Annotated in this window: 28 protein-coding genes, 1 pseudogene and 1 riboswitch; of the genes and pseudogenes, 9 read left to right on the plus strand and 20 right to left on the minus strand. The window is 46.0% G+C overall.

The window, feature by feature from the left end; genetic code table 11:
• Positions 1-4,056, minus strand: a pseudogene (locus L1028_RS26795) (hypothetical protein); the annotation flags it as partial.
• A gap of 239 nt (positions 4,057-4,295) precedes the next feature.
• On the opposite strand from L1028_RS26795, the gene L1028_RS26800 reads away from it, so the two are divergent.
• A complete protein-coding gene (locus tag L1028_RS26800) occupies positions 4,296-5,390 on the plus strand; it encodes a YheC/YheD family endospore coat-associated protein (RefSeq protein WP_234541006.1) in 1,095 nt (364 codons plus the stop codon).
• A gap of 86 nt (positions 5,391-5,476) precedes the next feature.
• Complete coding sequence (asd, locus tag L1028_RS26805) at positions 5,477-6,268, plus strand: archaetidylserine decarboxylase (protein WP_234541028.1); 792 nt, start codon at positions 5,477-5,479, stop codon at positions 6,266-6,268.
• Positions 6,269-6,341: 73 nt separating this feature from the next.
• On the opposite strand, the gene L1028_RS26810 is transcribed toward asd, so the two are convergent.
• From L1028_RS26810 to pdxR, 5 genes are all read right to left on the minus strand, one after another.
• Positions 6,342-13,187, minus strand: a complete 6,846-nt coding sequence (locus tag L1028_RS26810; protein ID WP_234541007.1) for a glycoside hydrolase family 3 C-terminal domain-containing protein — start codon at positions 13,185-13,187, stop codon at positions 6,342-6,344.
• A 670-nt stretch (positions 13,188-13,857) separates the two neighbouring features.
• Positions 13,858-14,853, minus strand: a complete 996-nt coding sequence (locus L1028_RS26815) for an ABC transporter substrate-binding protein (RefSeq protein ID WP_234541008.1) — start codon at positions 14,851-14,853, stop codon at positions 13,858-13,860.
• A 348-nt stretch (positions 14,854-15,201) separates the two neighbouring features.
• Positions 15,202-15,945, minus strand: coding sequence for a 2,3-diphosphoglycerate-dependent phosphoglycerate mutase (gene gpmA, locus L1028_RS26820; protein WP_234541009.1), 744 nt, complete (start codon positions 15,943-15,945; stop codon positions 15,202-15,204).
• A 474-nt stretch (positions 15,946-16,419) separates the two neighbouring features.
• Positions 16,420-17,205: a helix-turn-helix domain-containing protein gene (locus tag L1028_RS26825; RefSeq protein WP_234541010.1), complete on the minus strand. Its 786-nt coding sequence runs from the start codon at positions 17,203-17,205 to the stop codon at positions 16,420-16,422.
• 294 nt (positions 17,206-17,499) lie between these two features.
• Complete coding sequence (pdxR, locus tag L1028_RS26830; protein WP_234541011.1) at positions 17,500-19,005, minus strand: MocR-like pyridoxine biosynthesis transcription factor PdxR; 1,506 nt, start codon at positions 19,003-19,005, stop codon at positions 17,500-17,502.
• Positions 19,006-19,148: 143 nt separating this feature from the next.
• Here pdxR and L1028_RS26835 point away from each other — a divergent pair, with 143 nt between their 5' ends.
• The 3 genes from L1028_RS26835 to L1028_RS26845 all read left to right on the plus strand — a co-directional run bounded on the left by L1028_RS26835 (position 19,149) and on the right by L1028_RS26845 (position 21,508).
• Positions 19,149-19,766 carry a pyridoxamine 5'-phosphate oxidase family protein gene (locus L1028_RS26835; RefSeq protein ID WP_234541012.1) on the plus strand — a complete coding sequence of 206 codons (618 nt, stop codon included), beginning with the start codon at positions 19,149-19,151 and terminating at the stop codon, positions 19,764-19,766.
• Between the two features lie 179 nt (positions 19,767-19,945).
• Positions 19,946-21,247 carry an aminotransferase class I/II-fold pyridoxal phosphate-dependent enzyme gene (locus L1028_RS26840; RefSeq protein WP_234541013.1) on the plus strand — a complete coding sequence of 434 codons (1,302 nt, stop codon included), beginning with the start codon at positions 19,946-19,948 and terminating at the stop codon, positions 21,245-21,247.
• 147 nt (positions 21,248-21,394) lie between these two features.
• Positions 21,395-21,508, plus strand: coding sequence for a YjcZ family sporulation protein (locus tag L1028_RS26845; protein WP_234541014.1), 114 nt, complete (start codon positions 21,395-21,397; stop codon positions 21,506-21,508).
• Positions 21,509-21,717: 209 nt separating this feature from the next.
• On the opposite strand, the gene L1028_RS26850 is transcribed toward L1028_RS26845, so the two are convergent.
• The 5 genes from L1028_RS26850 to L1028_RS26870 all read right to left on the minus strand — a co-directional run bounded on the left by L1028_RS26850 (position 21,718) and on the right by L1028_RS26870 (position 26,543).
• Positions 21,718-22,938, minus strand: coding sequence for an ABC transporter permease (locus tag L1028_RS26850; protein ID WP_234541015.1), 1,221 nt, complete (start codon positions 22,936-22,938; stop codon positions 21,718-21,720).
• Position 22,939: 1 nt separating this feature from the next.
• Positions 22,940-23,686 carry an ABC transporter ATP-binding protein gene (locus tag L1028_RS26855; protein ID WP_234541016.1) on the minus strand — a complete coding sequence of 249 codons (747 nt, stop codon included), beginning with the start codon at positions 23,684-23,686 and terminating at the stop codon, positions 22,940-22,942.
• Entirely contained in the window at positions 23,683-25,185 is a 1,503-nt protein-coding gene (locus L1028_RS26860) for a DEAD/DEAH box helicase (protein WP_234541017.1), read from the minus strand. Before L1028_RS26860 ends, L1028_RS26855 begins: the two co-directional genes overlap by 4 nt.
• A gap of 97 nt (positions 25,186-25,282) precedes the next feature.
• Entirely contained in the window at positions 25,283-26,059 is a 777-nt protein-coding gene (locus L1028_RS26865; RefSeq protein WP_234541018.1) for an SDR family NAD(P)-dependent oxidoreductase, read from the minus strand.
• A gap of 28 nt (positions 26,060-26,087) precedes the next feature.
• Positions 26,088-26,543, minus strand: coding sequence for a chemotaxis protein CheX (locus L1028_RS26870; RefSeq protein WP_042130872.1), 456 nt, complete (start codon positions 26,541-26,543; stop codon positions 26,088-26,090).
• 253 nt (positions 26,544-26,796) lie between these two features.
• Here L1028_RS26870 and L1028_RS26875 point away from each other — a divergent pair, with 253 nt between their 5' ends.
• The gene (locus L1028_RS26875; protein WP_042191539.1) at positions 26,797-27,699 is read left to right on the plus strand and encodes a LysR family transcriptional regulator; all 903 of its coding nucleotides are present in this window, start codon (positions 26,797-26,799) and stop codon (positions 27,697-27,699) included.
• A 69-nt stretch (positions 27,700-27,768) separates the two neighbouring features.
• Entirely contained in the window at positions 27,769-28,578 is an 810-nt protein-coding gene (locus L1028_RS26880; RefSeq protein ID WP_234541019.1) for a histidinol-phosphatase, read from the plus strand.
• A gap of 98 nt (positions 28,579-28,676) precedes the next feature.
• On the opposite strand, the gene L1028_RS26885 is transcribed toward L1028_RS26880, so the two are convergent.
• From L1028_RS26885 to L1028_RS26915, 7 genes are all read right to left on the minus strand, one after another.
• Positions 28,677-29,417, minus strand: coding sequence for an NADPH-dependent oxidoreductase (locus L1028_RS26885; protein WP_234541020.1), 741 nt, complete (start codon positions 29,415-29,417; stop codon positions 28,677-28,679).
• 175 nt (positions 29,418-29,592) lie between these two features.
• A complete protein-coding gene (locus tag L1028_RS26890; protein WP_234541021.1) occupies positions 29,593-30,135 on the minus strand; it encodes a GNAT family N-acetyltransferase in 543 nt (180 codons plus the stop codon).
• Positions 30,136-30,169: 34 nt separating this feature from the next.
• On the minus strand, positions 30,170-31,114 hold the full coding sequence (locus tag L1028_RS26895) for a metallophosphoesterase (protein WP_234541022.1): 945 nt from the start codon (positions 31,112-31,114) through the stop codon (positions 30,170-30,172).
• A gap of 19 nt (positions 31,115-31,133) precedes the next feature.
• Positions 31,134-31,925, minus strand: coding sequence for a DUF3891 family protein (locus tag L1028_RS26900; protein ID WP_042191546.1), 792 nt, complete (start codon positions 31,923-31,925; stop codon positions 31,134-31,136).
• 188 nt (positions 31,926-32,113) lie between these two features.
• Positions 32,114-32,878, minus strand: a complete 765-nt coding sequence (sdhB, locus tag L1028_RS26905) for a succinate dehydrogenase iron-sulfur subunit (protein ID WP_042130877.1) — start codon at positions 32,876-32,878, stop codon at positions 32,114-32,116.
• 75 nt (positions 32,879-32,953) lie between these two features.
• Complete coding sequence (gene sdhA / locus L1028_RS26910) at positions 32,954-34,696, minus strand: succinate dehydrogenase flavoprotein subunit (RefSeq protein WP_234541023.1); 1,743 nt, start codon at positions 34,694-34,696, stop codon at positions 32,954-32,956.
• A gap of 69 nt (positions 34,697-34,765) precedes the next feature.
• Positions 34,766-35,431 carry a succinate dehydrogenase cytochrome b558 subunit gene (locus L1028_RS26915; RefSeq protein WP_234541024.1) on the minus strand — a complete coding sequence of 222 codons (666 nt, stop codon included), beginning with the start codon at positions 35,429-35,431 and terminating at the stop codon, positions 34,766-34,768.
• A 401-nt stretch (positions 35,432-35,832) separates the two neighbouring features.
• Between L1028_RS26915 and L1028_RS26920 the strand changes: the two genes are divergently transcribed.
• A complete protein-coding gene (locus tag L1028_RS26920; RefSeq protein WP_234541025.1) occupies positions 35,833-36,735 on the plus strand; it encodes a LysR family transcriptional regulator in 903 nt (300 codons plus the stop codon).
• A 70-nt stretch (positions 36,736-36,805) separates the two neighbouring features.
• Here the strand turns inward: L1028_RS26920 and L1028_RS26925 are convergent, their stop codons facing one another.
• Together L1028_RS26925 and L1028_RS26930 are read right to left on the minus strand one after the other, a co-directional pair.
• Positions 36,806-37,474 carry a potassium channel family protein gene (locus L1028_RS26925; RefSeq protein ID WP_234541026.1) on the minus strand — a complete coding sequence of 223 codons (669 nt, stop codon included), beginning with the start codon at positions 37,472-37,474 and terminating at the stop codon, positions 36,806-36,808.
• A gap of 13 nt (positions 37,475-37,487) precedes the next feature.
• Positions 37,488-38,783: a TrkH family potassium uptake protein gene (locus L1028_RS26930; RefSeq protein ID WP_234541029.1), complete on the minus strand. Its 1,296-nt coding sequence runs from the start codon at positions 38,781-38,783 to the stop codon at positions 37,488-37,490.
• Positions 38,784-38,917: 134 nt separating this feature from the next.
• Positions 38,918-39,098, minus strand: a riboswitch (cyclic di-AMP (ydaO/yuaA leader).
• Positions 39,099-39,410: 312 nt separating this feature from the next.
• On the opposite strand from L1028_RS26930, the gene L1028_RS26935 reads away from it, so the two are divergent.
• Positions 39,411-41,096, plus strand: coding sequence for a CPBP family intramembrane glutamic endopeptidase (locus L1028_RS26935; RefSeq protein ID WP_234541027.1), 1,686 nt, complete (start codon positions 39,411-39,413; stop codon positions 41,094-41,096).
• Positions 41,097-41,269: the final 173 nt, after the last annotated feature.

A 41,269-nucleotide genomic window follows, 5' to 3' on the forward strand; every position in this document is an offset into this window, starting at 1 on the left:
TCCTTCCACTGTATCCGGGCTCAGATGACTGCCATCCACACTTCCTGGTACAAGATGCTTTGAATTTACGCTTTCTTCCGCTAGCTTTTCTCTGGTAATACTTCCGTCTGGAAGTAAGTCTGCGCTTCGTGCATCTTCGGCTAGATGAGCCAGTGTAATCTCACCGTACCCGATATGACGTCCTTCCACTGTATCCGGGCTCAGATGACTGCCATCCACACTTCCTGGTACAAGATGCTTTGAATTTACGCTTTTTTCCGCTAGCTTTTCTCTGGTAATACTTCCGTCTGGAAGTAAGTCAGCGCTTCGTGCATCTTCGGCTAGATGAGCCAGTGTAATCTCACCGTACGCGATATGACGTCGTTCTACTGCACCTGAGCTCAAATGACTGCCATCTACACTTCCTGGTGCCAGATGGTTTGAATCTACGGATTCTTCTGCCAGCTTCTCACCGGTAATACTACCATCTGGCAGGAAATCGGAGCTGCGTGTTTCTGGTGCTAGATGAGCCAGTGTAATCTCACCGTACCCGATATGACGTCGTTCTACTGCACCTGAGCTCAAATGACTGCCATCTACACTTCCTGGTGCCAGATGGTTTGAATCTACGGATTCTTCTGCCAGCTTCTCACCGGTAATGCTACCATCTGGCAGTAATTCTGAGCTGCGTGTCTCTGGTGCTAGATGAGCCATTGTAATCTCACCATACCCGATATGATGGCCTTCTACTACACCCGAACTCAGATGACTACTCCCTACACTTCCAGGTTCAAGATGAATAGAACTAACGGATTCTTCTGCCAGCTTCTCACCGGTAATGCTGCCGTCCGGCAGTAATTTAGAGCTACGCGTTTCTTTTGCCAAATGAGCTAACGTAATTTCACCATTTCGGATATGACGGCCTTCCACTGCGTCTGGACTCAAATGACTGCCATCTACACTTCCTGGTACTAGATGATTTGAATCTACGGATTCTACTGCCAGCTTCTCACTGGTGATACTACCGTCGGGTAACAATTCAGAGCTGCGCGTTTCTTTTGCCAAATGAGCTAATGTGATTTCACCATTTCGGATATGACGGCCTTCCACTGCGTCCGGACTCAAATGACTGCCATTCACACTTCCAGATATTAGATGATTCGAATTCACAGATTCTTCCGCCAGCTTTTCTCTGGTAATACTGCCGTCTGGAAGCAACTCTGCGCTGCGTGCATCTTTGGCTAGATGGGCCAGTGTAATTTCACTGTACCCGATATGACGTCCTTCTATTGTATCTGGACCCAGATGACTGCCATTCACACTTCCAGGTATTAGATGACTTGAATTCACAGATTCGTCCGCTAGCTTTTCTCTAGTAATACTGGCATCTGGGAGTAAGTCTGCACTACGTGCATCTTTGGCTAGATGAGCTAAGGTGATTTCACCGTGCCCAATATGACGTCCCTTCACTATATCCGCTCTCAGATGACTGCCATCTACGCTTCCAGCCATGAGATGAATAGAACCTACGGATCCTTCAGCGAACTTCTCGCCGGTAATACTACCGTTAGGCAGTAACTCTGAGCTAAAAGTTTCTTCAGCCAAATGAGCTAGTGTGATCTCACCATGCTGGATGTGACGACCTTCTACAGCACCCAGACTCAGATGACTTCCGTCAACACTTCCTGGTACAAGGTGAATAGAATCTACGGATTCTTCTGCCAGCTTCTCTCCCGTAATACTGCCCTCTGGCAACAAGTCGGAGCTGCGTGCATCTTCGGCTAGATGAGCCAGCTTGATCTCACCATGCCCGATATGGCGCCCTTCAATCGTATCAATACTTAGATGGCTTCCGTCTACACTGCCCGGTGAAAGATGCTGGGAATCCACTGCCCCTTTGGCTAGCTTAGAGCCGCTAATGCTACCCTCCTGTATTTGAATCGAAGAAATAGAATTAGGAATAATATGGCCATTTCCGATGGACAACGGCCGGATATGCGCCCCGCCAATGCTTCCCGGATTCATATGTCTGCTCTGAACCGCACTATCGCTAATGGATTTCGAATGAACCACATTCACAGATAAATGCTCTGCCTGAACTGCCGACACTGCTAATTTACTGGAATCTACGCTTCCATCAGCAAGCTTAGAAGAAGTGACCGACAAATCACTAATTTTATCCGTCGATACACTTTCCGGGGACAGCTTTAACGATGTCACCGCATGATCAGCCAGATGATGTGGCTGCACGGCTCCAGCGGCCAAATGAATCTCTCTCACCGCAGCAGAAGCCAGCTTATCTCCTGAAACTGAACCGGACTGAATCGCCGAAGCAGTCACACTATTTTCTCCAAGATGTCTCCGTTCCACGGCTCCCGTAGCTAAATGATCTTTATCCACCACAGCGTCCTGTAAAGTACGCCCGCTCACGCTGGCATCGGCCAAATGCTTCTCACCCACAGCACAAAAAGCAATATGCTCACCACTCACCACTTCGCGAGCAATCGTGCTTCCGATGACCGATCCCGCTGCCAGTTTAGCCGAATTCACCCCTCCATCCGCTAATTTGGCAGATGTTACACTCTGTGGACGAAGATGTTCCGCACCCACTGACTCTGAGGCCAGCTTTTCTCCAGTGACAGCATTTGAGGACAGATGATGAGTATGAATAGCTTCATCCATAAGCTGTTCCGAGCCTACCGCTTCCGAAGCTAAATGGGAGTGATTCACAGCCTCACGTTCCAGATGGTTGGAGGAAATGGCTTGCATAGCAATTTGCGGTCCGCGTATAGCGGATTTGGCAATATGTCTGGTGGTTACAGCTTCATCTGCTAGCTTATGTGCGAGTATGCTTTGATCTGCAATCTTCGATGAGGTGACCGCTTGCTCAACCAGTTGTGCAGTACCTACCGCACCCTCCGATAGCTTCAAGAAAGAAATGCTTCGGTCAGCCAAATGGCGGCTCGAAATTTCTCCATCGCCGATATGGGAACCGTGTACGCTTTCTGCACTTAAGTGGATGCTTCTCACCACTTCTGCACCTAGCTGCTTGGAACCAATAGCACCCTCTGCTACATGTGCACCTTCGATCACACCCGGCTGGAGCTGTCCCTTGCCAATCAGCTTGCTGGCAAGCTGCTCTGGACCAATCGCTCCCGGAGCCAAATGTCTGGCGGTGATCAGAGCATCGCTAAGATGGCGCCCCTCAATAACAGCATCAGCCAGCTTGGAGCTGCTTATTTCTCCATCGGCTATAATATCGCCAGATACCGCTGCCTCAGCCAGCTTGGAACGGTCAATACTCCCGTTTGCGAGGTGGCGGCCAGTGATACTGCTACTTCCTATTTTTTCACCAGTAACCGCGCCATCTTCCAGTAGATCCGCCGTAATAATCAGATCGCTCAAATGACGACTCTCTATAGATTTATCTGCAATTTGACCGCCTCCGATAATCCGATCAGCCAGCTTCTCTGGACTAATACTGCCGTTTTTCAGCTTCTCCCCACTGATGGAATGATCCAGCAGTTTACCACCGCTTACGCTACCTTCAGCTAAATGCTCACCCACAATGGATTCAGGCGCGATTTTCGAAGAAGTAACTGCCTTGTCCGCGATATTGATACTCTGCACAGCGTAATCTTGCAGCCATGGTGTACCAATAATGCCGAACTTCAGCTTAGAACCGTCAATGGTGCGTGGAGCAATTTTGGCTCCAGTAACCGCTGCATCTGATAGATCATCTGTATAAACAGGCTGAAACCGTTCTTTCTCGGGAGCGAACCATATGGTTTCAGGAAGATTATCCACCTGTTTCTGAAGCTGCACCTCCACCATAGGCTCCGGCTGCAGGACTGGAGCTGAAATGAGTTCCTCTTGAACTTGAACGGCTTCAGCTACTCCTCCTCCACTTACCTGAACTTCCGCAATCTCTGAATTGCTGACTCCGTCACTGATACTCCCTGAATCCTTAGAGCTGCTTTTGGTATCCAGCATACTCAGTTCCTCTGTATTGGGATTATCTACAAAATAAAGTCGTTTTTGTGGACTGCGCGGCTGCTTTTTTTTGGAACCCCTCACAAGCAGTCTCCTCCTTCCATCTATTGTTTCTCCTAGGCATCATATGCAGCGGTATGGGCTGATGACACCCTTTTGCGATAAGCCCTTCATAAGATTCTGATGAAATTTATACGTTCTTATTTTAAAAAAAAGGCTTCTGCCGCCGCGCATTCGTCCATCCTGACACGCGGGTACAAACATACAATGACTAGAGTAGTAAAGGCGGGAATCACGTGACCGAAGAAACAGGAGGAACAAACATGGGGCATAAGCTCGTTGGAATACTACTAAATGCCGATATGCACCGGGGCGTTCCCCGGCTAAAAACAGGACAGGAGTCTCTGTCCAACTATGAAGAGGCGGCCGCTGCATACGGCTTGGTCCCCTGCTTCCTGAAGCTCGCGGACATCGATACAGACCCAGGCTTCAGTGCCGCCTATATAAAGGGATCTAATGGATATAAAAGCGTAGTAGTTCCTACGCCCAATGTCATCCACAACCGGGCTATATACAGCCAGAATAGCCCAGGAATGCAACGTCTGCTGCGGCACCATCCTTTGGTGTACAATACTTGCAATCGATACGGTAAGGATGAGATCCATGAACTGCTTAAGCAGCATGAAGAGCTGCGTGAGGTTTTGCCAGCAACAACTGGCGTATCTGGACTCAAACAAATGATGAATCGTTACCCCGATCTTATTCTTAAACCTTGCCGTGGAAGCATTGGGAATGGGGTCATGCGACTGGTTCGTAAAGGGCCTCAGCGCTGGAGCTTAAATTATCTATCCCCCTCAATGCGGCGCTGGATAAGTACTCCCGTATATCAGGGGGCACTGCCAAAAATGCTCCGGGCACGCCTTGCCTCTGTCCCTTATCTCGTGCAGGAGCGTATTCCCCTTGCTGAGATTGGAGGACGTCCCTTTGATTTACGTATCACCGTTCAACGTGGCTGGGGAGGCGATTGGCAGGTCACGGGTCTCTTTGCTAAACTAGCACCCCCTGGGGGGTTTGTCTCCAATATAGCCCGTGGAGGAGAAGCGTTAAGCTCTTCCTTTGCGCTTGAAAAAGCCTTCTCTAGAGCAATAGCGGCCCATATCCGTATGGCTGTCGAAACATTTAGCCTTGTTATAGCTCGTTGTCTCGAACAAGACCTTCCAGGTCTGGCCGATATCGGACTGGATATAGGCATTACTAAGGATGGTCGCATCTTCTTCATAGAATGCAATGGCCGCGACCAACGCTATGGATTTCACAAAGCCGGCCTTACGGAGATTTGGAAGGAGAGTTACCGAAGACCTATGGGATACGCACGTTTTTTACTAGAAAAGAACAGCCTCATATATAACAGTTATTGATTTGTCTCCTATTCTATGTCAATATAATGCAGAGCAGATGGCGGCCACATACGACCGTACTGCTGTATTATGGAAGGGAGATGGGCATGGTAAAACAATTGCTGCGGCTAATGACCGAGCTATCCTCACACCGATGGCTTTCACGGTTAATGGGGTCTTTTTCTCATAGTAGACTCAGCCGTTTTCTAATCCCGGTATTTATTAAGACTTATCAAATCCCCTCCGCCCAAGCGGAGAAGAATCCTGGAGAATATCTCACTCTTAATGAGTTTTTCAGCCGCCGGCTGAAGCCTGGCATGCGGCCTATTGCAACCGATGCTGACGCTTTAGTTAGTCCCGTAGATGCAATGATTACTGCTATGGGTGACATTTCCTCGGGTACGATTATGAATGTAAAAGGGCAGGATTATAAGGTCGAGGATCTACTGAATCATTCTCCGCATCTGGAGCTGTACAAGAAAGGTTTTTTCTTCGTCCTTTATCTAAGTCCTACGGATTATCACCGGATTCACTCTCCCCTTACTGGACATAAGGTTGAGAGTGATCACATTCGTGGACGAGCCTATCCTGTCAACGATTTCGGCATGCGACATATGAAGGGCGTACTGAATCGCAATGAACGTCTTATCACGTATATCGCCGGAGACTTCGGAGAAACCGCAGTAGTAAAGGTAGGCGCGATGAACGTCAGCAGCATCGGGTATACGGATGCTAACGCTACCGAGTGGCAAATCGGCGATGATCTAGCCTATTTCGAGTTCGGCTCTACTGTAGTGCTGCTTATGGAAAGCGGTACTTTTACCCCGAGACCCAAGCTTGAGGTCAACACGAAGGTAAGGATGGGGGAATTGTTGGGGACGCTGCATCGGCCGCTTTAGTAAGGCTACGATATAACAAAATAAGGGTATCCCTAACCGATTGAAAATCGGCACCGGGATACCCTTATTTTGTTTATTTCACTTTAGAGCTTGTTACGCTAGCATAGTAATCCAGTACATTGTTGATGATCACAGCTGCTTCAGCTCTTGTGGCCGAAGCTGTCGGATCCATTTCTCCACTGCTGCCTCCATTTACAATACCAAGATCTTTGAAGGCATAGACCGCTTCTTTAGCATAACCCGCAATAGAAGCATCATCTGGGAAGTCATGGTTAGTCGCTTGCGGCAATTCAACATTCAGTTTCTTCAATGCATTGAATAGAATTACACACAGATCCTGACGGCTAATGCTGCTATTAGGAGCAAACATGCCATTACCGATACCATTGATCAGTTGATTAGAAGTCCCAATCTCAACATAGTTTTTATACCAAGTATCCTTCAGAACGTCAGTAAAATGCTTTTGATTCTCACCCATGCTGAAGTTGAAACTTTTTACTACCATGGCTACAAACTCAGCACGGTTTACCTTCCCACTTGGATCAAAGCTTCCGTCTGTGCGTCCGCCGATAATATTTCTCTCCACCAGCGCTGCAATCGCAGATTCTGCCCAGCGAGGAATTAGAGTAGCATCTTTAAACTTGTTTTTAAGCTCTTGTCTGATTTGCTCCGGTGTCTTCGTTTTTCCATCTGTTTTTGGAGGCTGAGGCTGCTGTTCTCCAGGTTTTACGACTTCTCCAGGAATCGATGGTACTGAAGGTATCGCTGGGGTAGTCGGTGTTGGCGTACTTGGTTGACCACCATTTCCACCTGATCCACCGCTGTAAGGTTTAACCATCACAGAGATCTGTACCTTCAGGCCAAGTGGATTAGCTATACCCTCAGGCAAGATCAGATCCCCCTTGATGGTGTACGTTCCTTCCGTATTACCGTTATAGCCTACCTTGTTCCACTGAACAGAAACGACCTTATTCACCCCGGTATTCAGGGTTACTGATACTGAAGCTGGTAGCTCCAGTACGTCAAAGCTGGTACCATAAGCAACACTTTTACTTGCTAGTGCTTGCACTGCCGTGATTTCCGGTATCGTAATGACCTCCGGCAGTACTTCGATCGTAATGGATGCCTTCAGGTCCTTTGGATTGCTGACACCTTCTACAAGTACTAGCGCTCCTTTCAGGATATAAGCTCCTTGCTTATCGCCATTGTAACCTTCACTATTCCAATCGATGGATATTGCCTTTGTCTCACCGTTGTTCAAAGTAGCTATGATAGAGGATGGTAGCTTCAATCCATTAAATGGAGTGCCGAATGGAACGCTCTTATTTTCCAAAGCCTGCACTGTGACAATCTCAGCGACACGAATCACTTCCGGCATTACCTGAATGGTGATGGAAGCTTTCAGATCATTCGGGTTGATCATTCCTTCTTCTAATACCATAGTACCGTTCAGTACGTATGATCCTTCCACATTGCCGTTATAACCAGCAGGGCTCCATTTAACAACAAGATCCTTCTGCTCATACGTATCAAGCGTTACTGTAACTGAAGACGGTAATTCCAATTTATCAAAAGCGGTACCAAATTCAACATTTTTGCCCTCCAGCTTCTCAATTTTAGTAATCTGGATAGGTTTAGTGCCTTCTGGCAGTACAACCACTGTAATAGAAACAGTTTGATGGGTACTATTGAGCACACCCTCAGGAAGCTCAAAGCTCCCTGCCAGCGTATAACTCCCCGCTTTTCCACCGTTGAAATCTTTACTATCCCATTTTACAGGCAAGTGAATTACCTTTTTGCTGCCCAATGTAGCTTCCACTGTAGCTGGTAGATTCAATTCTCCTACAGAAGTTCCGAACGGCACACTCAGCAGTTGCGGCTGAACAATCGATATAATTTCTTTAGCATGGGTATCTTCTGTCCATTTAGCATAATACACCGTGCTTATGTTCATTACCGTTTCTACGGTTAATGCATTACCGGTCCCTTCTTTATTATCAAACCAGCCAGCAAAAATGTGGCCTTCACGTTCCGGTACCCGAGGTAAGGTGCTTAATGCTTCACCTTTTAATGCGGTTACTATGGTAGGGGCCGGTGAGTCCAAATAATTCTGATCGAATGTGACTTCAATCGGATCAGCATAAATAAGTTCAACATATTGTAAATTTGCATTTAGTCCGTTAAAAATCATATATACATTTTGTTCACCAGTTACTTTGGTTCTGTCTAGGAAGGTTTCCGCTGTCAAATAATGATCAATGTAAGAATTTCCAGGCGTTTGTTTGGTGCTTGCCATTCCATAATTCCCCCAAGCAGCGCCTGCTTTCTGAGCAAAACTAATGCTTGCAAATTCATTGCCAAGATCAAAAGAACCTCCGCCGCTGTAGGCATCAGCGTATGCTCTTCCTTGTGTAGTAGCTCTTTTAACTGGTTTACCCGTATTGTCAGCCTCTGTATAGAATTTAAAAGATGGAGACGATCCGCCTTCACGGGCATACTGCACTCTTACTTCCACAAGATTAGTCAAGTCAACCTGACCGAAATAAACAAGGTCATTAGAATTGACATAACTCATGGCGTCCGTACCACTTTCGAATCTGAACTGGGTATTAGTTGCATAAATCCATGGTGCATGATAAGGATAGATTCTAATACCGTTCTCTACTTTCAGCGTTTCTCGCGGAGCAATATTGATTGGCATAGACGATATACTCAAATCTGTTATAGCCGCTTTCAAGGAAGCTATGGCTTCTGCAACAACCTCGTCGTTAATCGGCTCAGCAAGAACAGACTTAACCTCATCCAGCACAGCGTTGAACTTGAGCTTTTTGTAAGCTGTGTATGCACTTATATCGATCTTTTGAGCAGCCTTGATATCCGCATCTAACGCCGATGTGTCTACATTGTCCTGCTTCAACTGGAAGGTTAACCAGTTCAGGTCAATACCAGCACTCTCGAATACAATTCTAAGGGTATGCTCGCCCGCCGACAGCTGAATATCAGGGATTCTGAAGGTTTTCCATACCCCTTTAGTCGTGGTGAGGTCAAAGGTTCCCAGTAGCTTATCGCCATCATAGATGCCAAAGGACATTTGGGCGACATCCGATTGGCTAGAGCGAATTCGTGATGTGACTTTGTACATGCCTTCTTTCTCTACATTTACCTTATAGGAGATGGCTTCTCCCTTACTTGTGTTGGTGTAGCATAATCCGCCGTCTACATCATTGCTGCTTACTGGCGTGATTATCGGAGTAATCGAGGCAAATTCCGTCTCAGCTACCTTCAATTTAGTATTTTTCCCAATCTTCTTTACTGCCAAAGCTACATCACTGTTGATTCTGACATAATCAAAATCAACAAAAAATGGATCTGTGAGATTCTCACTTCCGTTGGATGCAAGTAATCCAAACTTCGGATTGGCATAATTCGCAGTTGTACTGCCAAGTGAAATATATTCCTTGCCGTCAGCGCTGACATAACCGGAATAGCTGTTGCCTATTTTTTTCAAACGTAAATATAGCTCTTTCTTTTCTCCGAAAATACTGGTGAGCTGACTGGCAGACAGTTGTCCGATGGTAACAGGCTCCGTACCTCCGGTTTCTTTGGTCATACCGATGATCTTGCCGCTACTGTATTCATACTTCACCCAGATATAGTTATTGTTATCCTGTGAAACCGTGATGCCGACACCGTTATAATTTTGATTTGGTGATTTGCTCATATTAATTTTTACGGTTGCTTCCCAGTTGCCGAAGGCTTCCTGCTGGAAATAGTTCTTCAAATCTGCATGATCACTCCAGAAGTCGCCTCTTTCAGCGATGATTCTCAAATTGCCGAGAGCAGTGCTCAAAGACCAATTTTTGTTGTTTTCTGTATTGGTAGCAGTCTCTTTATTAATCGTCCAGAAGTTGCTTAGATTTGTACTATCGAACTCATCGCTCTGTGGTGTCGTACCAAACTGTATCACATAGGAATTCGCCTGATCGGAGCTGATACATTTGATCGTCACTCTTTTATTGATGAGATCTACGTTGGCCGTCGCTTTTACACCATCATTCGTTTCAAACGTAACTTCAGGTAAAGTAGCCCCGTTACTGAGACCTACATCATAACTGAACCTAGTCTGTGCAAATCCCTCAAGCGGCTTACCATCAATAGAGATATTCTTTAAATAAGCATAGGTCGGATTCTCAAAAATCGGTTCCAAGCCTTCCTCCGAAGAGAAAATAACCTTGTAGATCCGTTTCTCTCCTCCGGCCGAAGCAGTAATTACAGCAGCCGGTCTATCTTTATCGGCTTGTCGTATAATTACGTCTACACCAGCTATCGCCGTAGCTTTGACTTCAGGATAGCTGCTAGTTTCAGTCGTTTCACCAAAGGCTTTATAGTCGAGTTTCAATGGATTAAATATTTTGATCTTTTTGCCGCCAACCGTAATATCAGAGAGCTGTGGATCTCCTGATTTGTCCGTATTCACCCGGAACCAATCTCTTCCTGGCGTATAATTGACCACGTAATCAATCTTTGCCGTCCTTGCAAAGGCAGGAGATTGCATCAAAAAGCTCGTGATATTCTTGGCAGAACGCTGCAATTCTCCCAGATTCAGACTTCCGTTAGCAAGCGATGTCATCGTATTAAAGGTACTGTTATTCCGATTCTTATGCGTTTCTGCATAATCGTTCGGAATTACCATGTAAAGGTCATTTTGGGCACGAACCATGGCTTTGCCGTTAGTTTCATCATAACGATTGGAAGTGGCATAGAAGCCCTGATCCTCACTCATCTTCGCCCACCAGTCTGTCATGACAATCCCATCAAAGCCCCATTCTCCACGGAGGATCGTAGTATTCAGATCATAGTTACTGGAAGCCCAGGTTCCGTTTACCGGACCATAGGACGTCATCACTGAACGTGCCTTTCCACTCTTTACTGCCATTTCATAACCTTTCAAATAAATCTCACGAAGCGCTCTTTCAGAGACAAGTGCATTCACAAGATGTCTATCCGTTTCCTGATTGTTCGCAGCGAAATGCTTGATAGTAGGCGCCGTACCGTTCTTCTGAAGACCTCTTGTCTGCGCAGCAGCCATGATGCCTGTCAGTAATGGATCCTCTGAAAAATACTCAAAGTTTCTTCCGTTCAGGGGACTTCTGTGGATATTGATCCCCGGGCCTAGCAGCGTATCGATGTTATTAAGCAGCATTTCTTTGCCAAGAAGATCGAATAATCTTTCATTCAGCTCAGTGTTCCACGTACAGGCAAGCATCGTCCCGTTCGGGATACTGGTTGCTTTCTCTGCATTGGTCTCCATCCGGATTCCTGAAGGACCGTCCGCAGCACTGTCGATAGGGAGCCCGAATTTCAGCAGATTTTTAGTGACACCACCAAAAGCCGCAGCGGTACCGGCAGTAACTTTAGGGCTGGACATCCCTTCCCCTAAAATAATGGCCCCCAAATCGTTATTGGACAATTGTGCAATGAACTGATCCATAGTCACTTTCTGATTGTATACATCCAATAAGGTATAACCCTTGTCCCCGGTTTGTGGAATGGACGCAGGAAGATTTTGCTTGATTCTCTCATCCAAGTTGGTAGTCCGTGTTGGTACCTTTTCAGTGACAGTGGTAAAAGTACCATTTTCATTCGGTTGACCTGGTTTGATACGATCAAATTCCTTAGTTGGCGCGAGCGCTTCCTGCAAGGTTTCTACAACCTTCAAGGCATTAAGGCTGTATACTCCTTGCTTTTCGCTGGTACTTACACTGTTGCCTACGTAAATATTATAGTCACCAGTTTCCAGGACATAAGATGAATCATGACCCGTAATTCCACTGTCATCATATGAGGCCATATCTTTGGTGTCATACGTGATGGTGATCGACTGTGACTCCCCAGGCTGTAGCAGGCGGGTCTTAGCAAAAGCAGCAAGCTCCTTGGCCGGCTTACCAAGTTTACCTTGTGGTGCACCGTAATAAATCTGTACAACTTCTTTGCCTTCCACCTTACCTGTATTCTGAACAGTTACAGACACCGCAACCTCATTCTCACCAGCATTGACATTATCAGTCGTGATCTTGAAATTGGTATAAGACAGTCCGTACCCAAATGGATAGAGCACCTTATCCGGAGCAAAGGTCTCAAAATAGCGGTAGCCTACATAAATATCCTCACTATAAGAATTTTCAGTTTTGCTGCCAAAATGTGCAGTAGAAGGATAGTCTTCAAGTGTAGCTGCAATCGTATCGCTCAATTTACCGCTTGGCGTAACGTCTCCGGTTAGTACGTCAGCTACGGCGCTACCGCCTTCCATCCCCCCTTGCCAAGTGTACAAAATAGCAGCTTTGGGATAGTTTTTAGCCCATGACATATCGATCACGTTGGCTACGTTCAATACGATGGCCACTCGGTCGAATTTGGCATAGACCCGGTTAAGCATGTCTACTTCAAGGTCTGTTAGCTTATAGGCACCCTTGACGTCCGTATTATCCTTATCTTCACCAGCTGTTCTACCGATGATGACCACAGCTGTATCCGTTTTTGCTTTTGCTGCATCCACAATTTCATCGGTTAAAGGCATTTCTGCCTGTGACCATGGCTCTGCTGCCCAGCCACCACCGCCATTGTTGAAAGGATTCTTTTTGATCCAGTCGGCATAAACCTTCGCCAGATCTTCGTTTAACTTGAGACTGGGATTGTTCCGAAGACCTTCCAGAATCCCATTCACATAATCTACCCTTACCGCACCGCCAGATCCTGTGCCTGACTTGTAATAATGCGCTTGTATGCGGCCAAATACCGATACATTTTCACTCTTCTTGATAGGGAGCACTTGTTCATTTTCATTTACTTGTGATCCTGCTAGTTTATACTCCGGATTTTGCAGCAGCACAATACCTTCAGCAGCCACTTCTCTGGACACATCCGCTAATCCCGGGAGAACCTTGGCCAAAACAGGAGAACTGGTACTAGGCGTTATGATTGAGGTTATCAGAATGCAGCAGAATAATATTTTAAGTAAGCGATTACAATTTTTCCTCATACTTATCACCATTCCTTTCGATTAAGGTACAGCGAGATTTCAATTAAAAAATTTCTAATACATAGACGTTCACTTCATAAACCGATAAGATGAATTTACTTTCAGGAAGGAGTTATTCTCTAAGAACGTTAGCCACTGTGGAGGAAGGCTTATTCAAGCATCAAGTGTGTTACTGATTAAATCTAAACCGGTTTAGATTTCCCGCATAATTCCCCTAACTCATACTTACAAATAAAAACGTGCGAAAATGTTCATTAATTCCTCCTTTACTTTTTGAACTCACATTGAATACTATCATCAGAATTATCATCCTAACATAGAAAATCCTCATTGATTTATTGAATATACTCATGTATCACAGAATTAAGTTTTTCCAAAGCACTAAAAAGGCCCACTCGGCCGATAGCTAAACTTATAACCCGCAGTTAAGATGGAGCCATTATAAAACAGCAGCTAAATTAAAATAGCAGGGTGAATCAGCATCGCTCAAGGCCGATTCACCCTGCTATAAAAACCAAATGCAAGTTCGTGAACTTTCGTTGAAGTAGAATTATTTTGCAGATAAAAGACTCTCAGTAATGTAATTTAACTGCGCTTCAAGCGTAACGGGATCACTATATGTATCAGCCGTTGGGTCCAGTTGGAATACGTTGCCTGCTTTTACGGCAGGAAGATGCTTCCATAAGGGGTTGTCATAGACGATTTTCGGATCGCTCGTATCGCCAGTCCATGGGCATGTGAATACAATATCACCAGCAAATTGAGGTAGCTTCTCAAGGGAGATTGTTGCCCAACCAGTGCCGCTGTCTATAGCTTCTTTCTGCGCTTCAGGAGGTGCTTTCAGTCCAAATTCATTATAAATAATTTCTCCACCACGCCCATAGCTGTGACCGAATACGAATAGTCCACCGGAAAACGGATTTAGGATAGAAACAGTTTTGTCACCTACAGCTGCTAATACCTTAGGCTTCAATTCGTTGATTTTTTTGTTCCATTGTTCGACCCAAGCTTTAGCTTCGTCTTCTTTCCCCGTTAATGTACCGAAATCAAGCATTTGATCTTTGATAGTTTTTGCACCGTATTGAATGGCTACTACTGGAGCTATTTCGGCCAGCTTGTCGAGTCCTTCCATTCCGGAGAATACAACAATAAGATCAGGGTTCAGCTCTAAAATCTGTTCAAGAGATGGTTCATCCCCAAGGCCTTGGACGCCTTCCAGCATTCCTTCAAAGTAGGGACTGTTTAAGACACCATTCATAACACCAACCGGCTTGATACCTAACGCCAAGAAGTATCCAGTGTCGAAGGAGGTTAAATCGACAATCCGCTTCGGATGTCTGGGTATTTGAATATCTCCATTACTTGCTCGATATGTAACCATGTCCACTTCGCTGGATGAGTCATTGCTATTTGATGAAGATGCAGCACTCTCTGTCCCATCTACTGAGGAGGTGCTATGCTCAACTGCTTGTCCGCAAGCTGCTAGCAGTAACGATATAACCAAAGTAAACACAAGCAATAGATAAGTTTTTGGAGATTTAAACAAAATAAATTCACTCCAATCGACATATTATATAATGATACTGATAATCATTATCAATATAACTATATAGGATTATTCTATTCTTGGCAATGGAGAATGCGTTAACATCTATTGCATTTACCTTTTGAACACCTACTATCTGAAGATTGAAAGTTATAAGACCGTTTCTAGAGAACAATTATAGATAACAAGAATAATATATAACAAAAATTAACTCCACCACCAATTCACTAAAATAATTCATAAAAACCCCTTTCCTCTTAAAAACACACTAAAAATAAAAGAACAGCCCGCACGGCTGCCCCTTAATTTTTTCAAGTCATTATCTGCTCTTTACACCTGCTACGCCTATTACACATGTCCCTGCTTAGCAACATCACGCGCCTTGGCGGTAACCTGTTCCGGATCGCCTAAATAAAAGCGGCTGATTGGATTAATGTTCTCATCCAGTTTGTACACGAGTGGTACTCCTGTAGGAATATTGAGTTCTAGCAGTGCTGCCTCATCAATATCTTCCATAAATTTGATCAACGCTCGCAGTGTATTACCATGGGCTGAAATGAGCACCCGTTCCTTTTTACGCACAAGGGGGACGATGCGGTTTCTCCAGAAATCACCCACACGATGAACAGTATCTTCCAGACTCTCGCCTCGCGGAATATCCTCCGGACGAACACTGCTATAACGAATATCGTTTCTGGCATACCGAGGATCATTAAGCTCCAGCAGCGGGGGCCGAACCGATAAGCTTCGTCGCCAGAGATGCAATTGCTCTTCACCGTATTTTATCGCCGTTTCACTTTTGCTAAGTCCCTGAAGTGCACCATAATGCCGTTCATTCAGCTTCCAGGACTTTTGCACAGGAATCCACAGCAGATCCATTTCATCGAGAATATAGTTGAGTGTTTTGATCGATCGTTTCAGTACTGATGCAAAAGCCAGATCAAACGTATATCCTTCATCTTTCAAAAGCTTGCCAGCAGCCTTAGCCTCTTGAATACCCTTCTCGGTTAAATCCGGATCACTCCAACCCGTAAACAAATTCTGCACATTGTACTGGCTTTCACCATGACGTATTAGTACGATTTCGTACATTTTATCTCTCCTCCCACCTATAGCTCTGGAAATTCTGTTACTTCATGCAATAACTCACCGTGATAATCTTTAGTATGGGCGTTTTTTCGCCAATTGAATGTAAGGTATGCAACAGAATGCAAAATTACCCTCACAGGAGTTTATTCTATTGTATCAAATATACATTCTTATATTTCAAAAAAACCGGAAGCCTGTTGGCCCCGGTTATTTAAAGTCTCTGGTCATATCCAGCGATTGTATACCTGTTTGCTCAATTTAGAACCAGCTATCTATGGCAAAAGCACTCGATTGTTTTAATCTTCTCAAACGGTTTCTAAAAAGCCCTGCGCCTCCACTTTTACAATCGGTGTTGCAGATTCGGCGTCTGATCATCATCCCATGCGTTTCCCCTTCCAAGAGGTTATGTAAATTCTCTGTAAACGAAACTGCAAAGTATTTACCCTTGGATGAAATAACTGAAACAACGAATGGAAATCAGCGGATCTCAGATGGACTTTTTCCGGTATACTGCTTGAACTGGCGGCTGAAAAAGAAAATGTCACGGTACCCAAGTGCATCCGCTACCTCAGTAACATTCATTCCAGCGTAGAGCAGCAAATGTTGAGCACGCTCAATCCGGGCTCGAATGACATAAGATTGAACGGAAGAGCCAGTAAGCTCCTTAAACTTAATTGAGAAATACCGCGGCGACAGCCCTGCACGTGCAGCAAGATCCTCTACGCGATGCGAAATCCCGGGATGTTGGCTCACATAGTTTGCTATTTCGTGAATAATCTCTGTTAAATGGTTGCTAGCATAACGTTCTACAGGCTTCACTCGGTCCTCCCTAAGCAGATGAATCATTAGTTGCTTTAGAACAAGCTGCCCTTCTTCCTCAGCCGCGTACGTATCCACTAGGAACAGCCGGACGTAACGAGCAAGCAGATGCTCAAATTCAACGGTTTCTGCAAGTACGCGATAGGGCAGCGGAACATCCGTCACCTCTCCGGTGACATCAAAATGAATATATGTAAGGACAAACGGTCTTTGCGGATTATGAGTTGCGCTTGTATGGTCACCCGGACGGAATAAGAAGCAGCTCCCCTTGCCCACTTGGAAGGGTTCCCCGTTACGTATAACCGTCCCTTCCCCGCTCCATACATAGAATAAATCATAATTTTGCAGCGACTTCTCTCTTTTTTGCCATTTCCAGCTTGGTTCGCACACAATCTTCGCCAAGGCAGGTAATATAACAAAAGAGGATGGCGATGCGTGCAGCATAACGTTCCCTCCCAAAAGTTTTGTTAGCATAATCTACTTGAGTTACTTCGCAAAACTCACTTCGTAAGCATTCACACAGTTTTGTTAGCATAATCTACTTTGAGTTACTCCGCAAAACTTGCTTCGTAAGCATCCGCTTTGTTTTGTTAGCATAATCTAATTGAGTTACTTCGCAAAACTCACTTCGTAAGCATTCACTTCGTTTTGTTAGCATAATCTAATTGAGTTACTTCGCAAAACTTGCATCGTTAGCATTCACTTCGTTTTGCTTCCCATCCCCACCATCATACCTTGTCATGTTGCACTTTGTACATCTTCCCACGCCAAAATCAGGCGCTTTATTCCTTCCTCCAGCTCCCCAGCATTCAGATGGGCAAAAGCAAAACATGCGGCTAGCTCCCCCGGCGAAACTTGATATAACGCCGCATCTCTGAAATCCGTGCCGCACCTGCGCGCTGCCGCCCGGAATGCCACGAACTCTTCTTTACTGCGTAGCCACCGCGCATATACTTGCAGCCCCGCATCGCCAGGCAGCAGCTCGAACAGCTCATTAAGCTGTTCCGACAACATCGTCCTAAGGAAGCGTCCGCGTTCACCATAAATGCGGGTCATCCGACGCAGGTGACGGCCATAGCCGCCGGTATTCATAAACCGTGCCAATGCCCGCTGTTCCAGCAGTCCGACTGGTAAAGGCTCATATAGTGCCTTGGCGGCGATCGTCGGCTTCACCAGAGAGGGTGGCAACACTGCAAAGCCAAGCCGAAGGCTAGAGAACATCGTGTTTGAGAAGGAGCCGATATACACGACCCGCTCTCCGCGATCTAGCGCTTTTAATGGCTCTATTGGACGTCCCGACCACCGAAACTCACTGTCATAATCATCTTCAATGATTACCGCTTCATGTCGCTGTGCCCATTCCAGTAAGATTCGCCTCCGTTCCAAAGGCAGCACCACACCTGTAGGAAATTGACGACTTGGTGTAACAAACAACAGACGCGCATCCCAATCCTCCGGAATTAGACCGCTATCATCCAGCTTTCCTACCAGCAGTCGTCCCCTATTGATCTCTACCGCACGGCGAATCCCATGAAAGCCCGGATCCTCTACGACCGCTGAACCCTCTGCATCCAGCAGAAGCTGTGTCAAAATTACAATTCCTTGCATCGAGCCGCTAAACAATACGATATGCTCTGCATCGGCACGAATCCCGCGGGTAATCCGCAGATGCGCAGCGATAGCTTTGCGAAGCCCTTCATCTCCTTCGGGGGGACAAGTGCTTTGCAGCAATCCGCCTTCCTTTCCTCCAGCATACGTTAGCGCGCTGCGCCATTCGGCGTAAGGAAAATGCTCCATCCGCATACCACCGCTAAGGAAGCTTACAACATTCCTGCTACGCTGCTCATACATGGGTGTAGGGTGCGCGAGAAGTCGTTCTCCCCATGCCGAAAGCGGGATCGTTCTCTCAGATGCAGGGCCTCCCCCAGCAGCATCTGCCACCTTACCCAAAGTCACATTTTCACGCTTATTATCTTCAGAAGCTGAAACAAAGCTTTCTTTTGATACGAATGTCCCCCGTCCAGTCACCGTCCTTACATAACCATCAGCGAGCAACATTTCATACACCTGCGAGACCGATCCGCGCGACAAGTCATAGTGCATAGCCAGACTTCGTGTAGACGGCAGCCGAGTGCCACCCGGGAGAGTTCCCTCCAATATTCCAGCGCGAAGTGCATGATATAACGCTAAATATTTGTAGCGGTGTATCGTCAGATATTGATCGAATGCCAGCGTAATGTTCATTGTTTCCCTCCTTGGCCAGCAAGTGGTCCATTAAAAACTATCTTAAGTGGTCCTTTTTAATTGTCAATCACTCTACTATTCTTGAAAGAGCATCTACAATCGGAGCAAATGCTCTACACAATAAGAAAAAGGACGTGAACCCTATGCGCAGAAAAGAATTTCAAGTAGATCAGGAGGAAGAATTGGTCTCTTTTCTAGAAGGAATGAGCTTTGGTTTTCTCGGGACAAGCGATGAACAGGGGCTACCGCGGGTGACACCGCTGAATTTTGTATATATAGGTGGGTGTTTCTATTTCCACGGCAGTCATGCTGGTGGCAAAATGAAGGCGATCCTCAATCAGCAGAAGGTCTGCTTTACCGTAGCGGATGAGTATGCACTAATCCCGTCATATTTTAGCGATCCAGAGATGGCCTGCCCAGCAACCGCGTATTTTAAAAGTGTTACCGCCTTTGGCACAGCCGAGCCCGTCGAAGACATTAGTGAAAAAGCCATCGTACTCTCCTTATTTATGAAAAAACTCCAGCCCGAGGGTGGCTATAATCAGATAGATGCAGAGGACCCTAAATATCGTCCCCGTCTAAAGGGAGTCGCGGTTGTACGCATTACCCCAGATGAGATCACGGCGAAGTTTAAGTTTGGGCAGAATCTAAAAAAAGAAGAACGTTCTGGGGTCATTTCCGGCCTATCTGAAAGAAATCATCCACGTGATGAAGAAACCATTGAAATGATGAAGAAATACTGCCCCTACCACTCCGAATAATAGATACGGATAAACCAGTTTCTCGTACAAAATAAGCACTACGTATAGTGTAAAACTTAAACTTCCTTAAATTTTTAAAAAACGTATCTTTCCAAGTGACGGTTGCAGGCGGCGGTGATATAATGTTAGGCAATGTTAACAGTATGTTATCCCCAAAGAACCCTGGAAGGATGAAACTGATGAATCCACTTGCTGGACAATTAAACGAAAGTATCAAAGCAGGAAATGAACATGTGTATGATATGCTCTCTACACTTGGCAAAGAGATTTACTTCCCAAAAGAGGGCATCCTGAGCCAATCCGCTGAAGCAGGAGCTCACGCCAAGAAATATAACGCGACCATCGGTATTGCTACTGAAGGTGGCGTGCCTATGCACCTCGGCGTCATCCAGGATAAACTCTCCGCTTACAGCCCTAAGGATCTTTATAGTTACGCCCCTCCGGCAGGTAAACCAGAGCTGCGTACTGTATGGCGTGAAAAGATGCTGCGCGAAAATCCATCGCTAGAAGATAAAACCATCAGCAATCCTGTTGTAACCAACGCCCTGACTCATGGGCTTAGCATTGTCGCTGACCTCTTCGCTGAGCCAGGTGACGCTATCATCTACCCAGATAAGAACTGGGAAAACTATGAACTAACCTTCGGAATTCGCCGCCATGGGGAAATCGTTAACTATCCGCTTTTCACAGAAGAAATGACCTTTAACAGTGCGGGTCTTGAAGAAGCGCTACTAGCTCAAAAAGAACGCGGAAAAGCGATCGTTCTGCTTAACTTCCCTAACAATCCTACAGGGTATACTCCAGGGATTAAGGAAGGCGATGAAATCGTCGCAGCTATCCTTCGTGCGGCTGAGGAAGGCATTAACGTGGTTGTCGTAAGTGATGATGCCTACTTCGGACTGTTCTTTGAAGACTCACTAAAGGAATCATTGTTCGGTAAGCTTGCCCATCTGCACCCACGTGTGCTTCCAATCAAAATTGACGGTGCGACCAAAGAAGAATTCGTCTGGGGCTTCCGTGTTGGCTTCATCACTTATGCCTCGGAGGACAAGGATTTGCTGGGTGCATTGGAGCAAAAAACATTAGGCATCATTCGCGCCACTATTTCCAGCGGTGCACACCCATCACAGACCTTCGTACTGGATGCACTGAAATCTCCACAATTCGAAGAACAGAAGGAAGAGAAGTTCCAAATCATGAAGGGCCGTGCGAATAAAGTAAAAGCGCTGCTCGATAGCGGCAAATACGGTGATGATGTATGGACGTATTATCCTTTTAACTCCGGCTACTTTATGTGTCTCAAGCTTCACACCGTTTCGGCTGAAGCCCTTCGGCTTCACCTGATCCATAATTACGGACTGGGCACTATCGCTCTCGGTGAAACAGATCTGCGTATTGCTTTCTCTTGTATTGAGGAAGAACAGCTTGAAGATCTATTTGATCTTGTATACACAGGCGTTCGCGATTTGGAAAAAGCTTAACAAATCTTTCATATTCCCTATAATCAGCTCCGCTTCTGCGGGGCTGATTTTTTCTGGACGCCTCCGGCATTGGCCTATACATGCTTCTCTCTCCACACATACAATACGATGTACACAAGTACAACACACACCGAAAGGGGAATGAACATGAGCGAAGAAGTTAGAGGCGGACACGGATGCTGCAGTCCATTCACAAGCACTGGCGCCATTCTGGTTCTCTTTATCCTGCTGGTTATCATCAGCCGTTCACTCTTTGTCTAACTAGAGATGACAGTCTCGGGAGAGAGCCTTGAGCTCTTTCCCATTTCTCTTGGTACACCTCATTTCCCACAAGTGGGGCTTTGCTTCGATGCGTGCTCAGGTACTTTGCGGGGCCCCAAATATATATTTTCTTATACGTGAAAAAAAAGCTCTCTCATCCGTAGAATTCTCTACTTTTGAGAAAGCCTTTTTTATTTTGAAATAATCTCTTACAAATCCTCGTCAACCATCCGTGCCGCTTTACGGGACAAGTATCCCTTAAACAGAAAGGATACCAGAACCCCTGCAACAAATGTACCAATCACTGGTAGTAGACGGTTGCCTATAGAAGCTAAGAAAGGTAAACCAAGAATTAGTGCCACTACCAGATGCGCGCGGAATACAAATCGGGTTGTGTTATCCGCCTTACTGCCTTCAGGAAAGGGATACACTGTCAGCCAAAAAGACTCACTATGCAATTTGCGGAGTGCCGACAATTGTACGCCAATAATGAACAGGAAGAACAAATAGATGCCGGTACCGAAGTAACTGTCACGGTTCAACCAATTCAGCAGCAAAGCCAGCACCGAAATCCGCATAATGATTCCAAAGATATCTCCTCGGGCGAAGCTTTTGGTCAGCAGATAGCGGTAAGCCGTATCCTTACGCCAAGGGAGCCGAGCCCCCCATTTGGAAAGATAACGACGAGGATATACCCGTTGCTCACGGCCCGGTACATCCACGAACCAACCCAGAACCATCAGCGCGCGTCCACCTTGATTCTTTTCCATAGTGATAAGTCTTTCCCAAGGCACGGCGTGACGTGCAGGTACAGACAGTGCAACCAGATAGGCTGCTGCTAATAGCACCATAAATATTAGACTTCGGCCGGTAGGCTGCCATAACCAAGCGGCAATAATTAAACCGCCTACCGCCCAGCGCAAGAAAGTAAATACCCCGGCCATAGGACGAGACAGCATAGCTATCTCTTTCCATAAGCCATAACTCGCGATTAGCTTCACAGCTATCAGAATCAATATTGTAAATAAAAGTCGCTTAGGAGAGTCATCTGTACGTATGTACAACGGCCAAAGAGTAATGAGTACAAATAACAATCGAATAATCTTCCATACATTTCCACTGACCCACGAAGGTGCAAAATATTCCTTCATCCGGTGACCTTGAGGCAGTAGAAAAATCGTATCTGGAGTCTGCAAATAGGTTCGGAAGCTGCTATGCACTGCCGCAGGCAGCAGTATTGCAAGCATAATCCAACGAATGGGAATACCTTCAGGTACATTCTGTAACAGTGATGTATACCAGGCTGAGAAGACAATCAACACAAAGAGGAAGACCATAGCTACGCCGCTTTGAATGATATATCCCACATAAGGAAGCATGCTTCCCATGAATCGACCTCGCCGCGTGCGCCGCAGCTCTTTCAAATCCATATTATTTCCCTCCCTGAACCAGCTCGTAGAACAGCTGCTCCAAAGTCAGCCCCTGTAGTCCAGTGGTTGCCGCAATTTCTTCCAGCGTTCCCTGAGCAATCACCTTACCTTTATGCAGCACAATAAAGCGGTCGCAATAATTCTCAATGGTAGAAAGAATATGAGAGCTGAGCAGAATAGAAGATCCTGACTTTTTCAGATCCATCATGAAATCAAGCAACGAGCGAATGCCTAACGGATCTAGCCCTAAAAAAGGCTCATCGATTACATATAACGCTGGCCGCGCCACGAAAGCACACATGATCATGACCTTCTGCTTCATCCCTTTGGATAGATGGGTCGACAATGTGTCCATCTTATCTTCCATATGGAACAGCTTGGCTAGATGTAAGCTGCGGGTTTCGTAATCTTTTTGTTCTACCCCATATGCTCTTGCTGTGAATTCAACATGCTCACGTACCGTCATCTCGTCATACAGAAGAGGCGATTCTGGCACAAAAGTCAAAGCATTGTGATATCCGATAGGATCTTCAGCACGAGCCTTTCCCTTTACTGTGATATCGCCCTTATGGGGCGACATCAATCCTAGGATATGCTTCATGGTCGTGCTTTTTCCTGCTCCATTTAAACCAATCAAACCAACCATTTCGCCAGGCTGCACCTGAAGTGCAATATCATGCAGCACCGGCTTATTCAGGCTGTATCCACCACTGAGGCCCGTAATTTGCAATACGGGAGAATTATTCATTGACCGTCACCTCTCGGAGTTTTGTCTTTCAACCACTTTGGTGCTCCTTTATTCTTACGGTTCTTCTCACGTTCCGCATTGCTGCTGCGTTTACTCCGTGCAGGAGTAGCATCTCCACGCCCGCCTGCAGAAGGATTCACACTACGCTGAGAATCGCGCTGTGGTTCTACGCTTGCCTCACTTGTCTGGATCGTAGCCAGTCTTTTAACAGGTTGCTGCTCTTTGCTGGTTGTAGACGGCTGAGTTCCTGCATTCCCGGATGTACGCGCCTGTGGCTTGCTGCTACGCGGAGAAGAAGCATCGCGCCGTTGTCCGCTGCTCTCATTTCGTCCCCGTCCATTATTCAAAGCGTTGCGCGCTTCTTCTGCTGCTAGCGCTTTGCCACCGACCATTTCCCGCGCTTCAAGGGCAATATCCAGTTCACGCGCAAATTTACGCATAATAAAGGTCTGCTGCTCTGTCACAATCGTTACGGATAATCCGCGTTTTCCCATCCGCCCCGTACGACCCGCACGGTGTACATAATGCTCGGAATCAAAGGCAGGATCAAAGCTAACTACCAGTGACAAATTCTCAATATCCAGTCCTCTGGCGGCTACATCACTGGCGACAAGCACGCGGAATTTCCCTTCACGGAAACGTGACAATACATTACTGCGCGTTACTTTATCAGCATCCCCGTAAAGTGCGGCTGCGGTTAATCCAAGATGGTTTAGCTTAGCCTCTACCTCTGCAATATCATCAGTCGCATTCACGAACACAATCGCCTTATCTGGATTGTAATGACGGATGACCCGACGCAGCATATCTATTTTGTTGCGTTCTTCCGTTACAACGTAATGATGCTCTAAACTCTCTGCTGTCATGACACCAGGAGCAATTCCAACCTCTGCCGGGTTCTTCATTTCACGATTTGCCAAGGCTTTCGTCTCCGGACCAATTGTCGCAGACAGCATAACGAGCTGGCGTGAACGCAGTGCACTGCTAACAATTTTCGTTACCTCTCCGGCCCCGCTTAGCTGAAACATTTGGTCCGCTTCATCTAGAACAATCGTGCTGACTTCATGCATTTTTAACTTGCGAAGCCCAATCAATTCGCGAATCCGGCCAGGGGTTCCCACGACAAGCTGTGGATGCTCACGCAGTTTGTCAATCTGGCGTTTGATGGCTGCCCCGCCAATAAGACCCATGACTCGAATCCCACGGTGTTCGCCATAACGTTCCGCCTCACGTAAGATTTGCATCGCCAGCTCCTGTGTAGGGGCGAGCACCAGCTTTTGGACCACCTTCTGCTCTGGGTTGATCGTTTGAAGCAGAGGCAACAGATAGGCCAAGGTCTTACCCGTTCCAGTCTGGGAAGCAGCAATAACATCTCTTCCCTCCAGCAGAAGTGGAATCGTCTGCTCTTGTACCGGGGATGGAGCGTTAATACCGAATTCCGACAATCGGTTAGCGAGGTCTTCCTGAATGCCGATAGCCGCAAAAGAAGCTTTATTCATAAGTGTAATTCATCCTTTTCGCTTGAGATAATATCTTCATTATATGCCAAAAAGGCCTCTCCACCAAATGGAAGGCCAATAATGCTGACGGCAGGCTCTATTTTCTGTTCATCGCATTATAAGTAAGCTTGTCCGCCAGACGAGGAAACAGACCGTACAGCCGAATACCAAGCCCTGCAAGACCCGGTAGATCAATCTCTTCTTTGCCAGTTTCCATGACCTTTACGATCTTGGAGGAGACATGTTCTGGTGTCATCATCATCCGAGCTACGCTCTTTTCATAATTACCGGAAGGGTCAGCCGTTTTGAAGAAATCAGTGGCAATGGGGCCCGGGTTCACAGCCGAAACGATAATACCGCTCTTCCGCAGCTCCTGACGGAGTGCATTCGTGAATCCGAGAACAGCATGCTTGGTGGCTGTATAGGCTACCGATTTGGCTGTACCGATCTTCCCTGCCATAGAAGCCACATTTATGATCTGGCCACTTCCCCGCTCTAACATATGAGGAACAACAGCCTTCGTACAGCGAACAATCCCCATATAGTTAACATCCATCATATCATCAAACTCATGAGGTTCCATCTCTGTAAAAGCGGCGAATTTACCGTACCCAGCATTATTTAGCAAAATATCAATTCTGCCGTAAGTCGCCAAAATTTGAGCAAAGGTCTCTTGCACACCGTCGGCATCTGTTACATCGCATGTATACAGTCCAAAAACGCCCGGAATACCGGCCGCCGTTTCTTTCAACTTCGCTTCGGAACGTGCCACAAGGATTGGAATTGCACCTTGCTTACTAACCATTTGTGCGGTTAATGCACCAATACCGCTGGATGCTCCTGTAATCACAACAACCTTATCTTTAAGTACCATAAAAAGTATTTCAGCTCCTAACTCTTGCCTAAGAGATCATCACCTGAATATCCATCTCTCCAACCCCATCCATCAACAATGGAATACTAAGTGCTCTGCGAGGCAAAAAAGACATGCTCTCAAGCTTCATAATTTGGGGAGGACTTATATCCACTGAAACTCCCTGATTATATAGAATCGTACTAGCATTTCCACTGATCATATTGCCCAGCTCTGAAATTGCACTCTGACCCATCTCATCCATCTCCGTAATCACATAGCCGCCCATCATAATCGATACCATTCGCAAGGCTACCTGCTCTGCGATACCAAATATAATATTTCCGCTCAGCTGGCCTGTCATTCCCACTTGAATCCATATATGATTATCGATCAGTTCAATTTCTTTGATGCCTAAATTCCCAGTGGAAGGCGAGACCTGAATCACTTGTTCTATAACTGTCCGTGCAGATTCTAAAAACGGATTAATTACTTCTGCTTTCATGAAAGTCCTGTCTCCCCCTATATCGTGCTTTAGTCATATACCAAAAGTCCCAAGTAATATGGATTTATTATACTTTATATATCGGCACAATTCAGCAAAAATTAATGTACATGTCGAATTCGAACCCCAGTTTGTTTATGTTGCAACATTGCTCTGTCGGGTATTATCTCCTATAATTTAAATCAAATGCCAACATGGAACGTAATATTTCACCCCATCACTTTCATATTTGCTTGTCCAAAGGAGGTATTCCATGAACATCAGCCAGCTGGAGACACTAATAACGATCTCCAAAACAATGAGCTTTCGCAAGGCCGGAGAACTGCTTAACTTGACACAACCAGCAGTTTCAGCACAAATCAAGAGCCTTGAAGAAGAGTTCAAAACACAGCTGGTTGACCGGAACCAGCCTGTTACGTTAACCGATCGAGGGACTGTATTTCTGGAGCATGCGGAACAAATTGTGACGATTGTCGAGGAGCTTAAACAGAGACTTGCGGATCTTGAAGATAATCCCCAAGGACATATTATTCTCGGCACTACTACCTCTATCGCCATTCAAATTTTACCGCGTATTTTATCCTATTTTAAAGACCAGTTCCCTCATATTAAAACATCTATTTCCTCTATGTCCTCGTCTCAAATTTATCAGCATGTCGAGAATGGCATTGTCGATGTCGGCATTGGCTATTTGATCGGACGTAGTCCGAGCATGACTACTTCCATTCTTTATTATGATACATTCGAGTTGGTGGTCTCACCCAGACACCCCCTGGCTCAAGTAAAGACTGCAGGTATAGAAGCCTTAAACAAAACCCCGCTAATTCTGCTCTCACCGGATACAGTGGGCCGGAAATTTGCCGACGAGGTATTCTCCAAGCATGGCATAGAGCCACAGGTAATTATGGAACTGACCAGCAGCGAGGAAGTGAAACGGATGGTAGAGCTCGATTTAGGTGCAGCCATTATTTCCAAGCAGTCAGTGACCGCTGAGGTGCGAGCCGGTTCCCTCAAAATTGTGCCTATTATTGAATTGGAAGTCACGCATCCTGTAGGCGTCATAACGAAGTCTGGAAAATATGTGAACTCAGCCATGAGACAGTTTCTTAGTGATCTCAAAGGTATGCCGGAGACACAATTTATTGGGTCTGAATAAAATACACCAAAAAGTGGAATCGATACTTCTGAGCTAATTGCATAACCTTGTTTAAAGGAGTTGATCTTGATGAAATTTGACCTGCATACACATCATTTTCGCTGTGGCCATGCCGATGGAACGATTAGAGATTATATCGAAGCTGGAATTTCAGCGGGTCTAGGGGTAATAGGCATTTCAGACCATACCCCTTATTTCGGAAGTCCTTCCGAGCAAGCTTTTCCTCTAATTGCAATGAGTAAGTCCGAATTATCAAATTATGTTGAGGAAGTCCTCTCCCTCAAAAAAGAATACGAAGGTGTAATCGACGTTCTGCTAGGCATTGAATCAGACTTTTTCCCTGAGCATGCCGAACTTTACCGCAAAACATTATCTGCCTATCCTTTTGATTATGTGATTGGATCGGTACATAGTGTTGGTGGCGTCAGTATTTTTAACAAGAGGCGCTGGAAAGGGCTTAGCAAGAATGAACAGATTCGTGTGAAGTCTGATTATTACCGATTGATTGCTGATTCCGCCCGCAGTGGCATGTTCCAAATTCTTGGACACATTGATGCGATGAAGGGAAATTATCCTGCTTTTTCAGAAATCCCTGCTCCAAAGCCAATGGATGACTGTCTGCAAGTAATTAGTGAATGTGGCGTGGCGATCGAAATTAATACCTCAGGCGGAACCAAACTGGTTGGCGGTTGGTATCCATCAGAAGATATACTGGAGCGTGCAAACCATTTTGGCGTAGAGGTTACTTTTGGTTCGGATGCGCATAAGCCGTCCCGGGTCGCAGAAGACCGAGATGCGGTAGCTGCACAGCTAAAAGCGATAGGTTTTACACATTGGGTTTATTACAAGCAGCGCGAGAAAATTAAAGTTTCACTGTAAAGATTTCTTATATTTAAACAAATGCACCAAGCGTTATTGGTTTAGGGGTGGAGTTACCCTCCGTTAAACCAATCTCCGCTTGGTGCATTGTCGTTTATTTATAGGTTATCGCAGGTAAACCCTTGCTGCTTCAGGGTGCGCTTCGCATCCCCATATTCCGGATTGATATCGTAAAAATGAGCAATCGTACTCGTCCAATCTCTCTCCGTTAATCCCTGCTGCTGCATATATTCACGGTGGGTTTGATTATACGCCTCCAGGAGACCTTCCACATCCGGATTGTATTGTTCCTCATGAAACACCGCTTCCAGCGGCAGCCGCGGCTTCTGTACGGCCTCTTCGGCTGGATATCCGACACAGAGCCCGACGATAGGGAATACGTACTCCGGCAGCTTCAACAGATCAATAACGCCTGCTGTATTGCGCCGGACACCCCCAATAGGGATGATCCCGAGCCCCATGGATTCTGCCGCTGCAATCGCGTTAGCCACTGAGATACCGACATCTGTAGCTCCAACGAGCAGAGCATCTACATCTTTTACCGCTTCAAAAGACTTGTTCTCCACTCTACTTGCTAATTTCGCTCTATAGAAGTCCATGCAGAACACCAGAAAGACGGGGGCTGCTGCTACATGCTTCTGATTGCCGCACAAGACCGAAAGCTGCTGCTTACGCGCAGGATCCTTGATAGCTATAATGGAGACCTGCTGTCCATTAACCCACGAGGGCGCTGCTTGGGCAGATTCAATCATTATCTTTAGCTTACCCGGCTCCACTTGCAGATCAGAATACTGCCGGAAAGAACGGTGATTCATTAACGTTTGTATTACATCATTCAAGATGTTTACGCCTCCTTCTCAATTCATTCGACTGTTTGTTAATCATAAACGATCGGATTAGGTCCTGACAAAAAAATGGACCCGAATCATCGGGTCCCAAAGCAGTTATATTTTTAAAAGGGGGTCATGTACTTAGTTTAACCGGACACTGTTAGAGTTTCATAACGGCATTATTTCATTTGTGTAACAATGTGAATACTTTCATTACATCGTCCAAGGAGCCTACTCTGGGCATCACTCGCTCCAGCATCATGCCGTTCTTAAGCATCACACGTTCGGATCTAATATTATCTCCTCGGCAGCGCCCTTCGATCCGTGTGATCCCAAGCGTATGAACACTGTAATTTATGAATAAGCCAACTGCCTCTGTCGCCAATCCGCCTCCCCAGTACGCCGGATCTAGCATATATCCTAAAGTGGCCTTGCCCTCACGGCGGTTCCAATGCTGTAAAGCAACAATACCGATCAACTTCTGCTGCTCCTTCAAATAGATTCCCGCATGTAACGCGCAAGGATCGAATGCGAATAACATCCGGTTCACCAGCTTCTCCACCTGAGCAAGTTCTGATCCAGCTCCGATGCGTATTTGAATATGAGCCTGCACTTCTGGATGGGAGAGCAGTTGTTGCAAATGACAAGCATCCTCGGGCGGAATCATCCTAAGGTCAACCGCCACACCTTGTTGCGTCTGGAACGATACTGCCTCATAAGTGCTCATACTCTCTCCTCCTCCATGCAGCTAAAATATCAGTCTATTCATCCGATGAATGGTGCAATGTCAGCACCGTTAATTCAGGCCTACATAGAAAACGAAAAGGCATGACTGTTTCGCCAAAACCTCTATTCACATACACTGGCATGCGCTTGGTATCTGTATAATACAATCCATTTATGTACTTTTGGGACCCATAAGGGGTGAATGGCGCACCTACAAACGGCAGGCGAATCTGTCCCCCATGGCTGTGCCCGGATAGCTGTAGGTGAAATGAATGAGCCTGTGCTATATCAGCATAATCCGGTTCATGCATCATCAGAACGGTAAAGGTTCCTGCAGGCACACCCCTGAGTGCCTTCACAGGGTCAGGCTCGCCATGTAGCAGATCATCCAGTCCGGTCACAGCCATAACTGCTCCGCCTCTTTTTAGAAGATAAGATTCATTCCTTAGCACCCGGAAACCAGCAGATGTAAACAACTCGATAATCCGCTTCGTATTCTTGAAATCATGGTTGCCTAGGACCGCATATTTTCCTAGTGGAGCACTCAGCTCTGCCAATACAGGTATAGCATCTACAAGATCCTCAGGGTTGCTGTCCACGATGTCACCTGTAAAGCATATAAGATCCGGTTCCTCCTTAGCTATACGCTCTGCAAGTCGAGCCAGATCACGGGCATCCTTATTAAACCCAAGGTGAGTATCACTGAAATGGACAACCTTCATGCCTGAAAAAGCAGAGGGAATATCTTTGAAGGACAACTTCAGCTTAGTAACCTGAATCCAGTTTGGCTCCCCTTGCCAAGCGTAACCACTTGTGAGGACGCCTGCGCCGATTACAGTAGCCGCACCTCGAACCAGGAATTGCCGGCGGGTCATTGTTGTCTTGCCCTTAGATCGACGTCCAGAGGCGCTAGAGTGGGTGTCTTTACCTGAATGATTATTTTTCTTATTGGGAGAAGCCCCAGACGATTGTATCTTCATACGGAGTTTCTCCTTCCCTTCAGCTTTCGTTTAGAGCCGTCAGTACAATTCTACATTCTTCCTCTGGCGTATCCCTGTATGCAGGTGCGATGCCTCTCTTAGCAATTTCTGATTGTTGGACTCGTTTCAGCATAAAGGCTACTTCCACCGTCTTCTTAAAGGGAAAAGGATCCAGCACTAACGTTGACTTATCTTTCCACTCCACGGTTATCGTACGACCTGACGTAAAACTGAAATCTTCACTGCCAGAGAATCCCTCACGCCACCATGGATGCTCCTCAGATTTCGGGCTACCCGGTTCATTTAAAGCCAAATATAGGGATAAGTCATCGCAGAACTCCAAAAGACGGGCATCATAATACAACTCATCCTCACCAATCGGTTTGGATACTTCCAATTCCCGGTGAATACGGGATCTACGTTCCTCTTCATGCTCTTGATATAAAGTCAGTTCTGGATAATCCAATCCCGAAATCTTAATGAGTCGTTCAAAATGCAAGCTGCACAAAAGCGCTCCGTAAGGTGTCCGCGCCTCGATCTCATCAAGTCCCCGCTTATAAAAGGTCAGCTTCGGCACTACAGGAAAATCAATAAAGCTGTAAGGCGCGTGTTCCGCATCGTTCCAAAAGGGCGTCTCATCCAGATCAATCCAGCCCCGGTCATGTTCAGCTACCGCCCAAAGCACCTCGTCCCGGCGCCCCTCTTCTGGCACATGTTCTTCCTTGAACCAAATGGCAAGCTCTCCAGCTAACTTCCCGTGATCATGCTGTTTAACCATTACAATTGCTCCATCATGCTCCCGACAAATCACGATTATTCCTCCCTGTTGATCCACACCTAACGTACGTTAACAATGGATATTATAGCATATGCTATTCATTCTTCTGAGCTAGACGAATTTCCTATTCCCTACCAATTATAAACAAAAAAGCTATCCTCAGCGAATAAAAATCCACCACTCAGGATAGCTCAATATTAAAGATCTGGCGGTACTACTTATTACACACCTAACCAGCGTTTGAACATATGTTTTGTCGTCTGCTTATTAATTTCTGCAATGGAGGTGGTAAGAGGAATCCCTTTTGGACAAGCGCGTACACAGTTCTGTGAGTTACCACAGCCGTCAATACCGCCATCTTCCATCAATGCGTCCAATCTTTCATCAGCATTCATTTCACCCGTAGGATGAGCATTGAACAGGCGTACTTGAGAGATGGCTGCGGGTCCGATGAAATCCGTCTTCTCGTTGACATTCGGACAAGCTTCCAAGCATACGCCGCAAGTCATACACTTAGATAATTCATAAGCCCACTGCCGTTTCTTCTCCGGCATCCGTGGTCCCGGCCCAAGGTCGTACGTACCATCGATTGGAATCCAGGCCTTCACTCGTTTTAGAGCGTTAAACATCCGGGTACGGTCAATCACTAAGTCACGCACCACCGGAAAGGTCTTCATCGGCTCAATGCGTACAGGTTGCTCCAGATTGTCTATAAGCGCTGCGCAGGCTTGGCGAGGTTTGCCGTTGATCACCATCGAGCAAGCTCCGCATACTTCTTCTAGACAGTTGGAATCCCAGCACACCGGAACGGTGCTATCACCTTTGGCATTCACTGGGTTACGCTGAATTTCCATCAAAGCACTGATTACATTCATACCCGGACGATAAGGGAGCTCAAATTCCTCAACATAAGATGAGCTTTGTGGATCGTCCTGGCGGGTGATGATAAACTTTACGTTTTTGGGAGCTGTAGCAGTTTCCGCCATAATGGTTCCCTCCTCAAATTACCTGATTTTATTTCATTAAGCTTGCCTCGCAAGCTGTTTCACTGTTGGGAAAGATTAATCCTTCGAATAATCACGGACCCGTGGAGGGATCAGTGAGACATCGACTTCGTCGTAAGAGATTTGCGGACCGTCTGCAGTCCAGGCTGCTTTCGTGGTCTTTAAGAATTCCTCATCATTACGATCCGGGAATTCCGGCTTGTAATGAGCGCCGCGGCTCTCGTTGCGCATAAGCGCTCCCAGTGTCATCGCTTCAGACAGCTCCAGCATATTCCACAGCTGACGGGTGAAGGCCACACCTTGGTTATTCCAGCGCGATGCATCATTCATATTGATATTGCGATAACGCTCTTTAAGCTCTTTAATTTTGCCAATGGTCGCTTCCAGCTTTGGATTGTGCCGCACTACGGTCATATTGGCAGTCATCCATTCGCCCAGTTCCTTGTGAATCACATAAGCATTCTCTGTACCTGACATCGCTAGCAGAGACTCATATTTGTCCGTCTGCTTTTTGTGGAAGCTATCATATACAGAAGAGGAGATATCTTGTGATGATTTCTTCAGACCTTTAATGTATTCAACAGCCTTTGGTCCAGCAACCATACCACCGTAAATGGCAGATACCAGAGAGTTAGCGCCTAGACGATTCGCTCCATGATATTGATATTCACATTCTCCTGCCGCAAAAAGACCAGGAATGTTCGTCATTTGATTGTAATCGACCCACATGCCGCCCATGGAATAGTGCACAGCCGGGAAGATTTTCATCGGTATTTTACGGGGATCATCCCCCATGAATTTTTCGTAAATTTCAATAATCCCGCCAAGCTTCACGTCCAGCTCTTTCGGGTCCTTGTGAGAGAGGTCCAAATACACCATGTTCTCACCGTTAATGCCCAGCCCTTGATCCACACACACATTAAAAATCTCACGTGTAGCAATATCGCGCGGCACCAAGTTACCGTAGGATGGATATTTCTCTTCAAGGAAATACCACGGCTTTCCATCTTTATAAGTCCAGATGCGGCCGCCTTCACCACGTGCTGATTCCGACATTAAGCGGAGCTTGTCATCTCCTGGAATAGCCGTTGGGTGAATCTGTATAAATTCTCCGTTGGCATAATGCACACCCTGCTGGTATACCGCACTTGCGGCTGTGCCCGTATTAATTACGGAGTTCGTTGTTTTACCAAAAATAATACCAGGCCCACCGCTAGCCAAAATAACAGCGTCTGCGGGAAAAGTCTCAATCTCCATCGTCTTGAGATTCTGGGCACTTATGCCGCGGCATACGCCTTCGTCGTCGATGATGGCCGAGAGGAACTCCCAGTTCTCACGTTTCGTTACAAGACCTTCGGACTCCCAGCGGCGCACTTGCTCATCCAGCGCATACAAAAGCTGTTGGCCTGTCGTTGCACCAGCAAATGCAGTGCGGTGACGCTTCGTTCCACCGAAACGACGAAAATCGAGTAATCCCTCAGGTGTGCGGTTGAACATTACGCCCATCCGGTCCATAAGGTGGATAATACCTGGTGCCGCTTCGCACATCGCCTTGACCGGTGGCTGATTCGCCAGGAAGTCACCGCCGTAAACGGTATCATCGAAATGCTCCCAAGGGGAGTCGCCCTCCCCTTTCGTATTTACCGCGCCGTTGATGCCGCCTTGCGCGCAAACGGAGTGTGATCTTTTTACAGGCACTAATGAGAATAATTGAACATGTGCACCGGACTCCGCTGCCTTGATGGTAGCCATCAGGCCGGCCAGACCGCCACCCACGATAATGATATTTGCTGTTGCCATGATAAGTTCACTCCCTTTATCGAAAATATCAGAAAGGATTCTGGAATCTAGTCCTGAGAGGATAATTACTTAGATGAAAGTCTTTATGGACTGAGCTATGGAAGCTGCGGTTTGAAATTCAGCATCACGGAAAGTGACTAGCGAAATGAGGAACATAAACGTTACAAGAACAAATATACCGAGACAAAGGTAAGAGGATACCCGCTGTGAACGGGGTCCTACCGTGATTCCCCAGCTGATCAAGAAAGACCATAGGCCGTTTGAGAAGTGAAAGCATGCTGCAACGATACCGATAATATACAGTGTCAACATCAGTGGTTGAGTCACGATATCATGCATCAGGCCACCCAGCTCTTCATGCTCTACACTACCAACTGCCACCTGAACCCGGGTTTGGAACAAATGCCAGATTATAAAGACAAAAGTAATAATTCCTGTAATACGTTGCAGCGTATAACGCCAGTTTCTTTCAATGTTGAAACGGTTCAAGTTCGGCTTGGATTGATAGGCAATATACAGTCCGTATACGCCATGGTACAGCAGAGGAAGCCATATACCGAACAATTCCAGGAAGAAGACAAGCGGCAGGCTATTCAGCCATATCACGCTGTCAGTGAAACCGGAAGCGCCACCCTCTACAGCCGCAAAATTCGTCATCATGTGCTCAATGAAGAAAGCTCCAAGCGGGATAACGCCTAGCAAGGAATGAATCTTTCTGGAATAAAATCCTTTCATACATAGTAACCCCTTTCCGATTAAAACAGCGTTTTCATTATTGTGTATTTACCGCCGGAACTACATTTGACACAGGATAACGTAGACTATGAAATGACAAATCGTCTATATTTACCGCTATCCTTGGTTTCCCGGACTTTGTTTTCTTTTTCACAAAATGTGAATATCTTGTGTCACTTTTCATGTTACTCCTTTTTCCCTTATAAGGGAATTGCAATCTAATTATTAAACGTTATACAATAAACGCATAAGAATAGATTTTATATGATAATAATTCTCATTTAGAGAAACAACATTTTCCGACAAAACTTTTATTCCCTTATGGGGCATGAAGTATTGTCTTCATGGCTATGAATTTCGTCACTGCTGTTTATAGATTGCACTACGAGAGGAACATAAATATGTTTGACGATTTAGATATTTTTGCAGCGGTTGTGGAGCACTCCAGCTTGAATCGGGCCTCCCGCCAGCTCAATCTGTCCCAACCTGCCCTATCTCGTAAGATCTCCAAGCTGGAAGAACGGCTGGGTGTCGCGCTATTTAATCGTTATGGCAAGCGTCTGGAGTTAACCGAGGTTGGGCGTCTTACTTATTCCTACGCACTTGAACAACGGCAGCAGCGCTCTAAATTTCTGGAGGCTTTGTCTAAATACAAAGAAGGCGAGCCAAAGCTCGTCACCTTAGGGGCGTCACTTACCTCACTCCAGACCACTCTGCCTCCACTAGTTAACGCATATATGGAGAAATACCCAACTGCGGAGCTGAAGCTAATCACAGGCCGAACACATGAAATTGTCTCCTCTGTCAGTGAAGGAAAGTCAGATATTGGTCTGATCGCTTCCTCTATTCAAGAACCTGGACTGCGCTGTATTTCTCTGTTTGAGGATCAACTTCGACTGGTTGTTTCTGAGCATCATCCTCTGAATCAATCTACCAAGCTAACCATGGATGATCTCTCCCGACTGCCTATGATCCTCTTCTCCAAAGGCACCTGGTACCGCCGTCTAACGGACGATCTGTTCCAGCGCTGTGGAATTGATCCAGACGTCCGTATGGAGATTGACTCCTTCGAAGCCATCGTGCGGCTTCTGCCGACAGTCAATGTAGCAGCGTTACTGCCCAAGTCTTATCTACGTCCACAGTTGTTAAACGGTGGCGGGCTGGTCTCTCTGCATATTAAGGAGCTGGAGCAGACTCAGCGAACTACCTGTCTAATATACCGTGACGATGGAAGCCTGAGCACAGCGGCTCGAAGCCTCGTGCAGGTTACAGAAGAGATGTTTCTGACGGAACGAGAGAAGTAATAGCTGCCTCTTTCGTCTACCTAAATTTAAAAAGCCCTCCGTGCCCTATAAGGACGGAGGGTTTAACTATTTAATCTTTGTTTACAACTTCATCCTCAAATCGATCAATGCTTTCATTAGAACCAATGAGTACCATAACGTCGCCCTCACTCAAATGATCATGTGCCGTCGGAGCCACTATAATTCCACTTTCCCGGTTCAGGGCAACAATACTGCAGCCATATTTCGCTCTTGTATTTAAATCTGACAAGCTTTTCCCGTTCATGCAAGACGGAACGGTTAGCTCGACGATTTTATAATCCTTGGACAGCTCAATATAGTCCAGCAAATTGGGTGTCACGAGCTGATGTGCTACACGAATGCCCATATCCCGCTCTGGGAAAATAACCCGGTCCACGCCCAGCCTGGACAACGCACGACCATGAAGGATCGAGATCGCCTTGGCTACTACTTGCTTGACTCCAATCTCTTTTAACAAAATCGCCGCCAGAATACTTCGTTCCATATTGTCGCCGATCGCTATAATCCCACAATCGAAGTTCCGCACGCCAAGCGAACGCATAATCCCCTCATCTGTAGCATCAGCCACTACCGCATGCGTCAGGTGATCACTCATTTCCTCTACGCGCTCCTCATGGTGATCAATGCCGAGTACCTCGTAGCCCATTTCCATCAGCTCAAGTGCAAGGCTTGAGCCAAAGCGGCCTAAACCGATTACTACAAATTGCTGTGCTTTCATTTCGGATTAACTCCTATCCAATAATTATTTTACCTTCTGGGTGCTTATACAATGGTTTACCCTGTTTTGGTCCTAGCGCATACACTAATGTTAATGGACCTAGGCGACCCGCAAACATCGTCAGACAAATCAGAATCTTGCCGATAACAGACAGTTCAGGTGTAAGCCCCATACTTAGTCCCACCGTAGCAAAGGCTGAGGTCGTCTCAAATAATATTGCTAAGAAATTACTATCCTCTGTTGTGGACAGTAGCATTGATACAGAAAGGACCAATAGTAAAGCCAGTAAAGTTAACGTCAACGCTTTATAGATACGCTCCTGCGCCAATCGATAACGGAACAGCACAACATCTTCACGCCCGCGCAGCATCGCGATTACTGCACCAATCATAATGGTAAAGGTCGTAGTCTTGACCCCGCCACCCGTTGAGCCCGGTGATGCACCAATAAACATAAGAATAACCATAAAGAACTGTGAGGCTTGCCGCAGTCCGGCAATATCCACCGTGTTGGCGCCAGCGGTTCGGGGCGATACGGACTGAAAGAATGCCGATAATATTTTGCCGCCGAAATTTAAATTCCCCAGTGTGCGCTGATTCGTAAATTCAAATATAAAAATAACCAAAGCGCCGATAAGAATAAGCCCTGCAGTGGTGGAGAGTACAACTTTGCTATGCAAAGATAATTTACGTTTGACACGAAACTCCACCAGATCCGACATGACAATAAAACCAATACCGCCAGAGACAATCAGAAACATCACCACGATGTTCACAAGCGGGTCATATACATAATCGGTTAAACTCCGGAAATCCCCGAAAATATCAAATCCAGCATTATTAAACATAGACACCGCATGAAATATTCCAAAATAAACGGCCTTTCCCAGTGGCATATCAAACGCCCAGCGTATGGACAGAAGCACCGCTGCACAGCCTTCGATGACCAAGGAATAAATAAGTACTCTCCGGATCAGTCGAACAATCCCCTCCATAGAGCCTTGGTTCATTGCTTCCTGAAGGATCAGTCTGTCCCGCAAGGAAATTTTACGTTTCATCATCATGGCAAATAAGGTCGCCATTGTCATAAACCCTAAGCCGCCCACCTGGATAAGCACCATAATTACGGTTTTCCCAAAAATGGTGAATGTCGTCCCGGTGTCCAGCACCACAAGTCCTGTCACACATGTGGCCGATGTTGCAGTAAACAACGCATCAATAAAACTCACAGCATTCCCGCTGGTACTCGAAATGGGAAGCATAAGCAGCAAGGCTCCAATCAGAATGATCGATGCAAAACCAAGCACCATAATCTGAGGCGGAGAGAGCTTCAGGAACTTTGATTCAGAAACCCTGCGAAACTGTGAAGCCACTACGCTCACCCTCTTATCTAAATTTAAAGAATTCCAACAAAAAAAGCACTGGAAAACCAATGCTACCCTTGGTTCCTGCAGTAAATTAGCCTACGAGGTTAGCTGACGGATTCGGACTGTGCAGGCTGCCCTATTCGTTCTAGAACGAAATTCACCCCTGATGAATAAAGACACCGCCTATGGCGTATACTCATCTTTTCATTACTTCTTGTGGTTCCCCCGTTTTCACCTGAAATTCGGCTATATACAATTGCATACAAATTATATATGTTATTTCGAAAAATCACAAAGACACTATTAATGGTGATTCATATGAAAAATGCGGTTTGGAGAGGATGTACCACTAAGAGTGCCTTTTCTCATCACTTTTCCGTGTTTTCCCTGCAATTGCATCGATTTTCATGAAAAATGAAGAAAAGATCACCTTAAATTCATGGTATATATTCAGTCACCTATTCTATAATATCTCTATTACCCATAAAAAGAATGTACGATTTTTTGTAACTATCATGGCACTAATACTATAATGGAACATAACATTGTCAATTTACAAGGAGGCGTTACATGAATCCCGTTGGCCAGCCCTTACAGCAACGTGCCCTCTCCAAGAGGCTCATCATCTCGGGCATTATCGGTCTTATTCTATTTATTATGTTTCAGATCGCCCCCTCGGTGCTAAATAGCCCTGCCGGGGAAGATACTACCGTTATCAGCAAGGCGGAAGCCCGCGACAAAGCGATATCATTCGCAGAACAAAAGCTAAACTATACCAAAGCACCAAATGATCAGTGGAATGTACTGTACGAAACGGACTCTTCCTTTTATGGATATATGTCCCGCGAGAAGCTTTTGGAGGACTATACAAAGAAGAAATTGGATCAACGATATCCTTTTGACATTTTCCGTGTAACACTTCGTCCTTCAGCGGAACAAGAGCCACTGATCTCCATTGACCTCAATATGTACACTGGCGCAGTTGTCGCCTTCACACAAGGTGCAGAAGGATCGGGTGCCGGATTACCAAGCAATGTATCCACCAGTGCAAAAGAAGAGGACAAGGGTACTACCTTATCACTTGCACAAAAAGAAAATCTTGCCCGTCCCTGGCTTCAGGAATGGGATGTGAATCCTGCCAAGCTGCAAATTGAATCGAATACGGGAAACTATGGGCTTGTGTATACAGATCGTTCCGTTCAGATCGGCGAATCCTTACTACACTATTATTTAAATTTCACTGGCGAACAGGTATCCAGCTTTAAAGCAGGATTCACTGCTCCAGCCTGGCATACCTCCTATGTGAAGGACCAGACCTCTCTCGCGGAAAAGCTTACATTATTCGGCTACGGTCTGCCTACCTTAGCTTTAGGAATTCTGGCACTCATCTACAGCATACTTAGAAGAGAATATACCTCCTTTAAGCGTGGAATATTCCTAAGCTCAGCTTATTTTGTAATCATGATGATCAGCACCTATAATATGCTCCCTGAATCCACAGGCGAAGGACTCGAGGCTCAGATCACTTCCGTCATTATGTTCATCATTTATGCCTTATATAGCCTCCTAATGTCCTCCCTGCTCTATTTTTCTTTAGTTGGAGGGGACGGCCTTTGGAAAAAAGAAGAGGGGATGAACCCATGGCCACGTGCTAAAGAACCTGGCTATGGAAAATATGTTCTGGATAGTATCCGGGCAGGATACGTCTGGGCATTCGTGCTGCTGGGAGTGCAAACCCTTATGTTCATCGTATTATCATTTACCTTGCAGAACTGGTCCACTACCGACGCTACTCAATCTCCTTACAACATGAGATATGCTTGGCTGCTGCCCATCGTTGCATGGCTCGCTGGTTTATCCGAGGAAGCTATTTATCGTTTTTTCGGAATCCCTATGTTGAAAAAAGTATTCCGTAGCACGTTCATTGCTTGCCTGATCACTACGCTGGTTTGGGCGTTTGGCCATACGTTGTATCCGATCTATCCCATCAGTTCCCGTCCCATTGAGCTGACCGTGATCGGTTTGCTCTTTAGTTATATTTTCCTTCGTTACGGCTTTATTGCCGTCATGTTCAGTCACGTCGTGTTTGACAGCATTCTGATGGGCGCTACGCTGATCTTTATGAAGGAAAGCGTGAATGTAGGGGCTGGTATCTTCGCGATTATCATGCCGTTCATAGTCGCCTATATCGTCTATCGGTTTAATCCACCGCAAAAATCAGAACCTAAGCCGGTTGAACCTACATCTGTAATTTAAAGAAGTAACGGGCGGATAACCTATAATTAAAAAAAGGTGTCACAGCAGAAAATGAACTGTGACCCGTAAGATGGAAACTTTGAAAAAAGTGCCCCTCTTACGGGTTATTTATGTTTTAATCGAAATATCGAAAAAACGGAGGAAGCCTTCATGAATAACAAAACAAGAGGAAG

The organism is Paenibacillus pseudetheri (assembly GCF_924513355.1).
GTDB classification, from domain to species: Bacteria; Bacillota; Bacilli; order Paenibacillales; family Paenibacillaceae; genus Paenibacillus_AQ; species Paenibacillus_AQ pseudetheri.

Excerpts from the sequence above, each read along its gene's own strand:
- L1028_RS26800 (WP_234541006.1), top strand. The coding sequence starts at position 4,296 with ATGGGGCATAAGCTCGTTGGAATACTACTAAATGCCGATATGCACCGG.
- asd (WP_234541028.1), top strand. The coding sequence starts at position 5,477 with ATGGTAAAACAATTGCTGCGGCTAATGACCGAGCTATCCTCACACCGA.
- gpmA (WP_234541009.1), bottom strand. The coding sequence starts at position 15,945 with ATGTACGAAATCGTACTAATACGTCATGGTGAAAGCCAGTACAATGTG.
- L1028_RS26825 (WP_234541010.1), bottom strand. The coding sequence starts at position 17,205 with ATGCTGCACGCATCGCCATCCTCTTTTGTTATATTACCTGCCTTGGCG.
- pdxR (WP_234541011.1), bottom strand. The coding sequence starts at position 19,005 with ATGAACATTACGCTGGCATTCGATCAATATCTGACGATACACCGCTAC.
- L1028_RS26835 (WP_234541012.1), top strand. The coding sequence starts at position 19,149 with ATGCGCAGAAAAGAATTTCAAGTAGATCAGGAGGAAGAATTGGTCTCT.
- L1028_RS26840 (WP_234541013.1), top strand. The coding sequence starts at position 19,946 with ATGAATCCACTTGCTGGACAATTAAACGAAAGTATCAAAGCAGGAAAT.
- L1028_RS26845 (WP_234541014.1), top strand. The coding sequence starts at position 21,395 with ATGAGCGAAGAAGTTAGAGGCGGACACGGATGCTGCAGTCCATTCACA.
- L1028_RS26850 (WP_234541015.1), bottom strand. The coding sequence starts at position 22,938 with ATGGATTTGAAAGAGCTGCGGCGCACGCGGCGAGGTCGATTCATGGGA.
- L1028_RS26855 (WP_234541016.1), bottom strand. The coding sequence starts at position 23,686 with ATGAATAATTCTCCCGTATTGCAAATTACGGGCCTCAGTGGTGGATAC.
- L1028_RS26860 (WP_234541017.1), bottom strand. The coding sequence starts at position 25,185 with ATGAATAAAGCTTCTTTTGCGGCTATCGGCATTCAGGAAGACCTCGCT.
- L1028_RS26865 (WP_234541018.1), bottom strand. The coding sequence starts at position 26,059 with ATGGTACTTAAAGATAAGGTTGTTGTGATTACAGGAGCATCCAGCGGT.
- L1028_RS26870 (WP_042130872.1), bottom strand. The coding sequence starts at position 26,543 with ATGAAAGCAGAAGTAATTAATCCGTTTTTAGAATCTGCACGGACAGTT.
- L1028_RS26875 (WP_042191539.1), top strand. The coding sequence starts at position 26,797 with ATGAACATCAGCCAGCTGGAGACACTAATAACGATCTCCAAAACAATG.
- L1028_RS26880 (WP_234541019.1), top strand. The coding sequence starts at position 27,769 with ATGAAATTTGACCTGCATACACATCATTTTCGCTGTGGCCATGCCGAT.
- L1028_RS26890 (WP_234541021.1), bottom strand. The coding sequence starts at position 30,135 with ATGAGCACTTATGAGGCAGTATCGTTCCAGACGCAACAAGGTGTGGCG.
- L1028_RS26895 (WP_234541022.1), bottom strand. The coding sequence starts at position 31,114 with ATGAAGATACAATCGTCTGGGGCTTCTCCCAATAAGAAAAATAATCAT.
- sdhB (WP_042130877.1), bottom strand. The coding sequence starts at position 32,878 with ATGGCGGAAACTGCTACAGCTCCCAAAAACGTAAAGTTTATCATCACC.
- sdhA (WP_234541023.1), bottom strand. The coding sequence starts at position 34,696 with ATGGCAACAGCAAATATCATTATCGTGGGTGGCGGTCTGGCCGGCCTG.
- L1028_RS26915 (WP_234541024.1), bottom strand. The coding sequence starts at position 35,431 with ATGAAAGGATTTTATTCCAGAAAGATTCATTCCTTGCTAGGCGTTATC.
- L1028_RS26920 (WP_234541025.1), top strand. The coding sequence starts at position 35,833 with ATGTTTGACGATTTAGATATTTTTGCAGCGGTTGTGGAGCACTCCAGC.
- L1028_RS26925 (WP_234541026.1), bottom strand. The coding sequence starts at position 37,474 with ATGAAAGCACAGCAATTTGTAGTAATCGGTTTAGGCCGCTTTGGCTCA.
- L1028_RS26930 (WP_234541029.1), bottom strand. The coding sequence starts at position 38,783 with ATGGTGCTTGGTTTTGCATCGATCATTCTGATTGGAGCCTTGCTGCTT.
- L1028_RS26935 (WP_234541027.1), top strand. The coding sequence starts at position 39,411 with ATGAATCCCGTTGGCCAGCCCTTACAGCAACGTGCCCTCTCCAAGAGG.